Source organism: Lysobacter zhanggongensis (assembly GCF_046638635.1).
GTDB classification, from domain to species: Bacteria; Pseudomonadota; Gammaproteobacteria; order Xanthomonadales; family Xanthomonadaceae; genus Novilysobacter; species Novilysobacter luteus.
Map to the genome: position 1 here is coordinate 1 of NZ_JBJXHK010000002.1, position 56,499 is coordinate 56,499.

52 protein-coding genes and 2 pseudogenes are annotated in these 56,499 nt (G+C 70.0%); 22 read left to right on the forward strand and 32 right to left on the reverse strand.

Annotated elements, in window-relative coordinates:
• From ACKVMH_RS00525 to ACKVMH_RS00540, 4 genes are all read right to left on the reverse strand, one after another.
• Positions 1-1,146: GAF domain-containing protein (locus tag ACKVMH_RS00525; protein WP_412698836.1), on the reverse strand; the 1,146-nt coding region annotated here is incomplete at its 3' end.
• On the reverse strand, positions 1,143-1,682 hold the full coding sequence (locus ACKVMH_RS00530) for a biliverdin-producing heme oxygenase (RefSeq protein WP_412698837.1): 540 nt from the start codon (positions 1,680-1,682) through the stop codon (positions 1,143-1,145). The genes ACKVMH_RS00530 and ACKVMH_RS00525, both read right to left, overlap by 4 nt.
• Before the next feature lie 73 nt (positions 1,683-1,755).
• Positions 1,756-2,409, reverse strand: coding sequence for a TIGR00645 family protein (locus ACKVMH_RS00535; RefSeq protein WP_215219254.1), 654 nt, complete (start codon positions 2,407-2,409; stop codon positions 1,756-1,758).
• A 37-nt stretch (positions 2,410-2,446) separates the two neighbouring features.
• The gene (locus tag ACKVMH_RS00540; protein WP_412698838.1) at positions 2,447-4,810 is read right to left on the reverse strand and encodes a S9 family peptidase; all 2,364 of its coding nucleotides are present in this window, start codon (positions 4,808-4,810) and stop codon (positions 2,447-2,449) included.
• A 293-nt stretch (positions 4,811-5,103) separates the two neighbouring features.
• Between ACKVMH_RS00540 and ACKVMH_RS00545 the strand changes: the two genes are divergently transcribed.
• From ACKVMH_RS00545 to ACKVMH_RS00560, 4 genes are read left to right on the forward strand one after another with little or no spacing between them, the layout of a single operon-like run.
• Entirely contained in the window at positions 5,104-6,315 is a 1,212-nt protein-coding gene (locus tag ACKVMH_RS00545) for a beta-ketoacyl-[acyl-carrier-protein] synthase family protein (protein WP_412698839.1), read from the forward strand.
• 2 nt (positions 6,316-6,317) lie between these two features.
• On the forward strand, positions 6,318-7,112 hold the full coding sequence (locus tag ACKVMH_RS00550; protein ID WP_412698899.1) for a beta-ketoacyl synthase chain length factor: 795 nt from the start codon (positions 6,318-6,320) through the stop codon (positions 7,110-7,112).
• Positions 7,105-7,923, forward strand: coding sequence for a glycosyltransferase family 2 protein (locus ACKVMH_RS00555; protein WP_215219251.1), 819 nt, complete (start codon positions 7,105-7,107; stop codon positions 7,921-7,923). Before ACKVMH_RS00550 ends, ACKVMH_RS00555 begins: the two co-directional genes overlap by 8 nt.
• Positions 7,920-9,590 (forward strand): NAD(P)/FAD-dependent oxidoreductase, encoded by a 1,671-nt coding sequence (locus ACKVMH_RS00560; RefSeq protein WP_412698840.1) that lies wholly within the window; start codon positions 7,920-7,922, stop codon positions 9,588-9,590. The genes ACKVMH_RS00555 and ACKVMH_RS00560 overlap by 4 nt, the downstream gene beginning before the upstream one ends.
• Here the strand turns inward: ACKVMH_RS00560 and ACKVMH_RS00565 are convergent.
• The 9 genes from ACKVMH_RS00565 to ACKVMH_RS00605 form a co-directional block, all read right to left on the reverse strand.
• Positions 9,587-10,048, reverse strand: coding sequence for a hypothetical protein (locus ACKVMH_RS00565; RefSeq protein ID WP_215219249.1), 462 nt, complete (start codon positions 10,046-10,048; stop codon positions 9,587-9,589). The two genes, ACKVMH_RS00560 and ACKVMH_RS00565, sit on opposite strands and share 4 nt — an antisense overlap.
• 131 nt (positions 10,049-10,179) lie before the next feature.
• The gene (fabG, locus tag ACKVMH_RS00570) at positions 10,180-10,920 is read right to left on the reverse strand and encodes a 3-oxoacyl-ACP reductase FabG (RefSeq protein ID WP_412698841.1); all 741 of its coding nucleotides are present in this window, start codon (positions 10,918-10,920) and stop codon (positions 10,180-10,182) included.
• 39 nt (positions 10,921-10,959) lie between these two features.
• The gene (locus ACKVMH_RS00575; RefSeq protein ID WP_412698842.1) at positions 10,960-11,439 is read right to left on the reverse strand and encodes a phosphotransferase; all 480 of its coding nucleotides are present in this window, start codon (positions 11,437-11,439) and stop codon (positions 10,960-10,962) included.
• Positions 11,436-13,808: an MMPL family transporter gene (locus tag ACKVMH_RS00580; RefSeq protein ID WP_412698843.1), complete on the reverse strand. Its 2,373-nt coding sequence runs from the start codon at positions 13,806-13,808 to the stop codon at positions 11,436-11,438. Before ACKVMH_RS00580 ends, ACKVMH_RS00575 begins: the two co-directional genes overlap by 4 nt.
• Positions 13,808-14,482 carry a LolA-related protein gene (locus ACKVMH_RS00585; protein ID WP_412698844.1) on the reverse strand — a complete coding sequence of 225 codons (675 nt, stop codon included), beginning with the start codon at positions 14,480-14,482 and terminating at the stop codon, positions 13,808-13,810. Before ACKVMH_RS00585 ends, ACKVMH_RS00580 begins: the two co-directional genes overlap by 1 nt.
• A complete protein-coding gene (locus ACKVMH_RS00590; protein WP_412698845.1) occupies positions 14,403-15,380 on the reverse strand; it encodes an LpxL/LpxP family acyltransferase in 978 nt (325 codons plus the stop codon). The genes ACKVMH_RS00585 and ACKVMH_RS00590 overlap by 80 nt, the downstream gene beginning before the upstream one ends.
• The gene (locus ACKVMH_RS00595) at positions 15,377-15,676 is read right to left on the reverse strand and encodes a hypothetical protein (RefSeq protein WP_412698846.1); all 300 of its coding nucleotides are present in this window, start codon (positions 15,674-15,676) and stop codon (positions 15,377-15,379) included. The genes ACKVMH_RS00590 and ACKVMH_RS00595 overlap by 4 nt, the downstream gene beginning before the upstream one ends.
• A gap of 72 nt (positions 15,677-15,748) precedes the next feature.
• Complete coding sequence (locus tag ACKVMH_RS00600; RefSeq protein WP_412698847.1) at positions 15,749-16,441, reverse strand: COG4648 family protein; 693 nt, start codon at positions 16,439-16,441, stop codon at positions 15,749-15,751.
• A 19-nt stretch (positions 16,442-16,460) separates the two neighbouring features.
• The gene (locus tag ACKVMH_RS00605; RefSeq protein WP_215219241.1) at positions 16,461-16,730 is read right to left on the reverse strand and encodes a phosphopantetheine-binding protein; all 270 of its coding nucleotides are present in this window, start codon (positions 16,728-16,730) and stop codon (positions 16,461-16,463) included.
• A gap of 109 nt (positions 16,731-16,839) precedes the next feature.
• On the opposite strand from ACKVMH_RS00605, the pseudogene ACKVMH_RS00610 reads away from it, so the two are divergent.
• The 4 genes and pseudogenes from ACKVMH_RS00610 to hemB all read left to right on the forward strand — a co-directional run.
• A pseudogene (locus tag ACKVMH_RS00610) lies at positions 16,840-18,195 on the forward strand (NAD(P)/FAD-dependent oxidoreductase); the annotation flags it as partial.
• 83 nt (positions 18,196-18,278) lie between these two features.
• The gene (locus ACKVMH_RS00615) at positions 18,279-19,283 is read left to right on the forward strand and encodes a chorismate transformation enzyme, FkbO/Hyg5 family (protein WP_412698848.1); all 1,005 of its coding nucleotides are present in this window, start codon (positions 18,279-18,281) and stop codon (positions 19,281-19,283) included.
• A 66-nt stretch (positions 19,284-19,349) separates the two neighbouring features.
• A complete protein-coding gene (locus tag ACKVMH_RS00620; RefSeq protein ID WP_215219238.1) occupies positions 19,350-19,598 on the forward strand; it encodes a hypothetical protein in 249 nt (82 codons plus the stop codon).
• 61 nt (positions 19,599-19,659) lie between these two features.
• The gene (gene hemB, locus ACKVMH_RS00625) at positions 19,660-20,652 is read left to right on the forward strand and encodes a porphobilinogen synthase (RefSeq protein ID WP_412698849.1); all 993 of its coding nucleotides are present in this window, start codon (positions 19,660-19,662) and stop codon (positions 20,650-20,652) included.
• Positions 20,653-20,671: 19 nt separating this feature from the next.
• Here hemB and ACKVMH_RS00630 read toward each other — a convergent pair whose 3' ends face one another.
• Positions 20,672-21,529 carry a TolB family protein gene (locus ACKVMH_RS00630; protein ID WP_412698900.1) on the reverse strand — a complete coding sequence of 286 codons (858 nt, stop codon included), beginning with the start codon at positions 21,527-21,529 and terminating at the stop codon, positions 20,672-20,674.
• Positions 21,530-21,625: 96 nt separating this feature from the next.
• On the opposite strand from ACKVMH_RS00630, the gene aroE reads away from it, so the two are divergent.
• Positions 21,626-22,474 carry a shikimate dehydrogenase gene (aroE, locus tag ACKVMH_RS00635; RefSeq protein WP_412698850.1) on the forward strand — a complete coding sequence of 283 codons (849 nt, stop codon included), beginning with the start codon at positions 21,626-21,628 and terminating at the stop codon, positions 22,472-22,474.
• Positions 22,475-22,519: 45 nt separating this feature from the next.
• Here the strand turns inward: aroE and ACKVMH_RS00640 are convergent, their stop codons facing one another.
• Entirely contained in the window at positions 22,520-23,062 is a 543-nt protein-coding gene (locus tag ACKVMH_RS00640; protein ID WP_215219234.1) for a gamma carbonic anhydrase family protein, read from the reverse strand.
• A 67-nt stretch (positions 23,063-23,129) separates the two neighbouring features.
• On the opposite strand from ACKVMH_RS00640, the gene xth reads away from it, so the two are divergent.
• Entirely contained in the window at positions 23,130-23,903 is a 774-nt protein-coding gene (gene xth, locus ACKVMH_RS00645) for an exodeoxyribonuclease III (RefSeq protein ID WP_412698851.1), read from the forward strand.
• 7 nt (positions 23,904-23,910) lie between these two features.
• Here the strand turns inward: xth and ACKVMH_RS00650 are convergent, their stop codons facing one another.
• From ACKVMH_RS00650 to ACKVMH_RS00665, 4 genes and pseudogenes are all read right to left on the reverse strand, one after another.
• Complete coding sequence (locus tag ACKVMH_RS00650; RefSeq protein ID WP_412698852.1) at positions 23,911-24,162, reverse strand: OmpA family protein; 252 nt, start codon at positions 24,160-24,162, stop codon at positions 23,911-23,913.
• A gap of 61 nt (positions 24,163-24,223) precedes the next feature.
• Complete coding sequence (locus ACKVMH_RS00655) at positions 24,224-25,243, reverse strand: 3-oxoacyl-ACP synthase III (RefSeq protein WP_215219227.1); 1,020 nt, start codon at positions 25,241-25,243, stop codon at positions 24,224-24,226.
• 164 nt (positions 25,244-25,407) lie between these two features.
• Positions 25,408-25,719 (reverse strand): annotated as a pseudogene (locus tag ACKVMH_RS00660) (DUF4156 domain-containing protein); the annotation flags it as partial.
• 169 nt (positions 25,720-25,888) lie between these two features.
• Positions 25,889-28,801, reverse strand: a complete 2,913-nt coding sequence (locus ACKVMH_RS00665; protein WP_412698853.1) for a M16 family metallopeptidase — start codon at positions 28,799-28,801, stop codon at positions 25,889-25,891.
• Positions 28,802-28,979: 178 nt separating this feature from the next.
• Between ACKVMH_RS00665 and ACKVMH_RS00670 the strand changes: the two genes are divergently transcribed.
• The 3 genes from ACKVMH_RS00670 (at position 28,980) to sstT (ending at position 31,500) form a co-directional block, all read left to right on the forward strand.
• Positions 28,980-29,693 carry an SDR family oxidoreductase gene (locus tag ACKVMH_RS00670; RefSeq protein ID WP_412698854.1) on the forward strand — a complete coding sequence of 238 codons (714 nt, stop codon included), beginning with the start codon at positions 28,980-28,982 and terminating at the stop codon, positions 29,691-29,693.
• A complete protein-coding gene (locus ACKVMH_RS00675) occupies positions 29,690-30,187 on the forward strand; it encodes a tRNA (cytidine(34)-2'-O)-methyltransferase (protein WP_412698855.1) in 498 nt (165 codons plus the stop codon). The genes ACKVMH_RS00670 and ACKVMH_RS00675 overlap by 4 nt, the downstream gene beginning before the upstream one ends.
• An 89-nt stretch (positions 30,188-30,276) precedes the next feature.
• Complete coding sequence (sstT, locus tag ACKVMH_RS00680) at positions 30,277-31,500, forward strand: serine/threonine transporter SstT (protein ID WP_412698856.1); 1,224 nt, start codon at positions 30,277-30,279, stop codon at positions 31,498-31,500.
• Positions 31,501-31,547: 47 nt separating this feature from the next.
• Here sstT and ACKVMH_RS00685 read toward each other — a convergent pair whose 3' ends face one another.
• Entirely contained in the window at positions 31,548-33,356 is a 1,809-nt protein-coding gene (locus ACKVMH_RS00685) for a DUF885 domain-containing protein (RefSeq protein WP_412698857.1), read from the reverse strand.
• 184 nt (positions 33,357-33,540) lie between these two features.
• Positions 33,541-34,917: a copper-containing nitrite reductase gene (gene nirK / locus ACKVMH_RS00690; protein WP_215219221.1), complete on the reverse strand. Its 1,377-nt coding sequence runs from the start codon at positions 34,915-34,917 to the stop codon at positions 33,541-33,543.
• Between the two features lie 209 nt (positions 34,918-35,126).
• Here nirK and ACKVMH_RS00695 point away from each other — a divergent pair, with 209 nt between their 5' ends.
• From ACKVMH_RS00695 to ACKVMH_RS00705, 3 genes are all read left to right on the forward strand, one after another.
• Positions 35,127-35,549 (forward strand): DUF2946 family protein, encoded by a 423-nt coding sequence (locus tag ACKVMH_RS00695; RefSeq protein ID WP_412698858.1) that lies wholly within the window; start codon positions 35,127-35,129, stop codon positions 35,547-35,549.
• Positions 35,550-35,655: 106 nt separating this feature from the next.
• On the forward strand, positions 35,656-37,767 hold the full coding sequence (locus ACKVMH_RS00700; RefSeq protein ID WP_412698859.1) for a TonB-dependent copper receptor: 2,112 nt from the start codon (positions 35,656-35,658) through the stop codon (positions 37,765-37,767).
• An 80-nt stretch (positions 37,768-37,847) separates the two neighbouring features.
• Entirely contained in the window at positions 37,848-38,927 is a 1,080-nt protein-coding gene (locus ACKVMH_RS00705) for a LacI family DNA-binding transcriptional regulator (protein WP_412698860.1), read from the forward strand.
• A 6-nt stretch (positions 38,928-38,933) separates the two neighbouring features.
• Here ACKVMH_RS00705 and ACKVMH_RS00710 read toward each other — a convergent pair whose 3' ends face one another.
• Complete coding sequence (locus tag ACKVMH_RS00710; RefSeq protein WP_412698861.1) at positions 38,934-40,634, reverse strand: alpha-amylase family glycosyl hydrolase; 1,701 nt, start codon at positions 40,632-40,634, stop codon at positions 38,934-38,936.
• Positions 40,631-42,127: an MFS transporter gene (locus tag ACKVMH_RS00715; protein ID WP_412698862.1), complete on the reverse strand. Its 1,497-nt coding sequence runs from the start codon at positions 42,125-42,127 to the stop codon at positions 40,631-40,633. The genes ACKVMH_RS00710 and ACKVMH_RS00715 overlap by 4 nt, the downstream gene beginning before the upstream one ends.
• Before the next feature lie 193 nt (positions 42,128-42,320).
• Here ACKVMH_RS00715 and ACKVMH_RS00720 point away from each other — a divergent pair, with 193 nt between their 5' ends.
• The 3 genes from ACKVMH_RS00720 (at position 42,321) to ACKVMH_RS00730 (ending at position 48,914) form a co-directional block, all read left to right on the forward strand.
• A complete protein-coding gene (locus ACKVMH_RS00720) occupies positions 42,321-43,937 on the forward strand; it encodes an alpha-glucosidase family protein (RefSeq protein WP_412698863.1) in 1,617 nt (538 codons plus the stop codon).
• A gap of 166 nt (positions 43,938-44,103) precedes the next feature.
• Complete coding sequence (locus tag ACKVMH_RS00725) at positions 44,104-46,788, forward strand: alpha-1,6-glucosidase domain-containing protein (RefSeq protein WP_412698864.1); 2,685 nt, start codon at positions 44,104-44,106, stop codon at positions 46,786-46,788.
• Between the two features lie 77 nt (positions 46,789-46,865).
• Positions 46,866-48,914, forward strand: coding sequence for a glycoside hydrolase family 97 protein (locus tag ACKVMH_RS00730; RefSeq protein WP_412698865.1), 2,049 nt, complete (start codon positions 46,866-46,868; stop codon positions 48,912-48,914).
• A gap of 17 nt (positions 48,915-48,931) precedes the next feature.
• Here ACKVMH_RS00730 and ACKVMH_RS00735 read toward each other — a convergent pair whose 3' ends face one another.
• Positions 48,932-49,675 (reverse strand): anti-sigma factor family protein, encoded by a 744-nt coding sequence (locus tag ACKVMH_RS00735; RefSeq protein WP_412698866.1) that lies wholly within the window; start codon positions 49,673-49,675, stop codon positions 48,932-48,934.
• Positions 49,672-50,265 (reverse strand): sigma-70 family RNA polymerase sigma factor, encoded by a 594-nt coding sequence (locus ACKVMH_RS00740; protein WP_412698867.1) that lies wholly within the window; start codon positions 50,263-50,265, stop codon positions 49,672-49,674. Before ACKVMH_RS00740 ends, ACKVMH_RS00735 begins: the two co-directional genes overlap by 4 nt.
• A gap of 110 nt (positions 50,266-50,375) precedes the next feature.
• On the opposite strand from ACKVMH_RS00740, the gene ACKVMH_RS00745 reads away from it, so the two are divergent.
• Complete coding sequence (locus ACKVMH_RS00745) at positions 50,376-51,497, forward strand: catalase family peroxidase (protein WP_412698868.1); 1,122 nt, start codon at positions 50,376-50,378, stop codon at positions 51,495-51,497.
• Positions 51,494-52,045 (forward strand): cytochrome b, encoded by a 552-nt coding sequence (locus tag ACKVMH_RS00750; RefSeq protein WP_412698869.1) that lies wholly within the window; start codon positions 51,494-51,496, stop codon positions 52,043-52,045. Before ACKVMH_RS00745 ends, ACKVMH_RS00750 begins: the two co-directional genes overlap by 4 nt.
• Positions 52,046-52,061: 16 nt before the next feature.
• Here ACKVMH_RS00750 and ACKVMH_RS00755 read toward each other — a convergent pair whose 3' ends face one another.
• The 6 genes from ACKVMH_RS00755 to ACKVMH_RS00780 all read right to left on the reverse strand — a co-directional run bounded on the left by ACKVMH_RS00755 (position 52,062) and on the right by ACKVMH_RS00780 (position 54,347).
• Positions 52,062-52,472: a VOC family protein gene (locus ACKVMH_RS00755; RefSeq protein ID WP_412698870.1), complete on the reverse strand. Its 411-nt coding sequence runs from the start codon at positions 52,470-52,472 to the stop codon at positions 52,062-52,064.
• Positions 52,473-52,492: 20 nt separating this feature from the next.
• A complete protein-coding gene (locus ACKVMH_RS00760; protein ID WP_215219207.1) occupies positions 52,493-52,831 on the reverse strand; it encodes a zinc ribbon domain-containing protein YjdM in 339 nt (112 codons plus the stop codon).
• Between the two features lie 64 nt (positions 52,832-52,895).
• On the reverse strand, positions 52,896-53,036 hold the full coding sequence (locus tag ACKVMH_RS00765) for a hypothetical protein (protein ID WP_215219206.1): 141 nt from the start codon (positions 53,034-53,036) through the stop codon (positions 52,896-52,898).
• A gap of 69 nt (positions 53,037-53,105) precedes the next feature.
• A complete protein-coding gene (locus ACKVMH_RS00770) occupies positions 53,106-53,450 on the reverse strand; it encodes a GFA family protein (RefSeq protein ID WP_413840096.1) in 345 nt (114 codons plus the stop codon).
• 118 nt (positions 53,451-53,568) lie between these two features.
• On the reverse strand, positions 53,569-53,892 hold the full coding sequence (locus ACKVMH_RS00775) for a YnfA family protein (RefSeq protein WP_215219202.1): 324 nt from the start codon (positions 53,890-53,892) through the stop codon (positions 53,569-53,571).
• A 35-nt stretch (positions 53,893-53,927) separates the two neighbouring features.
• Positions 53,928-54,347: a hypothetical protein gene (locus ACKVMH_RS00780; protein WP_412698872.1), complete on the reverse strand. Its 420-nt coding sequence runs from the start codon at positions 54,345-54,347 to the stop codon at positions 53,928-53,930.
• A 273-nt stretch (positions 54,348-54,620) separates the two neighbouring features.
• Here ACKVMH_RS00780 and ACKVMH_RS00785 point away from each other — a divergent pair, with 273 nt between their 5' ends.
• Complete coding sequence (locus ACKVMH_RS00785) at positions 54,621-55,796, forward strand: hypothetical protein (RefSeq protein WP_412698873.1); 1,176 nt, start codon at positions 54,621-54,623, stop codon at positions 55,794-55,796.
• Between the two features lie 61 nt (positions 55,797-55,857).
• On the opposite strand, the gene ACKVMH_RS00790 is transcribed toward ACKVMH_RS00785, so the two are convergent.
• A complete protein-coding gene (locus ACKVMH_RS00790) occupies positions 55,858-56,481 on the reverse strand; it encodes a glutathione S-transferase family protein (RefSeq protein ID WP_412698874.1) in 624 nt (207 codons plus the stop codon).
• Positions 56,482-56,499: the final 18 nt, after the last annotated feature.

A 56,499-nucleotide genomic window follows, 5' to 3' on the forward strand; every position in this document is an offset into this window, starting at 1 on the left:
ACGCGAGGCGGGCGCGCGGCCGCTGGCATGCCAGCGCCCGGCGACCGCGAGCCCGGCGCCATCGCATTCGAGCACCTCGCGGACGAGCTCGAGTTCATCGGCCAGCGCCTGGTCGAAATCGCGCGCCTGTGCCAGCCGCACCACCATCGCCTCGCGCAGGCGCTGGGCCCGGTCGAACCGCTCCATCGTGCGCTCCTGCTCGCGGGCGGCGACACGCATCGAGACGAACATGCCAAACAGGTCGGCCGCCGCGCGTGCGCTGGCCGACACCCGTCGCGGCACGCGGTGGTGGCATGCGATCAGCCCCCACAGGCGGCCACCGCTGATGATCGAGATCGACATCGACGCCGCGACGCCCATGTTGCGCAGGTACTCCAGGTGGACCGGCGCCACGCTGCGCAGCACGTGCTGGCTGAGGTCGAGCGGCGCACCGGAGGCGTCGGCGCCCGGCACGACCGGCACCGCCTCGTACGACGCATCGGGAATGATCCGGATGCGGTTGCGCAGGTACAGCGCGCGCGCCGGCGGCGGGATGTCGGTGGCCGGGTACCGCAGGCCCAGGTAGGGCTCCATGCCGTCGGCGGCGACCTCGGCAATGACCTCCCCGGAATCGTCCTCGCGGAAGCGGTAGACCATGACGCGGTCGTAGCCGGTCAGCCCGGCCACCTGCGCCGCCACCTGCCGGAAGAAGTCGTGGCCGACATCGTCCTGTCCGAGCCGGGCGATCATCCGTTGCGCGATCGCCGTCGGAGCGCGCGTGTCGCCGCGCGTCGGCTGCGGCTCCAGTTCGATGTGCAGCAGGCCATCGACCGCATGCACGGTGACGTCGCAGATCGTCATCAAGGCGCCGACGTTTGCGGTGCATACGCGCTGGGCCGTGGCGTCGCCGGTCGCGAGGGCCGCGATCGCGTCGGACACCTGCGACAGCACGTCCTCCTCGATGAACTCGTTGACCGGCTGGCCGACCAGCTCGCCGGGCGGCATGCCCAACAACGTTTCCACGTTTGCGGAGACGTGCCGGATGCGCCAGTCAGCCAACGAGCAGCTGACCAGGTAGCCGTGCGGCTGGATCGCCCCCGACAGGTGCACCGGTGCCCGGAGACATGCGTCCAGGTCGAAGTCGCCGTTGGCTGCTGGATCGATCATCGAAGCTCCTCCAGACCACCGAAGGCGGCCTCTGCGGTTGCGAATGCGGCCACCGCCGCGGCGCGGCAGCGGTCGGTCTGGTGCGGATCGAGGCGGGCGGCGTCCAGGGACGCCAGCACGCCGTTCCACATGGAGCCCTGCGCGAAGCCGTGCAGGAACGACGCGGCACGACCCGGGCCGAAGCCCAGTGCCTCGGCCTGGCGGGCCAGCTGGCGCGCGCCGACCGATGCACCGCCGACGACATAGGCCACGCCCAGACGGGACGGCTCATCCGTCGCCGGCAGCGGCGACGCCAAGCTCGGTGTCGGCCCGACAGCCAGGGCCCGCATGTCGTCGGCGAGCAGGGCCTGCAGCGGGGCCATCGGCCACGCCGGCAGCAGCGCGTCCTCGCAGGCGGCGAGGAAGCGCTGCATTCCGCCCAGGTAGCGTTGGTAGGTTTCCAGGTCGGCGATGCCACCGCCGAGCAGTGCGTCGACACGGGCGTGCGCGTCGTGGGTGTCCTGGCGAAGCGTTGTCCGAAGCGGGGATGGCGTCATCCGGGAAACGATACGTCAGCCCCGATGAATTGGGCCTCCATGCCTGCCCGGCAGCTGAACCTGCCTGCCCCGGTCAATGCGCGGCGGCAGGCTTGGCCGGGTGCATGAGCTTGTCGGTCCAGGCGATGCCGATCGCCGACAGGATGAACACGCAGTGGATGACGGTCTGCCAGACCACGCCGTCGGCGGTCGTGCTGGTGCATACCTTCGTCGCCATTGCACCCGCATTGGCGGCGGCGAACTCGGCCGCCTGCACGGCGGCGACCAGCGCGTCCGGAGTGCCGCACAACGGCAGGCCGCTGCCGACCGTACCCGCCTCGATGAAGGTCTTGAGCAGGTGAATCGAGCTGATGCCGATGATCGCCATCGCCAACTTGACCTTGAGCACGCTGGCGTTGACGTGGCTGAGCCACTCGGGCTGGTCCGGATGCCCTTCCAGTCGCAGCCGGGACACGAACGTCTCGTAGCCGCCGACGATCACCATCACCAGCAGGTTGGAGATCATCACCACGTCGATCAGCCCCAGCACGATCAGCATGATCCCCTGTTCGCTCAGGGTGTTGGCATCGGTGATCAGGTGCAGCAGTTCCTTGACGAACAGGAACACGTAGACGCACTGGGCGATGATCAGGCCCAGGTACAGCGGCAGCTGCAGCCAGCGCGAGCTGAAGATCAGCGTCGGCAGCGGGCCGAGCGGGCTGGGCAGTGTGGAGCGGGTGTCGGTCATTGGCGGGAGTCGTGAAAGGACGCGGAATAGTAAGCGGTCAGTCCCTGCCCGCACCCATCCGGTACTGCCTGGGCGGGGTGGCGCCCATCAGGTGCTCGACGAAGTAGTCCCAGCGGCGGCGGGTCATGTAGTCACTGTCCTCGCCGAAGCCGTGCCGCGCGTGCGGGAAAAGCAACAGGTCGAAGTCCTTGTTGGCCTTGATCAGCGCATCGACCACCAGCAGCGTGTTCTGCGGCGGGACGTTGTCGTCCATCATCCCGTGCGCGAGCAGCAGCTTGCCCTTGAGGTTGCCGGCACGGGCCTGGTTGGCCTGGGCGTCGTAGTTGCTGTTGCCCTCGGCGTCGACCACTTCGAGCCCCTGCCACTTCTCGGCCCAGTCGTCCTCGTAGACCCGGTTGTCGTGGTTGCCGCTCTCGCTGATCCCGACCTTGTAGAAATCGGGGTAGGTGAACATCGCGTCCGCCGTCGCGTAGCCGCCGCCGGAGTGGCCCCAGACGCCGACGCGATCGAGGTCCATCCAGGGATGGCGCTCGGCGAGCTGTTTCAGGCCGGCGACCTGGTCGGGCAGGGTGTTGTCGCCAATGTCGCCGTCGAACGCGTCATGGAAACGCTTTGAACGCCACGGCGTGCCGAGGCCGTCGATCGCGACGACGACAAAACCGAGTTCGGCCAGCGCCTGGTGGTCGATCCGCGCAGCGGTGAAGCTGCGCCCGCGCACGGACCCGGTCTGCGGACCCGGGTAGATGTAGTTGACCACCGGGTATTTCTTCGACGGATCGAGGTCGGTCGGCGTGAACATCATCCCGTACAGGGTCGTGCGCCCATCCCGGGCGGTCACCGTGATGGGCGTGGGCGGCACCCAGCCGGTGGCGCGCAGGCGGCTGTCGTCGGCGCTGGCCACCGTGGCGATGGTGCGGCCGTCGTCGCTGGCGCGCAGCACGGTCACCGGTGGCACCGTCGGGGTGGAGTAACTGTCGACGAAGTAGGTGCCGTCCGGCGACAGGGTCACCGTATGGTTGGCGTCCTCGGGGGTCAGCAGCGTGGCGTCGCCGCCATCGAGCGACGCCTTGTAGAAATGCTGGTAGTACGGGTTTCGACCGTCTTCCATGCCGACGCCGCGGAACCAGACGGTGCGGCTGTCGGGGTCCACCCGCAGCACCTGGGTGACGTTGCCCTCGCCCGCGGTGATCGCATGCTTGAGCGTGCCGCTGGCCAGGTCGTACAGGTACAGGTGGCCCCAGTCGCTGCGCTCGGAAAACCAGATGAACTCGTTGGATCCGGGCAGGTACTTCCAGTTGACCCGGCCGTTGCCGGATTCGAAGTAGGTCGGCACGTGCTCGTGGTAGACCGTGCGGACGGCGCCGGTGGCGGCGTCGGCGACGCGCAGCCAGGTGTCCTTGTGGTCGCGCGACGTCGAGGCGAACGCGATCGACGCGCTATCCGGCGCCCACTGCACGTCCTCCCAGCCGCCGTAGCAGCTGACGTCGTCGCACAGGGTCGAGCGGTGCTGCTCGGGCGGCAGGTCGAGACGCACCAGCTTGCGTGCCGGCACGTCGATGATGACGCGCTCGATCATGGTGACGTGCTCGTCGCCGACGAAGGGGTACTTCCAGCGTTCCACCTCGGGCGCACCGGCGCGGGTGCCGACCAGCACCATCTCGCTGGTGCGGCGCTGGTCCTGGCGGAAGGTGGCGATCCTGTTCGAGTCCGGCGACCACACCAGGATCGGCCGGTCGCTGTGGGTCCAGCCGGCGTTGTCGGTGGCGTAGCCGTAGTCGGTGGTTCCGTCGGTGGTCAAGGGCGTCTCGACGCCGGTGGCGGTGTCGCGCACCCACAGGTTCCAGTCGCGGATGAACGCGGCGAGCCGGCCGTCCGGGGACTCGACCACCGGGGCATTGCTGCCGGGCGCGTCGTCGCCGGCGGGCTTGCGGGTCGCGGTGCCGCTGGCGGCCTCGCAGACCGGTTCGCCCTGCAGGTCGCACAGGTAATGCTGCTTGCCCAGGGCGACGTCGAAGCGGCCGTCGTCGGTGATCTCCAGGCCGCTGACCGGCAGCTTGGCGGCGTCCATCGGCTTGCCGCTGGCGTCGGCCAGCGCACCGGCAAGTGCCTCGTGGTCGAACGCATCGGCGATCGTGCCGGTGGCGGCGTCGGCCCGGCGGAAGTGGTCGCCGGCGGCATCGTGGTCCTTGAACCAGAAATGGCGGTCGTCCAGCCAGACCACGGTACTGACGGCGTGGTCGAGCAGCGGCGTGGTGTTGTAGCCCATGAAGCGCTCGGCGCGGGCGTAGTCGGCATCGGTATAGACCTTGCCAGGCTCCTGCGCGGCGGCCGGCAGCGCGGCCAGCATCAGGCCACCGATGATTGCGCCGGTCAGGCGCGGCTTGCGGTTCATGACACCCATGCGGTTCCCCAGGTCGGACGGTTGCGGGCACCGGCCGTGCGCACGGTGCCGGACCAACCTTACCGGAACGACAGCGGGGCCTGCTGCGACCAGCCAGGTCACCCGCGACAGCATCCGGCGGTGGCCGATCAGCCGTGCCCAGCGGGTGCCGACGTCGCGCGTCCGCCTGTTCAGCCCGTGGGCGCTGGCATACTTCGTTGCGTCTCGCGCCGGGCGGCCATGCTCGGCCGTCCACCGCCAGAACTCCATCGAACCAGGAAGCCCGAGTGCCGCCAGCGTCCCCGTATCCACCCATGGCCCCGATCGCGATCCGCGCGTTTACCGCGACGACCGCGCTGGGCCGCGGTGCCGGGGCGCAGCACCGCGCCCTGCTCGACCGCCGCAGCGGCCTGCGCCCCAACGATTTCGGCCCGTCGGGCGAAGACGGGGCACCGCTACCGTGCTGGATCGGCCGGGTCGAGGGAGTCGAAGATGTCGCGTTGCCGGCCGGCGCCGAACGCTGGGATTGCCGGAACAATCGGCTGGCGTGGCTGGCCCTGCAGCAGGACGGCCTGCCCGATGTGATTGCCGCGGTGGCCGCGCGCCATGGTGCCGAGCGCGTCGCGACCGTCATCGGCACCTCGACGTCGTCCATCGGCGAAACCGAGCAGGCCTACCGCCGCCTCGCCACCGGCAATGACGGCACGCCGGCATTCCCCACCGACATCGCCCGGCCGATCGTCCACACGGTGCACGCCACCGGCGATTTCGTGCAACACGTGACCGGGCTCCGGGGGCCGTGCGTGACGGTCGCCACCGCGTGTTCGTCCAGCGCAAAGGTCTTCGCCCAGGCCGCGCGCCTGATCGACGCCGGCCTCGCCGATGCGGCCCTCGTCGGCGGCGTCGACACCCTGTGCGGCAGCGTGCTTTACGGCTTCAACTCGCTGCAGCTGGTGTCCGCCGCGCCATGCAGGCCATTCGATATCGCGCGCGATGGCCTGTCGCTCGGCGAGGCGGGCGGCTACGCCGTGCTCGAACGCGCGGACGGTGGTGGCCCCGGCCTGCAACTGCGTGGCTACGGCGAGTCCAGCGACGCCCACCACATGTCAACCCCGCACCCGGAAGGCCTGGGTGCGCGGCTCGCGATGCGCGACGCACTGGCGCGCGCCGGCATCGATGCCTCGCAGGTCGGCTACCTCAACCTGCACGGGACCGCCACGCCGGCGAACGACAGCATCGAGGCGGCCGCGGTGGCGTCGATGTTCCCCTCGACCCTGCACGCCAGCTCGACCAAGGGATGGACCGGCCACACCCTCGGTGCGGCCGGCATCGTCGAGTCGGTGTTCGCGCTGCTCGCCCTGGAACACGGCACCCTGCCCGGCATCCTCAACAGCGACTCGCCCGACCCGGCCTGCGGCCCGCAGATCCGGTTCGCGAACGCCGCCGGCGAGGTCGCGTACGCGATGAACAACTCGTTCGGTTTCGGCGGCAACAACTGCTCGCTGGTGTTCGGGAGGGCGCGATGAGCCTGCTGGCCGCCACCATCGAGGGCATCGGCTTCTGGACCCGCGGCCTCCCTTCGTGGGACGCCGCGCGGGTGTTTGCACGGGACGGGGCGCTGCCGGACGTCGCGCCCTCGCGGCCGTCCCCGCAGTTGCTTGCCCCCAATGAGCGCCGGCGCGCACCCGAAACCGTCGCCGTCGCGCTCGAAGTCGCACTGGCCGCCTGCGCGGACGCGGGCCGCGAACCTTCCACGCTGCCGTCGGTGTTCGCCTCCACCCATGGCGAGCTGGCGATCACCGACTACATGTGCACCACGCTGGCAACCCAGCCGCAGTCGATCTCGCCCATCCGCTTCCACAACTCGGTGCACAACGCCGCGGCCGGCTACTGGACCATCGGCACGGGCGCGATGCACGGCGCCAATGCGATCAGTGCATTCGACGCGACCTTCGCGCAGGGCCTGGTCGAGGCGATGGTGCAGCTGGCCACGGGCGCCGAGGCGGTACTGCTGGTCGGCTACGACGGTGCATCGGCCGGTCCCCTGGCGCAGGTATCGCCCAGCGAGGGACTGTTGGGCGCGGCGCTGGTGCTGTCGCGCGCGGAGCGTCCCGGCGCGGCGAGACTGACGGTTGCGTTGGACGACGGCGTGGCCGCCGGCGGGACTGGCGCACTTGCGCGCTTCACGCCGGATAACGCAATGACCCCGATGCTGTCGCTGTTCGACGCGCTCGCCATGGGCGCGCCGGCGGCCACCCTCAAGGCCGGCCCCGGAAGGATCCTGCGGGCCGCACTCACCTACCCGGAGCCCGTGCATGGCTGATCGGTTGAACCGCAACAACATCGCCGTGGTCATCCCCGCGCTCAACGAAGCTTTGCGCATCCGCGGGGTCGTCGAGGGCGCGCTGGCCGAATGCCCGAACGTGATCGTCATCGACGACGGTTCGGAAGACGACACCATCGCGCAGATCGCCGACCTACCGATCGTGCTGCTGCGCCATCCGCAGCGCCGCGGCAAGGGCGCCAGCCTGCGCGGCGGCTTCGAGGAGGCATTGCGGCGCGGCTTCAAGGGCGTGCTGACGATGGACGGCGACGGCCAGCACCTGGCGGCCGACATCCCGCGCCTGCTGGAGGCCGCCAGCCGCTATCCCGACCACATCGTGATCGGTGCGCGCCTGCGCAAGCGCGCGCAGCAGCCACGCTACCGCCGGCTCGCGAATGCATTCGGCGACTGGGGCATCGCCTGGGGCACCGGCTACCGGATCGCCGACACCCAGAGCGGCCAACGCCTGTATCCGGCCGCGGTCGCCGCGCTTGGCGACGTGCCGGGCGAAGACTTCGTGTTCGAGGCACAGATACTCATCTCGGCCGCGCAGGAGCTGGGCACCCGGTGCGTGTCGGTGCCGATCGAATCGCGCTACGCCTGCGTGCACACCGACGAGGAGTTCCGCGCCAGCCATTTCAGGCCATTGCGCGACTTCAGCCGGATCACCGGCCACGTGGTCGGGCAGGTGTTGCGGCGCGGCGGCATCACGCAGGTGTATCGCAGCATCCGCGCCAATCCGCCGCTGATCGACGACCCCAGCGGTGAGTTCGCGACCTTCACCGCGGCGCAACCGGCGCGACAGCGGTGAGCGCGCCGCCCGGCCGCGTCGACGTCGCCATTGTGGGTGGCGGGCTGGCCGGCCTGAGCTTGGCGGTCCAGCTGCGACGGCAGGATCCGGGCCTGGGCATCACCGTTATCGAGCGACAGGCGCACCCGGTACCGGAAGGGGCATTCAAGGTCGGTGAGTCCACGGTCGAGATCGGGGCGCATTATTTCGCCCACGTGCTGGGCCTGCGCGAGCACCTCGACAGCGAGCAGATCCGCAAGTTCGGCTTCCGGTTTTTCTTCAGCGAAGGGCGGCAGGCGGTCGACCGCTGCACCGAGGTCGGCGTCAGCGCGCTGCTGCCGACGCCGTCGTGGCAGATCGATCGCGGCCGTTTCGAGAACTTCCTGGGCGAACACGCCCGCGCGCTCGGGGTCGATTTCATCGACGGTGCGGTCGTGCGCGGCATCGACCTGTCCGGGGACGATGCGCCACATGTCGTGCAGGTCGAACGCGACGGTGAGACACGCGCCGTGCAGGCGCGCTGGCTGGTCGATGCCAGCGGCCGCGCCGGCCTGCTGAAGCGCAAGCTGGGCCTGGCCGAGGCCAACGCGCACGACGCCAACGCAGCGTGGTGGCGCGTCGAGGGACACATCGATCCCAACGACTGGTCGACCGATGCGGCGTGGCAGAACCGCTGCAGCCCACCGGATCGCTGGCGGTCGACCAACCACCTGTGCGGCCCGGGCTACTGGGTCTGGACCATCCCGCTGTCCTCGGGCGCGCACTCCATCGGCATCGTTTGCGACGGCACGATGCATCCCATCGCGTCGATGAACACGCATGCCAAGGCGATGGACTGGCTGCGCGAGCACCAGCCGCGGCTGGCCGCCACGCTCGAAACCGGCGACCACCCGCCGCAGGACTTCCGCTTCCTTCGTGGGTTTTCGTACGGCTGCACGCAGCTGTTCTCCGAGCACCGCTGGGCGATCACCGGCGAGGCGGGCGTGTTTGCCGACCCGTTCTATTCGCCCGGCAGCGACTTCATCGCGATGGCCAACGGGTATATCTGCGAGCTGCTGGCGCGCGACCGCGCCGGCGAGTCGATCGGCGCCCATGCCGCGCTGTACCAGCAGCTGTTCCTGTCGTTCTACGAGAACACCCTGAGCCTCTACACCGGCCAGTACGCGCTGTTCGGCGACGCGCGGCTGATGCCGCTGAAGGTGATCTGGGATTACACGTTCTACTGGTCGCTGCTGGCGCCGCTGTACTTTGCCGAGCGGCTCGCGTGCCTGCCGGTGCTTTCGCGCCTGCGCGACGCCTTCGCCCGCGCCGAAGCACTGAATGCGGGCATGCAACCGATGCTGCGCGAATGGGGCCGGCGCAACGACGCGCCCGCGACGGCCCCGTTGGATGGCCGCAACCTGGACCAGTACCGGCTCGGCTGGTTCCACGAACTCAACCGCACGCTGTCGGAGCCGCTCGATGACGACGCCCTGGTCGCCAAGCTCAAGGCCAACGTCGCGTTGATGGAGGAGCTGGCCGCGGAACTGCTGGCGCGTGCCCGCGGCGTGCACGCCGACCTCGACGACCACGGCTTGGGCGCGCTTGTCGGCGGACGAAGCATCGGTCCCGATCCGCTGCTCGGGCCGGAGTGGTACGGCTTCGATGACGTGCAGGCGCCGGCCGCGCCTGCGGAGGCGTCGGCCTAGGGACGCGGGGGCTGCGTGCCCATCGGCGGCGGGTCGAACACGTAGACCGCGACGCCGCGCGCATGGGTGCGGCTGGGGCTGATGCTCACCCCGACGCCACCGCCCAGATGGCTGCTGCCACCGAACCGGCCGCCTCCCACGCCGATGCCGACGTTGCCGCCGCCCGGACCCTGCGCGGAACCCTCGAACAGCACACCGTTGGCACCCAGCTCCGCCGCCGCGACCCGCAGCTTGCCGAGCACCTCGTCCATCTTGTTCTGCGCGCCGTAGGTGAACTGGCCGCTGGAGGTCTCCAGCATCGCGATCTCCTCGTAGCGCCCGGGCGGCGCCGAGAAGTACACCTGCACCTGCTCGGGCGCGATGGCCGGCCGGGCCTGGCCCAGCATCACCTTGGAGGTGCTGGCGCAACCGGCGGCGGCAAGGACAAGTCCCAGGACGAGGGTTGAAAAAATACGCATGCGCGGATCCTCCTCGGATCGACGTGGGGCGGGCGCCGGAGGCGTCGGCCGCGAGTATTGCGCCGCGCGGCACAGCGCCGGGTGAATGTCATCGTGCCGGGCACCGGGCAGGCGAACCTCGATCGGGCGGCTCAGCCCATCCCGCCGTTGATGCCGATCACCTGGCCGTTGACGTAGCCGGCCGCGTCCGAGCACAGGAACGCGACCAGCGCGGCAACCTCTTCGGGCGTGCCCGGACGTCCGGCCGGCACCATCTGCTTGACCATTTCCGGCTCGAACGCCGCGCTGGCCATGCGTCCGGCGATCACGCCGGGCGCGACCACGTTGACGCTGATGCCGCGGCTGGCCATCTCGCGTGCCAGCGACCTGCTGGCGCCGTGCAGCGCGGCCTTGGCGGCGGCGTAGTTGGCCTGCCCGCGGTTGCCTAGCACCGCGGCCACCGACGACACGCTGACGATGCGCCCCCAGCGCGTGCGCGCCATCGGCAGCAGCAGTGGCTGGGTGACGTGGAAAAAGCCGTGCAGCGACACGTCCACCACCCGCTTCCACTGCGAATCGCTCATGCCGGCCATCGGCGCGTCGTCATGGATGCCGGCGTTGTTGACCAGCACCTGGACCGGGCCATCGGCGAGCAGGGCCTCGATCGCGGCGCGGGTGCCTTCGCCATCGGCGACATCGAACGCCACCGCCTCGGCACTGCCGCCCTCATGGTGGATCGCCGCGACCACCGCTTCGGCACGCGCGAGGTTGCCGTTGGCGTGGACGATCACATGCAGGCCGTCGGCGGCCAGGCGCATACAGATCGCGCCGCCGATGTCGCCGCTGCCGCCGGTCACGAGGGCACGGCGTGGTGCGCTGGATGGTGCGGGCATCGGGCGGTCTCCGGATCGGGGTTGCCGCATTGTCGCCTGCTACGGCCGCCCCTGCTCCGGGGCCGGTTGCAGCACCACCGCCGCGCGACCCTCGGCCAGCAATACCTGGTCGTGACTGATGCGGAAGCCGTACTGCTGGCTGCTGTCGGACGCGACCAGGCGCTCCGCCTCGCACACCAGGTCCCCTGCAAGCCCGTCGATGCGCGCAACGTGCAGTTGCACGCCGCGCAAGGCCACCAGCACCCCCGGCGGCGCGGCGCCGCCGGCTGCCGAGGCCACCAATCCGCCATGGACGGCCATGGCCTGGGCGCCGTACTCGCACAGGTGCACCGCGCGCAGGCCGCCACCGCTGCGCAGCGGGTTGTCGGAAGCGCGATGGCCGGCGGTACGCAGCCGGATCGCCCCGGCGTCCCAGTCCAGCACCTCCTCCCACAGGCACATCGCGCCCTGGTGCGGGATCAGCGCGGCAATCCGCGCCCGGTCGATGCGATGGTCGGTTCCCACGTTGGTCGCGCTCATGCGGCGTCCACCTCGGGATCGCGCGGCACCGGCGCAGCGGCGAGCGGGCGCGGGACTATCAGCAGCGCCAGAACGAAGTTGAACAGCACGCCGAGCGCGACCGTTCCGCCGATCGCACGCAGCACCGGGATGCTCGAGGCGGCCAGCAGCGAGAACACCAGCAGCGTGGTGAGGCTGCAGACGATGATCGCGTGCAGCGCGCGCAACTGTTCCTTGCGCCCATCACCGGCGTGGTCGAAGAACAGCGCGTAGTCGAGCCCGAGCCCGGCGCCGAGGATAAGGGCGACCAGGTGGAACAGGTTGAGCTCCACCCCGGCGCCGCGCAGCACCGCCAGCACCAGCACCGTGGTCAGCAGCATCGGCGCGAGCACCCGCAGCACGCGGCGCGAAGACCGCAGCGCGACCCAGACCGTTGCCGCCAGCAGGACCGCCGCCAGCGCCAGCGCCCACAGCACCCGTTGCCGGTAATCGGCGACCAGCGACTCGGACGCCTGCTTGAGGTCGAGCAACTGCGCCCCGGCAGCATCGACGACACGCGCGACCGCGACCGGGTCGGCGATGCCGCTCAGCGCGACGAGCGCAGTGGCGCCGTCGCCGCCACGCAACAGCAGGCCATCGACGCGCGCCGCCAAGGGCGTGCCGGCAAGGTCGTCGACCGTCAGCGGCGTGGCTTCGCGCGCGGCGGCGACGTCGGCCAGGAACGGCGCGAACACGTCGTCCCGGAACGGGCTGGCGGCCACCGCGGCGGCCAGGTCGGCACGCAGCGTGTCGGGATCGGGCAGACGCTGCTGCCGTGTGCGCTGGGTCGCCGTGCTGGGCAGGTAACGCGCGGCATGGTCGAAGCCGACGATGCCGCCGTCCGCGCGGAGTCGCTCGAGCGTAGGGTGCAGGCGTTCGGCCGCGCGCAGGGCCGCCTCGGCGTCGTCACCGCGCAGCGCGATCAGGTAGCGAACGTCGGGCGCACCGAGCTCGGCCCGAAGTTGCGCGTCGCGGGCCAGGGCGTCGGCCGGTACCGGCGTCAGCCGCGACAGGTCGTTCTGCCAGAACGGACCCGGCGCGAACCATGCGACCGCGCCAGCCAGCAATGCGATCGCCAGGCCACCGGCGACGCCGAGCCGCGGCCAGCGCGCACGTCGCGTCCATGCGCGGTCCAGCCAGAGCGTATCGGCGACGTCGCGCGGCGCCGGGTCGATCAGCCCCGGCAACATGAACCGCGTCGTCAGGGCAGCCACGCCGAGCCCGACCACGGTGAACACCGCGAGCTGTTCCAGGCCTTCCACGCCCGACACCAGGAACGTCAGGTAGGCGATGCAGGTGGCGGCGACGCCGGTGCCGAGCGTCGGCCACAGCGCGCGGGCGCTGGCCCAGGGCGACAGCCCGGGCCGCTGGTGGCTGAAGAGGTGGATCGGGTAATCCTGCGCGACGCCGATCAGGGTGAAGCCGAACGCGACGGTGATCCCGTGTACGCCGTCGAACCCGAGGGCGACTGCGGCCAGGCCGGCCAGCCCGCCGCTGGCCAGTGGCAGCGCACCGAGCAGCGGCGCCTTCCAGCTGCGGTAGGCCAGCGCGAGCAGCAGGACGAACACCAGTGTGTCGAGGCTGCCTATGCGGCTGGCCTCGCGTTGCGTGCGCCCTCCGACCTCGACCGAGAACGCACCGGGACCCGTCATCTCCAGCCGCGCCCCGCTGTCACCGCGTACGGTACTGAAGGCTTCTTCGATCGCGTCGACCGCGTCCTGCTGCCCGGTCGGATCGAACCCCGCGGCGCGAGTCTGCACCGCCAGCAATGCCTGTTCGCCGGCACGGTCAAACCAGACGCCGTGCAGGGTCTGCGGGGCGTCAGCCGGCTGCCAGCTCTCGGCGAGCACCAGCGTCTCCAGTGTGGGGTCGGCGGGCAGTAACGGCTCCACCAGCGCCGCGACCGGTGAACCCAGGTCCTGCACGCGCGCTTCGAGCTGGTCGCCGAGATACGTGGCATCCAGTGACGTAGTGTCCAGCGTCGGCGACAGCAGGTAGCGGTAGGGACGCAGGCGCTCGGGGATCGCCGCCAGCCCCGCCGCCCCGCCGTTGGCCACCAGGACGAACCGGGGATCATCGGCAAGGCGGGCGCGCAAGGCGTCCGATTGCGCAGCCAACACGCCCGCGTCTGCACCCGACAGCGCCAGTAGCAGCAGGCGCGAGCCGGGTCCTTCGCCGAGTTCGTCGATGAGCAGCTTCTGCGCCGGCGTCTGCGCGCTCGGCATGAACTTTCGCAGGTCGCCGCTGAGTTCGAGCCGCGGCGCGATCCACCAGCCGGCCAGCAGCAACAGGGCGAGCCAGGCCAGCGCGAGGCCCAGCCGTCGCGCCGACGTGGAACCGGGGCCGGCCATCACTCGGTGGAATCGCCGTGGCACAGCGCGGCGAACCGGCTGGCGTCGCCGATCTCCGCCGCGGCGGTGGCCGCGCCGGCCAGCAGCGTGCGCTGCGGGGCCGGGTCATCCGGCGTGCGGGTCTCGATGCACCGCAGCTCGGCGCCGCGTCCGTGCAGGGTGATGTCACGCACCTTCATCGCCAGCTCGGGCTTCCTGGGCAGCAAGGTCAGCACCCAGTCCTGGCGGGTTCCGCTGGACTCCACCGTGTAGTACTCGTCCAGCTGCTCCCGGTCGCCCGACAGCAGCGCGCCAAAACTTGCCTGCAGGCCGGCGAGTTCGGGCGCACGCGACAGTGCGAACGTGCGCGGCGACTTGCCCGCGCGCTCGATCGTCGCCTCGCCGGCGGCGATGGTGGTGGTCTCGGCATACGGCGCCCGGACCTCGCGCACGAGCACGTCGTCTTCCGGCCGTCGGTATTCCCCGCTCAGCCGCAGCGGGTTCTTCAGTAGCCGCGACTCGCGCAGCTCGACGAAGCGGGTGCGCATCGGCGCCGGCCGGGCGAGCCGGTCGAGGATCCACTCGCTGCTGACCGCATCACCGGCCGGTGCCTGCTCAGGCGCCGCGGCGTGGAGCGAGCCGGTCGCGGCCAGCAGTACCAGCAGCCAGGCGGTCGGGTTGAGGCGCGTTCGCATGATCGGTCTGCCAGAAGTCGTAGAAGTTGAACCAGTTGTATGGCGCGGTGCGTGCATGGTGCGCCAACCGGCCGGCGTAGCGCTGGACCAGTCCCGCCAGCAGCTGTTGGCGATGTTGGCGCGGCATGTCGATGCCCTCGCTGAACAGCTCGAACGCGAGGTCGTAGCGCCGCCCGCCGCGGTACAGGCCAAACGCCAGCACCACCGGTACCTTGAGCACGGCCGCGATCAGCCAGGGCGCCACCGGGAAGTGCGCCGTATCGCCGAGGAACGTTGCCGGCTGTGACGGCTGGCCCGGGTGGGTGCGGTCGACCAGCAGCGCCACCAGCGCGCCGGCGTCGGTGGCCTCACGGATCGCCATGACTATCGACGGGCCGTCCTGGCCGGCGTCGATCACGGTGCGCGCGATCTCCGGGTTGAGTGCGTCCAGCAACTGCGTCATCGCCGGGTTGTGGGCCTTGTCGAGCACCACCCGGACGGTTACGTCGGGGCGTTGGCGCGCGAGCACGCGCAGCACCTCGAAACTGCCCAGGTGCGAACCGAACATCAGCACGCCGCGGCCGCGGTCGATCTGTTCGTGCAGCGGCTCGAGCCCGTCGATGCGCACCTCGAACCGCTCCATCTGTCCGCTCAGCATGAAGACGCGGTCGAGGATGGTCGCGGCGAAGGCGTGGATGTGGCGGGCGACATCGGGCAGCCCGGCCGGGCGGCCAAGCACACGCCGCAGGTAGTCGCGCGAGGCTGTGCGCTCCGGTCCGCGGACGAGCAGGAAGTACAGCGTGATCGGATACAGCAGCACGCGCGCGACCGCGCGACCGCCGTAACGGGCGATGTTGCGGATCAGCCAGATGGCGAACCAGCCGCCACCCTCGGGCCGCTGCTTCCAGTCCGCGCTCACGCCGTGGCACCGGTGTCGGCGACGACTTCACCCGTGGCCAGCACGTCGTCGCCGCGCAGTACCCGGAAGCGCCAGCGCGGCGCGCCACCGTCCAGCTCCACCCGCGCGACCTCCCCCGGCAGCAGTGGCTGCAGGAACTTCACCTGCGGCAACCGCAGGCCGGCAGGCAGCGCCCCGTCGCGCGCCTCGATCGCTTCCATGACGCGGTCCAGCACCACCACGCCGGGCACCAGCGGGCGGCCCGGGAAATGCCCGGGCAGGCTCGGATGATCGGCGGGGATGGTGAAGGCGGACACGGCAGGCTCGACCGGCGGGAGGTCGCAAAGGATAAGGCAGCGCGGCCCACGGCGCGGGCGGGCCGCCGCCGCTCAGTCGAACAGAGTCCGCCAGAACGCCGGCCCCAGCGCCGCCATCCGGCGCAGGAAGTCGGGGAAATCGCGATACGGCCGGTCCGCGAACCGGCGCTTGCGGTAGAGGTATTCGCCGATGAAGAAGCCACCGACGATCCCGTAATTGAGCAGGTTGGCGAACCACGACCAGGCGTCCTGCGAGACCGTGAACAGCGGCGGATGACCGAGCCGGGCGAGGACGCCGTCCGGCACCGCGACCAGCGCAAGCACGCCGTTGACCAGCGCGAGACCGCCCAGCAGCAGCGCCCAAAGCAGGGTCAGCCGGCGCGTGTACGCCTTCAGGTCGTCGCGCAACTGCGCCGGCGCGCAGCCTTCCAGCCCCGCGACGATACGGCTGATCAGCGGGACCCGGCCGGCGCCCAGGCTGCGGCCGAACCACCACGACAGCAGCCCGGTGAACACCATCGGCGGTGCCAGCAGCAGCAGGGCCGGCACCGCGCTGCCGCGGAGCGCCCACAGGCCGGCGACCACCACGGCCAGCGTCGCCCAGGCCCAGCCGCGCAGGCGCGCCAGTGGATCGAGCAGGACGATCACCGCCAGGTCGGCCAGTGCCACGAGTGCGAGGATGCCGTTGCCTTCGACGCTGGCGCCGTGGGCCAGCAGCGGGTAGGCAATCGCGAGCAGCAGCCGCAGCGCGGCGAGGCGGTTCACCGGCGGCGCCGGGGCCGGCTCAGGCCGCCCGGTTCTGGTCGATATGCGCCGACAGCGCGCGCAGCGAGGAGAAGATGCGACGGTTCTCGTCGCTGTCCGAACGCAACTGGAAGCCGTACTTCTTGCTGATCGCGAGCGCGAGCTCCAGCGCGTCGATCGAATCCAGCCCCAGCCCGTCGCCGAACAGCGGCGCCTCCGGGTCGATGCTGTCGGGCGCCACGCCCTCGAGGTTGAGGCTTTCGACCAGCAGTTGCGCCAGTTCGTGCTCGGCGGGGCTCTGTACGGACATCGGGTAGTTCCAGTGGACGACGATTGCCGGCAACGATCCGCGATCGGAGGGCGCCGCGCAACCAAGAGCCGATCCAACCGCCGGTGGGCCGCCAAGTATCATGCCGCCCATGACCGTGTCCGATCCCGCCAGCACCGCCGCGCCCGCCGCATCCGCCACCCCCGGGGCCATCGCCCGCCCCGACGTCCTCGTCATCGGTGGCGGCCCGGCCGGCTCGACCATCGCCACGCTGTTGGCGCGCAAGGGTTGGCAGGTGACGATGCTGGAGAAGGAGCGGCACCCCCGGTTCCATATCGGCGAGTCGTTGCTGCCGATGAACATGCCGATCCTCGAGCGGCTCGGGGTGCTTGATCAGGTCCGCGGGATCGGCGTGCTCAAGCTCGGCGCCGACTTCCCGGTCGACGACGGCAGCTACAACCGATTCCCGTTCAAGCGCGCGCTCGGTGACAGCCCGGGCTTTGCCTTCCACGTCAAACGTGCGGAGTTCGACCAGCTGCTGTTCGACCACGCGCGCGCGCAGGGCGTGGACGCACGCGACGGCGTCCGCGTCGATCGGGTCGAGCTGGATGGAGGCGCAACGCTGGTACATGCGCGCGGCAACGATGGCCCGCTGCGGTTCCAGCCGCGCTACCTCGTCGACGCGAGCGGCCGCGACGCGTTCCTCGGCGCCAGGCTGGGCCTGAAGCGCCGCAACCCCCGGCATGCATCGGCGGCACTGTTCAGCCACTACACCGGTGTCGAGCGCCGGCCTGGCGAGGATGCCGGCAACGTCAGCATCATCCGGCACGAGCACGGCTGGCTCTGGATGATCCCGCTGCGCGGCGGCGTCACCAGCGTCGGCGCGGTGTGCACGCCCGAGTACCTCAAGCAGCGCCGCGGCGACAGCGAGGCATTCCTGCACCGCACCCTCGAGTCCGTCCCTGCCGCCGCGGTGCGCATGCGCGACGCCGTGCGGGTGGCGCCGGTGCATGCCACCGGCAACTACGCCTACGACTGCAGCCGCATGAGCGGGCCGGGCTGGATGCTGCTGGGCGACGCGTGGACGTTCGTCGACCCGATGTTCTCGTCGGGCGTGTTCCTGGCGATGAACGGCGCCGAGCTGGGCGCCGACGCGATCGATGCGGTGCTGCGCGAGCCGGCGCGCGAGGCGGCGGTCATGACGGCGCTGGAGAAGAAGCTCACGCGCGGCCTCGACGAGTTCAAGTGGTTCATCTACCGGTTCACCTCGCCGACCATGAAGGCGATGTTCTCGCGCCCGCGCAACGTGCTCAAGGTCGAGCAGGCGGTGATCTCGATGCTCGCCGGCGACGTGTTCGACGCGCCGGCCGTGCGCTGGCGGTTGCGGCTGTTCCGCCTCCTCTACGCGCTGGGCGCGATCCGGATGGCCCCGATGGCATTGCGTGCCTGGCGCGAGCGTCGTCGCCAGCCGTCGGTCCTGTTCGGTGGGGATACGGTGCACGCCGACGACGTGCGCGAGGCAGCCACTGCGTCCACCGCCGTCTCGCAGGCCCTGCCGGACTTCGGTCACCACGACACGGAGCCCGCGCGTTGAGCGCCGCGACGGTGGACCCCGCGGACGGCATGCCGCGGTTGACGGTCGACTACCTCGATGCCGACCTGGCGGCGCTGCTGCGCGGGCCGGACGTGCTGGCGGTATTCGGTTTCGGCGACAACGCCCCGCGCAGCGACGATCCACGCTACCTCCGCGTCGCGCTGGAGCCGCATGGCACGGCGCCGCTGGAGGTCTGGCGCGCGGGCGGTGCCGTCACCCATGGCCGCGCGGACGGCGTCGCCTGGGCCAGCGACGGCGTGCTCCAGTTCGGCGCGATCGAGATCGATGAGCCCGGCGACGACGACATCGGTACCGCCGCCGACGAGGCCTACCGACGCATGCTCGGGTTCATCGATGCACGGGGCTTTCCGCACCTGTTGCGGATCTGGAACTACCTCGACGGCATCACCACCGGCAGCGGTGATGAAGAACGTTACCGGCGCTTCTGCGTCGGCCGTGCATCGGGGCTGGGCGGTTTCGAATCGACCCGTTTGCCCGCCGCCACCGCCATTGGCCGGGTCGATGGCCATCGTCGCCTGCAGGTGTACTGGCTGGCCTGCACCCGGCCTGGCGTGCCGCTGGAAAACCCGCGCCAGATCAGTGCCTACCGCTACCCGCGCCAGTACGGTCCGCAACCGCCGAGCTTCGCCCGCGCGCTCCTGCCGCCGGCGGGTGCGGCCATGCCACTGTTGCTGTCGGGCACCGCCGCGATCGTCGGCCACGAGTCGCGCCACGCCGACTCGGTCGAAACCCAGCTTGACGAGACCCTGGCCAACTTCGACAGCCTGCTGGCCACCGCCCACGCCCGCCGCCCGTCGCTGCCGACCCGGTTCGGCGCGGGTTCGCGGCTCAAGGCCTACGTGCGCGACGCGGCCGAGCTCGACACCGTCGCGGCCCTGCTGGACACCCGCCTGGACCCGGCGGTACCGCGGATCGTGCTGCACGCGGCGATCTGCCGGCCCGAGCTGCGGATCGAAATCGACGGCGTCCATGACCTTTGAGCCGTGCGCCGCCGCGGTCCCGCGGGCACCATGGTCGCAACGCAGAATGGCACCGGGAGACGAGCAATGGGACTGATCAGCCTGATCTGGGGCGTGGTCGCGATGGTCTGGATGGTGATCGCGCTGATCCCGCTGCTCGGCTGGGGCAACTGGTTCCTGATCCCGTTCGCCGCGATCGGTGCGGTCATCGCCGCCATCGGCATCGGCCTGACCAGCCCCGAGAAGCGCGGCCGCGCCAAGGCCGGCCTGGTGCTCAACGGCATCGTGATCATCGTCGGCATCGTCCGGCTCAGCCTGGGCGGCGGCATCATCTGACCGACGCCGGCGCTTGCCGGGCGCGGCCCGCGCCAACCGCACGGGCGTAGAATCGCGCCCCATGAGCAGCCACCCCTACACGCGCCCGCGGCGGATGCGCCGCGACGACTTCTCGCGTCGCCTCATGCGCGAGAACGTCCTGACCACCGACGACCTGATCTACCCGGTTTTCGTGCATGAGCCGGCCGGCCGCGCGCCGGTCCCGTCGATGCCCGGGGTCGAGCGTCTGTCGATCGACGAGCTCCTGCGGGTCGCCGAGCAGGCCAGCGAATTGCGCGTGCCGGCGATCGCGCTGTTCCCGGTGACAGCGCCTGCGGCCAAGTCACTCGATGCCGCCGCGGCGTGGGACGACGACGGCCTGTGCCAGCGCGCAGTCAGGGCGCTCAAGCAGCGCTTTCCGCAGCTCGGCGTGATCACCGACGTCGCACTCGACCCGTACACCAGCCACGGCCAGGACGGCCTGCTGGACGAGCAGGGCTACGTCATCAACGACGGCACCGTCGAGGCGTTGGTGAAGCAGGCGCTGAGCCACGCGCGCGCCGGCGCCGACGTGGTGGCGCCCAGCGACATGATGGACGGGCGGATCGGCGCCATCCGCGGCGAGCTTGAAAGCGAAGGCCACGTCCACACCCGCATCCTCGCCTACAGCGCGAAGTACGCGAGCGCGTTCTACGGCCCGTTCCGCGACGCTGTCGGCTCGGCCACCGCGCTCGGCAAGGCCGACAAGAAGACCTACCAGATGGACCCGGCCAACTCGGACGAAGCCATCAACGAAGTCGCGCTGGACCTCGACGAGGGCGCCGACATGGTGATGGTCAAGCCCGGCATGCCCTACCTCGACATCGTCCGCCGGGTGAAGGACACGTTCGGGGTGCCGACCTTCGTCTATCAGGTCAGCGGCGAGTACGCGATGCTGAAGGCCGCCGCGCAGAATGGCTGGCTCGACGAGCGGGCCTGCGCGCTGGAGGCGTTGGTCGCCATGAAGCGCGCCGGCGCCGATGGCGTGCTGACGTATTACGCGCTGGATGCGGCGCGCTGGATGCGCAACGCCTGACGTCGGCCCCGGCGCGTTGTCAGTCGACGCAGCCGTCCTTGCCGTCCGCCGCCGGCGCCTTCATCCGGTAGATGTCGAGTCCGCCGGCGCGCGGTGCTTTCGCCACGCCGGTGACCAGAAGCTCGCCCGGCTTGTTCCAGTCGATCGCCGGGCCGAAGGTAGTGCCGCCGGCGGTGTTGAACGACAACGCCAGCGGGTGTGCATCGGCGTAGCGCGTGCCGTCGCACCGGGCCAGTTGCAAGCGCACCGCGGCATCGCCCTTGGCGTCGGCGCGGGCGAACACAATTGCGCGTGTACCGCCTAGCCACGCCGCGTCGCTCTCGTCGGCGCGGGTGTTGATTCCCGGCACCGGCTGTGGACCGGTGAACGACGCCCCGTCGAGGCGGGCCACGAACAGGTCCAGCCCACCCGCGCCGCCGCGACCGTCACTGGCGAACATCAGTCGGCGGCCGTCGGAGGCCGGCGTCGGCGTCCGTTCGTTTCCAGCCGTATTGACGCCGGGACCCAGGTTCACCGGTTCGCCGAAGCCGTCGGCATGCACCGCCACGCGGTACAGGTCATCGCCACCCTCGCCACCGTCGCGGTCGGAAACGAAATAGAGCCACTGGCCATCGGCGCTGAACATCGGGTCGAAATCATCGGATGCGGCGTTGAGGGCCAGCGGCCGCGGGTCCTGCCAGCGACCGTCGACCAGGGACGCCTGCCACAGGTCGCGGCCACCCGCGCCGCCCTCACGGCCGCGGCTGCCCCAGACGATCCGCTTGCCGTCCGGGCTGATACTGGCGCGCATTTCATCGGCCTTGCTCGAGACTACGTGCATGCCCTCGATGCCGTACTCGGCCAGCCAGGCGCCCGCACGACCGGCGATCCCGGCCATTAACACGCCCACGAGTAGACTGGCGCCCGTCAGGGCCGTGCGTTGCCGCATCGAGCGTCTCCTTTTTCATCAGTCCCGGATCCAGGCGAGATTGCCATGTCACCTCCCCGCTATGCCGTGATCGGCCACCCGGTCTCCCACTCGCTGTCGCCCTTCATCCACGCGCGCGGCGGCCGCCAGCTCGGGATCGAGCTGGAGTACGTCGCGATCGACGCCGCACCCGACAACTTCGATGCCTCGCTGGCCGCGTTCGCCGCCGAAGGCGGGGTCGGCGCCAACATCACCTTGCCGCACAAGCAGCGCGCCGCCGCGATCTGCGGCAACCTCAGCGAGCGGGCCCGGCGCGTCGGCGTGGTCAACACGCTCACCCGCACCGCCACCGGCTGGGACGGCGACAACACCGACGGCCTGGGCCTGGTGCGCGACCTCACCGGACGCCACGGCCAGGATCTGCGCGGCCGCAAGGTGCTGCTGCTCGGTGCTGGCGGTGCGGCCCAGGGCGTCGCCCCGGCGCTGCTCGATGCCGGCATCGCGGATCTGTTCATCGTCAACCGGACGGATGCGCGCACCGATGCGCTGGCCGACGCGCTCGGCGAACCCGACCGGGTGCATCCCCGGTACTTCAACGACCTGGGCAGCATCGGTTCGTTCGACCTGATCATCAACGCGACCTCGATCGCGCGGACCGCCACGGGCGAACTGGTGCTGCCGGGCTCACTGATCGCGCCACGCTGCGACGTGGTCGACCTGGGCTACGGCGCTGCCGCGATCCCGTTCCTGTCGTGGGCGCGCGCGTCCGGTGCCGACCACACCATCGACGGGCTCGGGATGCTGGTAGAGCAGGCGGCGGAGAGCTTCAGGATCTGGCACGGCGTACGCCCCGATGGCGACGCGGTGTACGACGAACTGCGCACGCACGAGTCGACCCTGGCCACCGCCGACTGACGACCGGGCCCCGCCGGCCGCGGTTGCGCGGCGGCGGTTACCCCGTCAGCCCTGCGCCATGCCCAGGTACTGGTCCTTGAGCCGCATGTAGTGGCCGGCGCTGTAGCGCAGTTGCTCGATCTCGCGCTCGTTGAGCTTGCGCACGAACCGCGCCGGGTTGCCCAGCCACAGCTCACCCTCGCCGACCGTCTTGCCAGGCGGCACGACCGCGCCGGCCCCGACGAAGCCGAACGCCTCCACCACCGCGCCGTCGAGCACGGTCGACCCCATGCCGATCAGCGCGAAGTCGCCGATCCGGCATGCGTGCACGATGGCGCCGTGGCCAACGGTGACGTCGCTGCCGATCACCGTCGGGAAACCGCCCGGCCGGGTGAACGGCCCCTCGTGGGTCACGTGCACCACGGTGCCATCCTGGATGTTGGTGCGCGGGCCGATCTCGATCGAATTGACGTCGCCGCGGACCACGCAGCCCGGCCAGATGGAGACGTCGTCGCCGAGGCTGACCCGGCCGATGACGGTCGCAGCCGGATCGACGTACACGCGCGCGCCGAGGGTGGGAAGGTGGTCGAGGAAGGGTCGGATGCTCATGCCGGCATTCTACCGGCGCCGGCCGCGCGGCAAGCCACGCGCGGCGCGCCCGTTTAGACTGCTCCGCATGAAGATCGCCAGCTGGAACGTCAACTCCCTCAACGTGCGCCTGCCCCATCTGGAGCAGTGGCTGCAGGCCGCGGCGCCCGACGTGGTCGCGCTGCAGGAGACCAAGCTCGACGACGAGCGCTTCCCCGACACCGCGTTGGCAGGACTCGGGTACCGCAGCGTGTTCGCCGGGCAGAAGACCTACAACGGCGTGGCGATCCTTTCGCGCGAACCGGCCGCGGACGTCCAGGTCGGCATACCGGCGTTCGGCGACGAACAGAAACGCGTCATCGCCGCGACCATCGGCGGGGTGCGCGTGATCAACCTCTACGTGGTCAACGGCCAGGACGTCGGCACCGAGAAGTACGCGTACAAGCTGCGCTGGCTCGAGGCCGTGCGCGACTGGATCGCCAGCGAGCTGCAGTCGCACCCGCGGGTGGTCGTGCTGGGTGACTTCAACATCGCGCCCGACGACCGCGACGTGCACGACCCGGAGCGCTGGAACGAGCACCACATCCTCACCTCGGCGGCCGAGCGCGCCGGGCTGCAGAAGCTGCTCGACCTCGGTCTGCACGACGCCTACCGGTTGCACCATGACGGCGCCGGCGAGTTCAGCTGGTGGGATTACCGGCAGGCCGCGTTCCGCCGCAACCTGGGCCTGCGGATCGACCTGACCCTGGTGTCGGGCGACTTGCGGGCGGCCTGTGCGGCGGCCGGCATCGACCGCGAACCGCGCACCTGGGAGCGGCCCAGCGACCACGCACCGGTGTGGGTGGAGCTGGCGGCGCCGTAGCGCACTGCTACAGCACGCGGAACTCGATCCGCCGATTGCGCGCGCGGCCCTCGGCCGTGGCGTTGTCGGCCACCGGCCGGTCCGGCCCGAATCCCTGCACGCCGAGGTTGTCGGCGGCGACACCGGCGCGCTCCATGTACGCCTTGACTGCGATCGCGCGCTGCAGGCTCAACGCGACGTTGGCGTCGCGCCCGCCGACATCGTCGGTGTGGCCGATCACCTGCACCTGCTGGTCGCCAACCCGTTTGATCGCGACCACCATCTCGCCCCGCGAACGGTTGAGCCGGCGCGAACCGGCGCGAACCGGCGCGAAACGCCTCTTACCAGACGACTTCGGCCATCGAGCAGTTCAGGCCCGAACCGATGCCCAGCAACGCGACCCGGTCGCCCTTCTTCAGGCGCCCCATCTCGCGCAGCTTGCTGAGCACGATCGGCACCGAAGCCGGACCGATGTTGCCGTGTTCGTTGAAGATGGTCAGGACCTTCTTCGGGTCGATGCCCATCGCCTTGGTGAAGGCGGCGGTGTGGACCTTGCTCACCTGGTGGATAACGAACTCGTCGAGCTCCTCGGCCACCCAGCCCAGCTTCTGCTTGGCGACCTGGAAGGTCTTCTGGGCGAGCTTGATGCCTTCGATCAGCAGCATCCGGGTGTCGGTGATCATGCCGTCCAGGTTGCCGCGACACAGTTTGTTCCACTCGGTCGCCGCGCGGGTGACCCCACCCTTGTAGCGAGGGGCGCCCGGCGCCAGTTCGGCACGCGCGAGCACCATCGCCGCCGCGCCCGAACCCAGCGTCAGCGTCGCCAGCTCGCTCTTGAAGTCGGCCTCGGTGACGTCGGCGCGGGTCATGCGCTCGATGGTCTTCTCGTAGGCCAGGTCGGCGGTCTCGCCGTCGACCACCAGCGCGTAGTCGATCTCGCCGCGCTCGATCATGCGGCTGGCGATGTCCATGCCGTTGATGAAGGCGAGGCAGGCGTTGGCGACGTCGAAGTTCTGGCAGGTGTCGGGCAGGCCGAGGTTGCCGGACACGATCGACGCGGTCGATGGCTCGAGGTAGTCGCGGCTGACCGAGGTGTTGACCAGCAGGCCGACCTTGTCGGGGTCGATGCCCGCATCGGCCAGCGCCTTGACGCCGGCCAGGGTGGCGGCATCGGAGGCGAGCATGTCGCGGTCGTCCCAGAGCCGGCGGGCGTGGATGCCGGCGATGTCACCCAGAACGTCAGTCCGGATGCCCAGTCGATCCAGGGTCGGCTTGAGCCGGGCGTTGATCTCGTCCGAGCTCAGCCGGCGCGGCGCGTCGATGTGGGCCAGGCCGGCAATGGCGACGTGTTGGAACAGCATGAGCAGCGGCCCGAAAGGCAAAGATCACGACAGATTAACGTTTTGCCGGGGCCGCTGCATTACTGGGGGCTGGCCGGCGTGGTTCAGCCGCCGATCGGATAGGTCTGGGCCATTCCGCCGGCCGGGGCCGTGGCCGGGCCGGAAACACCTGCCGAAGCGCCCCCGCAGTGGTAGGCGGCAAAGCGCTGTTCGCCGTCCAGCGGCGGGGCCAGCGGCTGGATGGTGTCGGCATCCAGGCCGGGAGCTTCGTTGCGCGCGAGGGTTTCCAGCTCCTCGCGGACCCGCAGGTTGTTGCGCTCGTAGAACGCCACGCTGTCCTTGACCGACACCGCGATGTCGCCGCGCTTGACGCAACCGGCCGGCGGGCTGCCGGCGCTGATCACCCGCACGGCGCTTGCCCCGGGGGCCATGTGGACCCAGGTGCAACCGGTGGCGAGCATGAGCGTGGCGAAGCCGAGGATGAGCGGGCGGACCATGGGATCTCCTGTTGCGTGCGGGTCGGACAGCGTCTGTCCGTTGCCCGGGTTGTACGCGGCGGCGGTGAATCGGGACTGACTGGAATCGCCGGCTGAAGCGCCGACCGCATGCCGCGGGTTGGCGGCGAGCGAGGTCCGCCGGGTGGTCGCCCACCCGGCGGGCCACGCCTTACTCGGCGTTGCCGTCGTCGCTGCCGTTGGCTGCCGCGGCGACGGGATTGCCGTCGGCGTCGAGCACCTGGACGACGCCGAAGTCCAGCGCGCGCACGGGCGTTTCGATCTTGCCGAGGTCACCCACTACCACCCAGGTCAGGGCCGACGGGTCGATCGTGGCGGCGGCTGCGGCGACCTGCGTCGGAGTCAACGCCTCGATCTCGGCCTGGCGCTGGCGGACGTAGTCGTCTGGGCGGTCGTAGCGGACCATCCCGGCGATCGTGCCGGCCACCGAGCTGGCGGTCTCATAGGCACCCGGCAGGCTGCGGATCTCGTTGGACCGGACCTTGCCGACTTCTTCCGCGGTCGGCGGTGCCTTGCCGGTCGCGTACTCGGCGATCTCGCGCTTGAGCTCGGCCATCGACTCGGCGGTCTTGTCGATCTGCACCGGCGCGAACGCCAGCCACGGCCGCTGGCCCATCGCGTCGGGCGAGAAGCTGTACGAACCGTAGGCCCAGTGCTTGTCCTCACGCAGGTTCATGTTGAGCCGCGAGCTGAACTGCCCGCCCAGCACGGTGTTGGCGAACTCGAACTCGGTCGCCTGGTCGGACTTCGTCGACGGCACCAGCTGGCCGACGAAGATGTTGGCCTGCACCGCACCGGGCTGGTCGATCAGGAACACGCGCGAAGCGTCCGGCCGCTCGACCGTCGCCACCTCGCCGGTGGTCTCCGGCGCACCCTGCCCCTTCCAGTCGCCAAGGTGCTTCTCGAGCATCGGCACGACCTGGGCGAGGGTGGTGTCGCCCACCACGACCAGGGTCGCGTTCTCTGGACGCACCCAGGTGCCGTGGTAGCCGACCAGGTCGTCGCGGGTCAGCGACGCGATCGATGCCTCGGTGCCCGTGCCACTGAACGGCATCGCGTAGGCGTGGCCTTCGCCGTACAGCAGCGGCGGCATCACCCGCAGGGCCGCGGAGTTCGGACGTGCCTTCTCCTGCTTGATGCCGGCGATCCAGGTGGCCTTGACGCGCTCGATCTCCGACGGCTCGAAGCGCGGCGCGCGCAGCATGTCGGCAAACAGCGCCAGCGACGGGTCGAGCTGGTCCTTGAGCGCCGACAGGTACGCGCTGCCACCGTCAAGCGAGGCGCCGGCACCGAGATTGGCACCCAGCGATTCGGCGCGGGCGGCAAAGCCCAGTGCGTCGTAGTCGCCGGCACCTTCGTCAAGCATGCTCATCGCGAAGCTCGAGGTGCCCAGCTTGTCACCCCCCAGCACGTCGGCCTTGTAGCCGCCGTCGAACAGGTAGTTCACCTGCACTACCGGCACCGCGTGGCGTTCGGCCAGGATCACCTCGGTGCCGTTGCTGAGCGTGGCGCGCTGCAGCTCCGGGAACGTCAGGTCGGGGAACTGTTCGGGCATCGGCACGCCGGTGCTGCGGTCGACCGTGGCCGCGGTGGTGCTGTACTTGCCGTCGACCGGCGGGAGGTCCAGCGGCGCCGGATCGACCGCCGGCGCTTCGGCCAGCGGGGTGCGCTCGCCGGGCACCACCACCAGCGTGTGATCGCCATCGCCGAGCCAGCGGTTGCCGACCGCGGTCAACTGGGCCGGCGTTACCGCCGCCACCGTGGCCATGCTGTCGCGGAAGCAGTCCGCCTCGCCGGTGTAGATCTCGCAGCTGGCCAGCACGTCGGCCTTGCCGCCAAAGCCGCCGATCCGTTCGACACCGCGCACGAAGCCGGCGCGGATCACGGTCTGGGCCTGGGCGACCTCCTCGGCGGTCGGCCCTTGGGTCAACAGGCGCTCGAGCTCCTCGTCGATGATCGCCTCGACCTTCGCCGGGTCGACGCCTTCCTTGACGGTCGCCATCACCAGGAAGTTGGAACCCAGCTGCGACTCGCTGACCCCGGCGCTGATGTTGTCCACCAGCTTGTCCTGGTGCGCCAGCCGCTTCTCGAGCCGCGAGGTGGCGCTGCCGCCGAGGATCTGCCCGAGCACGTGCAACTGGTCGACTTCGGCGGTGCCGGTCGGCGGCACGTTCCAGGCGCGGTAGATGCGCGCCTGTGGCACGCGGTCCTCCATCACCTCGCGGGTGTCGGCCGGACGCACCGCGATGTCGACCGCCGGCTGCGCCATGTCGGGTCCGGCCGGGATGTGGCCGAAGTACTTCGCCACCTTCTCCTTCGCGGTCTCCACGTCGATGTCGCCGGCCAGCACCAGCACCGCGTTGTTGGGGCCGTACCAGGCGCGGAACCAGTTCTTCACGTCTTCCAGCGAGGCCGCGTTGAGGTCGGCCATCGAGCCGATCACGCTGTGGTTGTACGGGTGGCTGTCGGGATACAGCGCCTGGTTGAGCTTGGTCCAGACCTGGCCATACGGCTGGTTCTCGCCCTGGCGCTTCTCGTTCTGCACGACGCCACGCTGCTCGTCGAGCGTGGCCTGGTCGATAGCACCGAGCAGGTGCCCCATGCGGTCCGATTCCATCCACAGCGCGAGGTCGAGCGCGGTGGTCGGGACGTTCTGGAAGTAGTTGGTACGGTCGGTGTTGGTGGTGCCGTTCATGTCGGTCGCGCCGACCAGTTCGAACGGGGCGAAGTACTCGCCCGGGTGGTTCTCCGAACCGTTGAACATCAGGTGCTCGAACAGGTGTGCAAAGCCGGTGCGGCCGCGCGGTTCGTCCTTGCTGCCCACGTGGTACCAGATGTTGACCGCGACGATCGGCGCCTTGTGGTCCTCATGCACAATCACCCGCAGGCCGTTGGGCAGGGTGAACTCCTCGTAGGCGATGTCGACGCCGGAGGAAGGCGTGGCCTCGGCCTGGGCCAGTGCCGGCGACGGCGCGAATGCGGTGGCACCGATCGCGGTGGCGAGCGCGAGGGCCAGCGTGCCCTTCTGCAGCAGGCCCTGGCGGGCGCGGGTGGATGCGGTCATGGTGACTCCCCTGTCGGTGGTTGGGCGACGTCCGGGCGGACGCCAACGCCCCATCCTAGCGGTGGCCGCGGAAGCGGGCACTAGGTCACAAGTCCCGGCCGGGCGATTGGCAAGCACCGCGGCGCGCACGTGCCGCCCCACGCCCTAGACTGTCCCCGCCTTTCGACCGGGGACCGCCATGCCCATCGACACCACCCTGCGCTGCCTCGTGACCGGGGCCAACCGCGGCCTCGGGCTGGAATTCACCCGGCAGCTGCTGGCACGCGGCGAACACGTCGTCGCGACCTGCCGCCACCCCGGTCGCGCCCACGCGCTGAACCAGCTGGCCGGCGAGTACCCCGGCCGGCTGCACGTGTTGCCCCTGGACGTCGCCGATCCGAAAAGCCACGCCGAACTGGTGCGTGAGCTGCCGCTGGTACTGGGACGCAAACCCATCCACCTGCTGGTCAACAACGCGGGCGTGCTGCACTCGGGCGAGCGATTCGGCACGGTCGACCCGGCGATCCTGCTCGACAGCCTGCGCATCAACGCCATGGGTCCCTTCCTGCTGACCCAGGCGCTGGCGCCGTTGCTCGCTGGTGGCGGCAAGGTCGCCAACCTGTCTTCGGAGCTCGGCTCGATCGCCGGGGTACAGACGTTCCGGTCTCCCAGCTACGCGATGTCCAAGGCGGCCCTGAACATGGCGACCCGGCAACTGTCCAAGGCCTTGCAGGGACCGTGCATCATCGTCATGGCGCTGCACCCCGGCTGGGTCCGGACCGACATGGGCGGAGCCAAGGCCGAGGTCGAACCGACCGACGCCGTCGCCGACCTGCTGCGGTTGATCGACCGCGCCGGGCGCGACCACAGCGGAAAGTTCCTGGATCGCCACGGGGAACCGATGCCGTGGTGAGCGACGGCATCTCCCTCGATGTCATCCTGTTCCAGCCCGAGATCCCGCCCAACACCGGCAACGTGATCCGGCTGTGCGCCAACACCGGCGCCCAACTGCACCTGGTGCGCCCGCTCGGCTTCTCGATCGACGACAAGCAGATGCGCCGCGCCGGACTCGACTACCACGAATTCGCGCGGATGCAGCTGCATGACGACCTCGACGCCGCAGTCGCCGCGATCACCCACGCCAACGGCGCGCCGCCCCGCGTATTCGCACTGAGCACGCGCGGCCGCACCCGCTTCGATACCCCGGCCTATCGCCCGGGCGACGCACTGCTGTTCGGCTGCGAGACGCGCGGCCTGCCCGACGCGGTGCTCGATGCGCTGCCGCCGGAGCAGCGCCTGCGGCTACCGATGCGGCCGAACAACCGCAGCCTGAACCTGTCGAACGCGGTGGCGGTAACCGTGTTCGAGGCGTGGCGGCAACTGGGTTTCGCCGGCGCCGCCGACTGAACCGCGCCGCATTCGCACCACCTGCCCGCGCGCGCGACAATCGGCCACCCGGCGCACGCGCCACGTCCCTCCCCTGTCCGAGCCCGCCCATGCCGCTGCCCGCCTTCCTGCGTCGCCCCAGCCTCGTCACCCAGATCGTCATGGGCCTGGTGGCCGGCATACTGCTCGCGCTCGCCTGGCCGGAAGGCGGCGCGGCCGCCGGGCTGCTGGGCACGGTGTTCATCTCCGCGCTGAAAGCCGTTGCACCGGTGCTGGTGCTGGTCCTTGTGGCTGCTGCGATCGCCAACCACCGCCGGGGCCAGCAGACCGGGATCCGGCCGATCCTGCTGCTGTACATCCTGGGCACGCTGACCGCCGCGCTGGTCGCGGTGCTCGCCAGCTTCGCGTTCCCGGTCTCGCTGCAACTGGTGCTGCCGGACGACATCGCATTGACCCCGCCCGAAGGCATCGGCGAGGTGCTGCGCACGCTGGTGATGCAGATCGTCGACAACCCGGTCAATGCGCTGATCACCGGCAACTACATCGGCCTGCTGGCCTGGGGCATCGGCCTCGGCTTGGCGCTTCGGCATGCCTCGGACGCCACCCGCACCCTGCTGTCCGACCTGGCCGACGCGATCACGTGGCTGGTGCGGCTGGTCATCCGGCTGGCGCCGCTGGGCATCTTCGGCCTGGTGGCGGCAACCCTGGCCGAGACCGGCCTGTCGGCGCTGCTCGACTACGCGCGGCTGCTGGCGGTGCTGCTGGGCTGCATGGTGTTCATGGCGCTGGTCGGCAACCCGCTGATCGTGTTCCTCAGGACCCGCCGCAACCCCTACCCGCTGGTGTTCACCTGCCTGCGCGAGAGCGGCATCACCGCGTTCTTCACCCGCTCATCGGCAGCCAACATCCCGGTGAACCTGGAGCTGTGCCGCCGGCTGGGGCTGCCGGAGGAGACCTACGCGGTTTCGATCCCGATCGGCGCGACCATCAACATGGCCGGCGCGGCGATCACAATCACCGTGCTGACGCTGGCGGCGGTCAATACGCTGGGCGTCGCCGTGGACCTTCCCACCGCCCTGCTGCTCAGCGTGGTCGCCACGGTCGCTGCCTGCGGCGCCTCCGGCGTGCCGGGGGGTTCCCTGCTGCTGGTGCCGCTGGCCTGCGGGCTGTTCGGCATCTCCACCGACCTGGCGATGCAGGTCGTCGCGATCGGCTTCATCGTCGGTGTCGTGCAGGATTCGGCCGAGACCGCGCTCAACTCCTCGACCGACGTGCTGTTCACCGCGGCCGGTGCGCCGGTGGTGGTGGACGCGGTGCCCGACCGCATCACCTGACCCCCGGCAAGCCGGCACCCGCGCGTTGGCGCGGGCGCCGGCAGCGGTCAGTTCGCCGGATGCTGCTCGCGCATCAGCTCGGCGATGGCCGACACCGGTGCGTTGCCGTACGACAGGAACCGGTTGTGGAAGGTCTTCAGGTCGAAGGCTTCGCCAAGCTCGGCCTTGCGTTGCTCGCGCAGGTCGTAGATTTCGGCATAGCCGGTGAAGTAGCTGGTCAGCTGCACCTGCGACAGACGCACGCGGCGCCACTTGTTCTCCGCCTCAGTCTTTTCCTGGAACGCCTCGCGCTGCAGCAGGTCCATCGCCTGCGCCTCGGTCATGCCCTGCACGTGCACCGCGTAGTCGAGGATCGCGTTGGTGACCACGCGCAGGTTCCACTTGCCGTACATCAGCCACATCTCCGGTTCCTGGTTGCCGTAGCCCTGCTCGAGCATCATCCGCTCGGCGTACACCGCCCAGCCCTCGATCATCGCGCCGTTGCCCAGCAGGCTCTTGACCAGGCTCGGGCTCTTGTTGGCGTGCAGCAGCTGGGTGTAGTGGCCCGGGATGCCCTCGTGGATGTTGAGCACCTGCAGCACCCAGTGGTTGTACTCGCGCAGGAAGCTCTCGGCCTGCTCGTCGGTGTAGGCGTCCAGCGGGCTGACGTTGTAGTAGGTGTCGGCAGTCGGGTTGAACGGACCCGGCGCGCTGACCGATGCACCGGCGCCACCGCCGCGCATGTACTCGGGCGTCTCGCGCACCACCAGCGGCCGGGTTTCGTCCTGGTCGAGCAGGTCGTGTTCGCGTACGAAGTCGGCCAGCAGCGGGATCTGCCGGTTGATCTCGTCGAAGAACCCGTCGCGGGAGACGTGCCGGGCCGACAGGTGGTCGATCATCATCCCGATCCGCTCCAGGCGGTCGTCGGGCATGGCGGTGCCGGCGAGGTACTTCGGCCACAGCTGCACGGTGATCTCGTCCATGCGTCCGTGCAGCGCGTTCTTCTCGTCGACCGCGCGCTGGTAGAGCTCGGCGGCGCTGTAATGCGACTGGATGTCGTAGGCGAACTTCTGTTCGTAGAGATCCGCGCCGATGCGGAACGAGCGGGCGTTGCCGCTCGAGGCCAGGCGCTTCTGCTCGCCCTCGAGCCAGCCGACCCATCCCTCGATCGCGGCGCGGGCGGCGTCGATGCGCTGGTTGAACAACGCCTGCTCGGCGGCATCGAGGCCGGACCCGGCGATCCGCCCGCGCAGGCCGTCGTCGAACACGCTCAGCGCGCCGCGGCTCTGCACGATCGCCAGTTCGACGTGTTCGGCGGTCGGGTTGGCGATGTTGGCTCGAGCGGCGGCGTAATACTGCGGCACCTGCCCGATGCGCTGCATGACCGTGCGCAACCGCGCGTCCTCGTCGGCGTACGGCGTGTTGAGCAGCAGCGCCACGGTGCCGGCGACGTTGTAGTTGGACGGGTCCCAGGCCCAGTCGCGGAACTGCTGCTGGTACCAGATCGACGATTCGAACTGGTTGGTCAGCAGCATGTGGTCGATGCGCTGCGACGCCGGCAGTTGCTGCGGGTCGAACGCGGCCAGCTCGGCAAGCGCGTTCCTGGCGAACGCGAGGTCGTCGGCGCGGCGTGCGGCATTGGGAATAGTCAGCGACGCAGCGTTGTCGTAGCGGCCGGAGTAGATGGACCACTCCGGGCTGCGCTCCAGCGCGCGCATCAGCAGCGATTCGGAGAGCGCATCGAAGCGCGCGGCGGCCGCGGTGGCACCGGCCTGGCCAGTGGCCGGCGCTTCCGCCACCGGCAAGGTGGCCGGCTGGCAGGCGGCGAGGGCACCGAGGCCGGCGGCGAGGATCAGGGCGAGTCGGGTCTGTTGCATCGAGGGCTCCGTGAAGGGTGCGCGGGCGGTCGCGCCAAGCCCCGATCATGGCCGATCTGCCCGGACCGGGTCGCCTGCCGCGGCGATGCGTCCCCGCGACCGGCCCGATCGCGCAAAAGAAAACCGGGCCGCTCGTGGCGGCCCGGGTCCGTTTTCGACTTGCGCCGCGGTGGCGGCGCGCGGGTCAGTGACCCGAGTTGGCGTCGATCTTCTCGCTGGTGCTGAAGATCTCCGCGTCGGCTTCGCCGGTCACCGTCAGGAACCCGGCCAGGCCCTTCTCCAGCCGCGACAGCGAGTGGTCGACCAGGATGTACTTGCCCGGGTAGTCGGCCTTGAACTCGACCATCGTCGCCCCGCCCGGTGCCACCAGCGTGGTCTGCACGTCGGTCAGCGGCGGGCTGGTCAGCGAAGCCTGGTCGTACACCCTGTCGAAGATCTCGCCGATCAGGTGCATGCTCGAGACCAGGTTCGGGCCACCGACGCCGAAGTACATGCGTACGGTGTCGCCCACCTCGGCGGTCATGTTGAACGTCTTGGTCAGCGCGTCCATGGAGCCGTTGAACATCAGGTGCTCGGGCTTCTCGTCGAGCAGCTTCTCCAGCGAGAACTCCTGCAGCCCGCGCGAGCCGTGCTTCTGGGCGGTGTAGAGCTCGCCCTGCATCACGTAGTACTCCTTGTCGACCTCGGCCAGGCCGCCTTCCGGCTCGACCAGGATCATTCCGTACATGCCGTTGGAGATGTGGTGGGCGATCATCGGCGTCGCGCAGTGGTAGACGTACAGGCCCGGCTGCAGCGCCTTGAAGGTGAAGCTCTTGGTCTGGCCCGGGGCGACCTGGGTGACCGCCGCGCCGCCACCGGGGCCGGTGACCGCATGGAAGTCGACCGAGTGGATGTTGATGCTGCTCTCGTCGTTCTTGAGGTTGATGGTGACGCTGTCGCCCTGGCGCACGCGCAGCATCGGGCCGGGCACCGTGTTGTTGAAGGTCCAGTAGCGGTAGGTGCTGCCGTCCGACAGCTTGCCCTCGACCTCGGTGGTCAGCAGGTCGTAGTTGATGTGCTTGGGCGCGCGGTCGCCGACCGGCTCGCCGACCTCGGCCGGGTTCTTGGCGATGTCGACCGCGGTGCTGACGGTCTCGACCACGTCACCGACGATCAGCTTGCCGAACATGCCGGCCGCCTTGTGGCCCGGGATCGTGCACAGGTACTCGAAGGTGCCGGCCTTGGTGGCGCGGAACACGATGGTGGTCGCGCTGCCCTCGCCGACCAGCTGGTCGGACTGCGCGCCGAAGTCGGGCACGGCGATGTCGTGCATCGCGCCGTCGCCGTTGACCACGGTGATCGCGACCACGGCGCCTTCGGGCACCTTCAGTTCGGGTGCGACCTGGCCCTTGATCGGGCCGGCGTCGCCGATGAAGACCAACTGGCCTTCATGGATCGCGGTCTTCAGGGTGAAGGTGACGTCGGCCACCGGGGTGACCTCCGAGTGGTGTTGGGCGGCCACCGCCATCGGCGTGAATCCGGCGGCCGTGGCAAGTGCGAACAGCAGGACCAGGTCTTTCATTTTTCAGGCTTCCTATCGGGGTTTCGAAATCATCGTTTGAGCGCACCTTAGGCTTGCCCACCGACCCCGGCCATGACTTGGATCAAGGGCGACCAAACCGCTGCGTATGGAAACGGCAAAGCCCCGCGGGGCGGACGTCCTGGCATCCATACGCCACCGTCTTGATCTGGATCAGAGCGGGCATGCGCAGCGTCGGGAAAATGGCGATCGTGAAGAACCCCTTCCACCCGCGTTGCAGCTTCCAGTACTGGCTCGGCCGCCTCGCCCTCGCCGCGATGCTGGCGTTGGTGTTGATGCCCACCGCGGGGCGCCTCTACCTCGGCGGCGGCGGCCCGTCCGCCGCGTTCGCTGGCGCACCGTCGATCACCCTGCAGGTGGCCGGCCACGGCGACCATGCGACCGCCCGCCAGGATGCGTCGCCGGAAGCACCGGTTGCTCCCGGGCCGCGCCACGCGACCCACGCCGACTGCCCTTACTGCCCGTTGCTGGGCCAGTTGGCCGGCAACGCGCACCCGTTACCGCTGCTCGCCCGCATCCCGGCCGGCCCCGCGCCCTCGGTGGCGATCGCCGACGGCCACGCCACGCTGCGCCCGCACGGGCTGCATGCCCGCGGACCGCCGATCCCGGCCTGATCCGCGCCCCGGAGCCACCGCGCTCCACCCCGATACCCATCCAACCAGCGTCCCGTCGACCTGACGGCGCCGCACGCCCCTCTTTTGCCTGACTGGAGCCCCTGCCATGACGATCTCCCGCAACCCGGTGATCCGTCTGTCTTCCCTGTCCACCGCCCTGCTGCTCGCACTGGCGACGCCACTCGCGCTCGCCGCGCCGGCCGACGATGCCGACGTCGCCAGCGACCCGTTCGACCTCGAATCCATCGTCGTGACCGCCACCGCACCGGTGTCGGCGCTGACGTTCGACACCAGCCCCAAGCTGCCGCGCCAGCCGGTACCGGCCAGCGATGGCGCGGACTACCTCAAGACCATTCCCGGCTTCTCGGCGGTGCGCAACGGCGGCACCAACGGCGACCCGGTGCTGCGCGGCATGTTCGGCTCGCGGCTCAACCTGTTGACCAATGACGGCGCGATGCCGGGCGCCTGCCCCAGCCGCATGGACAACGCGATGTCCTACATCGCGCCGGAGAACTACGACCGCCTGGTGGTCACCAAGGGGCCGCAGACGGTGCTGTGGGGCCCAGGCGCGTCGGCCGGCACGGTGCGCTTCGAGCGCGACCGCGAGGTGTACGAAGCGCCGACCGTCAAGGCCAGCGGCAGCCTGCTGGCCGGCAGCTTCGGCCGCAACGACCAGGTCGTCGATGCCACCTACGGCGACCGCCTGGGGTACGCCCGCGTCAGCGCCAACCGCTCCGAGTCCGACGACTACCGCGATGGCAACGGCGACGCCGTCGGCTCGGCCTGGAAGAAGTGGAATGCCGACATCGCCCTCGGCTGGACCCCCGATCCGGACACCCTGCTGGAGCTGGGGATCGGCGTCGGTGACGGCGAGTCGCGCTACGCCACCCGCGGCATGGACGGCAGCCAGTTCAAACGCGACAACACCAGCCTGCGGTTCGAGAAGACCAACATCGGCGAACACCTGCAGGCGTTCGAGGCGAGCATCTACCACAACGTCGCCGACCACGTGATGGACAACTACAGCCTGCGCGACCCCAACCCGGCCGGCCCGATGCCGATGCCGATGGCGTCCAACGTCGAGCGCGCCACCGACGGCGGGCGGCTCGCGGCGACCTGGCGCGGCAGCGCCTACGAACTGGTCGCGGGAGTCGATGGCCAGGACAGCCGCCACCGGCGCCGCGGCGGCATGGGCCGGGACGCCTACCGCGCGCAGCCCTGGACCGTCGATGCGCGCTTCGCCAACCTGGGTGCCTTCGCCGAGGGCACCTGGTTCCAGGGCGAGCGCAACCGCTGGGTCGCCGGCACCCGGATCGACCGTGCCGAGGCCACCGACGAACGCGCCACCATCAGCGGCGGCCACGGCGGCGCGGCGATGCCCAATCCCACCGCCGGCCAGACCCGCGAGGACACCCTGGCCGCCGGCTTCATCCGCTTCGAGCGCGACGCTGCCCGCGAGCCGGTGACCTGGTACGCCGGCGTCGGCCACACCGAGCGCATGCCCGACTACTGGGAGCTGTTCTCGGCAAGGTCGTTCGGCGGCGCGATGGGGACGGGCATGGGCGGCATCAACGCGTTCGCCGGGCTCGATACCGAGAAGACCACCCAGCTGGACATCGGCCTGCACTACCGCGGCAGGAAGGTCGACGCCTGGGTGTCGGCCTACGCCGGCCGGATCGACGACTTCATCCAGTTCCACTACCCCAGCGAAGGGATGATGGCCGGCACCAGCGTTGTCTCCAACATCGATGCCGACATCCGCGGCGCGGAGCTCGGCGTCGAGGTCCGCCCGGCCGACCACTGGAAGCTCGGCGCCACCCTCGCCTACGCCCGTGGCGAAGCCCGCGACAGCGGCCGGCCGCTGCCGCAGATGACGCCGCTGGAGTCGCGCCTGACCGCCTCGTGGGACAACGGCAGCTGGTCGGCCGGCGCGCTGGTACGGGTGGTCGATGGGCAGGACCGGGTCGCGCCGGGGTACGGCAACGTGGTCGGCCAGGACCTCGGCCCCAGCGCCGGCTTCGCCACCCTGGCACTCAATGCCGGCTACCGCGTCAACGCGATGGTGCAGGTCACCGCCGGCGTCGACAACGTGTTCGACCGCGCCTACAGCGAGCACCTCAACCTGGCCGGCAATGCCGACTTCGGCTACCCGGCCGACCCGGTCCGGATCAACGAGCCCGGCCGCAACGCGTGGCTGAAGGTCAACGTCAGCTACTGAGGCCACACGCGACCGGGCCCGCCCGTGGCCCGGTCGCCGGCGGTGCAGCCGGCGACTGCCCGGCCTACACTCCATGCCGCATGACACATCCAGACCCGCCGGCGTCGCGCAAGCGCACCAAGGCCACCTCGATCGATATCGCCCACCACGCGGGGGTCTCCCAGGCCACCGTGTCGCGGGTGCTGCGCGGCTCGCCCCTGGTCAACGCCGAGACCCGTCGCCGGGTCGAGGAAGCGGTCCGCGAGCTCAACTACACCGTCGACCGGCACGCCTCCAGCCTTCGCCTGCAACGCTCGGGCACGCTCGCGCTGCTGCTGTTCGAGGACCCGACAGCGGACGACTCGCACATCAACCCGTTCTTCCTGTCGATGCTCGGTTCGATCACGCGTGCCTGCGCGCGCGCCGGGCAGGACCTGCTGGTCTCGTTCCAGCAGTTGTCCGACGACTGGCACGCCGACTACGCCGACAGCCGCAAGGCCGACGGTTTGATCCTGCTCGGCTATGGCGATTACCTGAGCTACCGCGGCAAGCTCGACACCCTGCTCGAGCAGGGCACCCGGTTCGTGCGCTGGGGCGCGGTGCTGCCCGACCAGCCCGGGCTGTCGATCGGCTGCGACAACTTCCATGGCGGTGAGCTGGTCGGCCAGCACCTGGCCGGACTCGGGTGCCGCCGGGTCGCCTTCCTGGGTGACGCCTCCAGCCACTACCCCGAGTTCCTCGACCGCTACCGTGGCTGCGATGCCGCGTTGCGGGTCGCCGGTGGGGCGATGGACCCGGCGCTGCAGGTCGATGCGCAGAGCGCCGAGGATGATGGCTACGCCGCGGCGCGCGAGTTGCTGGCGCGCAGCGGGGCGGCCGGTGCGGCGCCCGGCTTCGACGCGGTGTTCGCCGCCAGCGACCTGATCGCGATCGGCGCGCTGCGCGCGTTCGAGGAACACGGCCTGCACGTGCCGGGCGACGTTCGGCTGGTGGGCTTCGACGACATCCCCACCGCGCGCTTCACCCAACCGGCGCTGACCACCGTCGCGCAGGACACCTCGGCGGCCGGCGAACTGCTGGTGGAAACGTTGATGGCGCTGATCGACAACCAGCCCGCGCAGAGCCGCATGCTGCCGGCGCAGCTTGTGGTGCGGCGCTCCAGCGGCGCCGCGCCGGGCTGAGCGCGGTCAGTCGCCGCGACGCGCGCGCGCCATCGCTCCATCGAGCGCGGCGGCCAGGCCACCGTCGCGCACGGGCGCATCGAGCACGAACACCCTGACCCCATGCGCCGGCACCGTTGCCGCAAGCGACCCGCCTTCGGCGACCGCGAGCACGCCGCCGTCGAGTGCATCGCGCCACGTTCCCGCCTGCAGGTAATCGCGCACTTCGAACGGCGCTGGCACGTCGCCCTTGTTGAGCAGTACCAGCGCGACCTGGGCCTGGCCACCGTGCTGCAGCACCCGGTAGAACGCGGCGCGGTCGCCTTCCAGTTGTACGTTGAGCTGCAGTCCGCGCTGCAGCGCCGGTGTTGCCGCACGCAGTCGGGCAATGCGCGCCAGCTGCTGGCGGACGGGGTGGGCAGCGGCCGCATCGACGCGGTCCTGTCCGAAGTAGTTGCGGTTGCCTTCGTGCTCACCGGCGCCGCGCATGAAGCCGATCTCCGAGCCGTAGTAGATGACCGGGATGCCGCGCGCGGTGAACAGCCAGTTGTGCGCATCGATGAAGCCCGCATCGCTGGCGTCCATGCGCGGCATGTCGTGGTTGTCGTAGAAGGTCATGAGCTCGTACGGGTTGGCGTACGGGCCGTCGACCAGGTACAGCGCATCGGCCAGCCGCTCGTAGCCGGCGCCGGCCCGTCCGAACACGTCCTGCAGCGCCGCTTTCAACGGGAAGTCGAGCACGCTGACGCCGCCGTTCCCAGGCCAGGTGTGCGGCGCGATGTTGCCGGCCTCGTGGTCGAACGCCTCGCCGAACATGAAGAAGCCCGGATGGTCGGAGCGGATGCGGTCGGTGAACGCCTTCCAGAACGGATGCGGCACGTGCCGGATGGTGTCGATGCGGAACGCGCCGGCGCCCTGGTCGATCCACTTCGAGTAGGCGCGCACGAAGTAGTCGAGTACCGCGGGATTGGTGTCGTCCAGGTTGGACAGCTGGGCGAGGTCGGGCTCGGCGTGGAAGAACGCGTGCAGCGGATTGGTGTCCGGGTCGAGCGCTTCGGGCGCGAGGTTCTGGTGGTCGGCCACGAGGCGGCCGTCTGCGTCGTAGATCTCGCCGAACTTCGGCTGGTCGGCCGGCATGCTGAACGACGGCGAGCCGTGGTTGGCGACGATGTCGAGCACGGTCACCAGGCCGTGCCTGCGCAGCCCCGCGGTGAGGCCGGCAAAGTCGAGCCCGTCGCTGGGCAGGTGCTCGTCGACGGTGAAGAAGTCCACACCCCAGTAACCGTGGTAGCCGGTCTTGCCGCGGTCCTTGAAGAACGCATCCGAGCCGATCGGGTCGCCGCCGGTGAAGGCCTGGTCGGGGTTGTCGACGATCGGCGTCAGCCACACCGCGCCAAACCCCATGTCGGCGATGTAGCCCGCGTTGTCGAGCAGGCCGCGGAAGTCGCCGCCCAGGTAGCCGATGTTGCCGCCGTGCCGCTCCGCACCGGGGGTCGGCCGGTCGAAGGTGCGCAGCGCGGGGTCCGGCGCGCCTTGCGCGCGCTGGTCGTTTGACGGGTCGCCGCTGACGAAGCGGTCGGTCACCACGAAGTACACCGCGTTCGCCGCGAACGGCTCGGTGGTGCCGTAGTACTCGCGGTCGACGGCGGGCGCGCCCGCTCCGCCGAGGTGGGTGCAACCAGTGGCCAGGGTGGCCAGCAGCACGAGTGCGACAGCCGACGGCTTCATGCGGCCTCCCCAGCGGTCCCGGCGCTCGCCGCCAACGGCTCGCTCACCCGCAGCACGCACAGCCCCGCGATCACCAGGCTGATGCCACCCACCGCCAACGCGTTGACCGGCTCGCCACCGAGGAAGGTGTTGAGCAGGAACCCCAGCAGGCTCGCGGCGACCAGCTGCGGGATCACGATGAAGAAATTGAAGATGCCCATGTACACGCCCATCTTGGCCGCCGGCAGGCAGTCCGACAGCAGCGCGTATGGCAGCGACAGGATGGACGCCCAGGCGAAGCCGACCCCCACCATCGACAGCAGCAGCCAGCGCGGGTCGTCGATCACCAGGAACGACAACAGGCCCAGCCCGCCGAGCACCGCGTTGACCAGGTGGCTCATGCGCAGCCCGAGCCGCCGCACCATCGCCGGGATGACCATGGCCGCCAGCGCCGCGAAGCCGTTGTAGGCGGCAAACAGCACGCCAACCCAGTTGGCGCCCTCGTTGTAGGCGGCCGACGTCGGGTCGTCGCTGCCGAAGTGCACGCCGGTCACCGCCGCGGTGGTGTAGATCCACATCGCGAACAGCGCGAACCAGCTGAAGAACTGCACCACCGCCAGTTGCCGCATTACCCGCGGCATGTGGTGGAGGTCGCCGAGGATGCTCGCCAGCGGGTTGTCACCGCGCAGGTGGCGCAGCGCGAACTGGGCAAGCCCGTAGGCCGCCAGCAACCCGGCCAGGATGTAGAGCTGCTTGTCGAGGCCAAAGCCGGCCACCGCGGCCGCCAGCAACGCGCCCGCCGCCAGCCAGGCTATGCCGTGGCGTGCCAGCCGCGCGCGATCCAGCGGCGGGCGCACCAGCACCGGCGCCTCGTCCCAGGCCTGCAGCTGCGCTGGCGGGTACTCGCGCGTGCTGACGATGGTCCAGCCGACCGCCAGCAGCAGCACCGCGCCACCGAACCAGAACGCGTAGCGCACGGTGTCGGGTACTTCGCCCGGGCCGGCGGTGTTGGCCACGCCCAGGTGCGCCAGCAGGAAGGGCAGCAGGCTGGCGACCACCGAACCGACGCCGATGAAGAAGCTCTGCATCGCGTAGCCGGTCGGCCGCTGCCGGCACGGCAACTGGTCGCCGACGAACGCGCGGAACGGCTCCATCGAGATGTTGATCGAGGCGTCCAGCACCCACAGCATGCCGGCCGCGATCCACAGCGCCGGCGACTCGGGCATCACGAACAGCGCCAGCGTCGACAGCACCGCGCCGACCAGGAAGTAAGGCCGGCGGCGCCCCAGCCCGGTCCAGGTGCGGTCCGACAGATAGCCGACGATCGGCTGGACGATCAGGCCGGTGAGCGGCGCGGCGATCCACAGCACCGGGATGTCGTCCATCTCCGCGCCCAGCGTCTGGAAGATGCGGCTGACGTTGGCGTTCTGCAGGGCGAACCCGAACTGGATGCCGAGGAAGCCGAAACACATGTTCCAGATCTGCCAGAACGACAGCTGCGGTTTGCGATCCATCCGATGCGTTCCCCATTGGTCGACGGCCATGGTAGTCAGCGGTGCAGGTGCACAATCGGCCTGCAAACGTATTCATCGCCGGCGCGCCCGTGGCGGCAACATGCTGCAGTGCGGGCCGTGGAATAGTGGCGCCCCGGCGAGCCGCGCGCAGTGGCCGGCCGCCCTTTCTTCAAGGCACGTTGTGGGGACGCGGATGGCGACAGCACCCTGGTGGCGCGGCGCGGTGATCTACCAGATCTACCCGCGCAGCTTCCTGGACACCAACGGCGACGGCGTCGGCGACCTGCCCGGCATCATCGCCCGCCTCGACCATGTCGCCAGTCTGGGCGTGGACGCGATCTGGGTGTCGCCGTTCTTCACCTCGCCGATGGCCGACTACGGCTACGACATCGCCGACTTCCGCGATGTCGACCCCATGTTCGGCACGCTCGCCGACTTCGACCGGTTGCTGGCGCAAGCCCATGTGCGCGGCATCCGGGTGATGATCGACCAGGTGCTCAGCCACAGCTCCGACCAGCACCCGTGGTTCACCGAGAGCCGCGCCAGCCGCGACAATCCGCGTGCCGACTGGTACGTCTGGGCCGACCCGAAGCCCGACGGCACACCGCCCAACAACTGGCTGTCGATCTTCGGCGGCGGCGCGTGGACGTGGGAGCCGCGGCGCGAGCAGTACTACCTGCACAACTTCCTGTCCTCGCAGCCGCAGCTGAACTTCCACAACCCGGACGTGCGCGCGGCGATGCTGGACACGTTGCGGTTCTGGCTCGACCGCGGCGTCGACGGCATGCGGCTGGATTCGATCAACTTCTGCTTCCACGACGCCCGGCTGCGCGACAACCCCGCCAAGCCCGCGCACCTGCGCGTGGGCCGCGGGTTCAGCGCCGACAACCCGTACGCCTACCAGTACCACCACTACAACAACACACGGCCGGAAAACCTCGCCCTGATGGAGGAGCTGCGGGCGCTGTTCGACCGTTACCCGGGGACGACCACGCTCGGCGAGATCTCCTCCGAGGATTCGCTCGGCACGATGGCCGAGTACGTCACCGGCACCCGCCTGCACATGGGCTACAGCTTCGAGCTGCTGGTCGAGGAGCGCAGCGCGGCGTACATCCGCCACACGGTCGAGCACCTGGAGTCGCGCATGAGCGACGGCTGGCCATGCTGGGCGCTGTCCAACCACGACGTGCAGCGCGCGGTGACGCGCTGGGGCGGTGCCGATGCAAGCGACGACTTCGCCCGGCAACTGGTCGCGCTGGTGTGCTCGCTGCGCGGTTCGGTCTGCCTGTACCAGGGCGAGGAGCTCGGGCTGCCGGAGGCCGACGTCCCGTACGACAAACTGCGCGACCCGTATGGCATCGCGTTCTGGCCCAACTTCAAGGGCCGGGACGGCTGCCGTACGCCGATGCCGTGGACCGGCGCCACCGACGCGGGCTTCAGCCCGGCCGAGCCGTGGTTGCCGGTGCCCGAGGCCCATCGTGCCCGCAACGTCGCCACGCAGGATGCCGACCCCGGCTCGGTGCTCAACGGCGCGCGCCGGTTCCTGCGCTGGCGCAGGGACCAGCCGGCGTTGGTGGGCGGCGACATCGCCTTTATCCATGCACCGGAACCCGTGCTGGCGTTCACCCGCACGCGGGATGACATGCGCGTGCTGGTGGTGTTCAACCTGTCGGCCGCCGCCACGCCGTGGACGCTACCGGCCGGCATGGCGCCACGCGTGCTCGACGGCCACGGCCTGGCCGCCGGCGCAGTGCACGGCGGCGAACTGCAACTGCCGGCCAACGGGGTGTTCTTCGCCCGCATCGACTGAGGAGGTCGCGATGGCGACATGCAGCGTGGGAAGCAGTCCCATCGGTTTACCGGCCCACGCGCTCCGGCGGCGCGCCCTCGGCGTTGCGTTGGCGCTCGCGTGCATCGCCCCCCCGGTCGGCGCGACGGGATCTGGCGCGACGACACGCCACGCGGGCGACTCCCGCATGTCGCCGACCGCCGGGCTTGATACCGCGGGCTGCAACGCCGACGCGTTCGCGACCACCCTGCAGGCCGCGCCCGACGCCCCGACCGATGCGAGTGCCTACTGGCTGGACCGCGGCCTGCTGCAATGGCCGGGCGTCGCGGCCGACGACACCGGGACCTACCGCCTGTACCACTCGGCAACTGGTGCGATCACCGCCGGGCCCGGTGCCACGGTCACCGGTGCCGATGGCGCACTTGCACTGTCGCCCAACGACTCGCCGCTGGCGCCCACGCTCGCCGCGAGGTTCGATTTCATTGGCGATGGCGTACGGCTGTCGCTGGCCCCGGGTGACGTGACGCGTGTGCCTGCGCTGCTGCGCGGCCAACTGGTGCTGGTGCGCGAGGATGCGGAGGGCACGGTGCTCGCCGCGACCACCCTGCAGCATCCCGGCGCACTCGACGACCTCTACGCCGCGGCAACCGCGCTGGACGACCTCGGCGCGACGCCCGGTAGCGATGGCACCGGCTTCCGTGTGTGGGCGCCGACTGCCCGCGACGTCTCGCTATGCCTCTACGACGACGGCGACGGCGCCGCCAGCGCACGCCTGCCGATGCAGCGCGACGATGCCACCGGCGCATGGTCCACACGCCTGCCGGGCGATCGTTCGGGCGACTACTACACCTACCTCGTCGACGTGTTCGTGCCGGGCACCGGTGTGGTCCGCAACCGCGTCACCGATCCGTACTCGGTCAGCCTCACCGCGGATTCGAAGCGCAGCTACGTCGCCGACCTGGATGCCCCCGCGCTCAAGCCGGCCGGCTGGGACGACACGCCGCGACCGGCGCCGTTGGCTGCGCCGACCGACATGGTCATCTACGAACTGCACGTGCGCGATTTCTCGCGCGACGACACGACGGTGACTGACGCCAACCGCGGCAAGTACCTGGCATTCACGGAAACCCGAAGCGACGGCATGCGCCACCTGCGGTCGCTCGCCGACGCCGGCCTGACCGATGTCCACCTGTTGCCGGTGTTCGACCTCGCGACCGTGCCCGAGTCGGGCTGCATCGAACCCGACGTGCCCGAGGCGGCCGCGGACAGCCAGACCCAGCAGGCGGCGGTGATGGCTGTCGCCGCGCGCGACTGCTTCAACTGGGGCTACGACCCGTACCACTTCAACGCGCCCGAGGGCAGCTTCGCCAGCAACGCCGCCGATGGCGGAGTGCGCGTCCGCGAGTTCCGCGCGATGGTCCAGGCGTTGCACGCCGCCGGGCTGCGGGTCGGCATGGACGTGGTCTACAACCACACCACTGCGTCCGGGCAGCTCGAGCGCTCGGTGCTCGACAGGATCGTGCCCGGCTACTACCAGCGGCTCGACGCGCACGGCAAGGTCACCACATCGACCTGCTGCGACAACACCGCCACCGAGCACCTGATGATGGGCAAGCTGATGCTCGACTCGGCGGCGCTGTGGGCGGAGCACCACCGGATCGACTCATTCCGCTTCGACCTGATGGGGCACCAGCCACGCCATGTGATGGAGCAGCTGCAGCAGCGCGTCAACGAGGCCGCCGGCCGCCACGTCAACCTGATCGGCGAGGGCTGGAACTTCGGCGAGGTCGCCGACGGCGCGCGCTTCGTGCAGGCCTCGCAGTTGTCGCTGCAGGGTTCGGGCATCGGCACCTTCAGCGACCGCGCGCGCGATGCGATCCGCGGTGGCGGCGCCGGTGACAAGGGCGCGGCGATGTTCACCCAGGGCTATGCCAACGGCCTTCACTACGCGCCCAACGCGCACGACACAGCCAGCCGCGCCGAGCTGCTGCATGCCGCCGACCTGGTCCGCGCCGGCCTCGCCGGCACCCTCGCCGAGTATGTGACGACGGACGCCAGCGGCGCGACGATCCCGCTGTCCCGGCTCGACTACAAGGGCCAGCCGGCCGGCTACGCCGCGCAGCCGGGCGAGGTGGTCAACTACGTCGAGAACCACGACAACCAGACCCTGTTCGACGTCAACGCGTTCAAGCTGCCGGCCGACACCAGCCGCGATGACCGTGCCCGGGTGCAGGTGCTCGCACTCGCCCTCAACGCCTTCAGCCAGGGCATCGCCTACTTCCACGCCGGCGGCGAGCTGCTGCGCTCCAAGTCGCTGGACCGCAACAGCTTCGATTCCGGTGACTGGTTCAACCGGCTCGACTGGAGTGCCACCGACAACCACTTCGGCACCGGCCTGCCGCCGGCACCGGACAACCGCGAGAGCTGGCCGCAGATGGCACCGCTGCTCGCCGACCCGTCGATCAAGCCGACCGCGCGCGGGATCGCCTTCACCCGCGATGCGTTCCTCGACCTGCTGCGCATCCGCGACAGCTCGACCCTGTTCCGTCTGCGGACGGCCGACGATGTGAAGCGGCGCCTGCGCTTCCACAACACCGGTCCTGCCCAGAACCCGGTGGTGATCGCCGGCGAGCTCGACGGCGGTGGCTACCCGGGCGCCGGATTCGAGGCGCTGCTGTACCTGGTCAACGTGTCGCCGGAGCCGCAGGTGCTCGGGATCGACGCGGCCCGCGGCCGTCGCTTCGTGCTCCACCCCGTTCACCGCGCCGCCGGTGCCGCCGACCCGCGCCCGCTCGAGACCGCCGCCTTCGACCCGGCCACCGGGCACTTTGCGGTGCCCGCCCGCACCGCGGTGGTCTACGTCATCGAGTGATCAACATGCCGCCGCTGTCGCGAACCGGACCCTCGCCGGTGCACGCCGCGGTCGCTACATGCCGAGAGGGGAAACGCATGCGCCGTCCGATCCTGTCCATCGCCTACGCGATAGCTGCCGCCGCGCTGTCGTGTGCTTCGGCCCGTGCCGAAACGGTAGCCACCGTCTCGTCGCCCAACGGGGTGCTGACCGTCGAGTTGGACCTGCACGAAGGCCGCGCCGGCTACCGCGTCGAGCGCTTCGGCGAACCGGTCATCGACACCTCCGCGCTCGGCTTCATGCTGCGCGGCAGCGGCAAGCTCGAACGCAACCTCGCGCTCGCCGACAGGGCGACCCGCAGCTTCGATGAGACCTGGGAACAGCCGTGGGGCGAGGACCGCTTCATCCGCAACCACTACAACGAGCTGCGCGCGACGCTGACCGAGACCATCGCACCGAACCGCACCTTCGACGTGGTGTTCCGCGTCTACGACGACGGCATCGGTTTCCGCTACGAGTTCCCCGAGCAGTCCGCCGTCGAGGAGTTCATCATCGACGACGAGTTGACCGAGTTCGCGCTCGCCGACCCCGCCGTCGCGTGGTGGATCCCCGCCGGTGAGTGGAACCGATACGAGTACCTGTACAACCGCACGCCACTCAACGAGGTCACCACCGCGCACACGCCGATGACCGTGCGCACCGACGACGGCCTGCACGTCGCCTTCCACGAGGCCGCGCTGGTCGACTACGCCGGCATGTGGCTGCGACGCGCCGAAGGCCGCCGCTTCCGCACCGAGCTCGCGCCGGCGTCGGAGGGCTGGAAGGTGCGCCGCACGCTGCCATTCAACACCCCGTGGCGCACCCTGCAGATCGCCGACAGCGCCGCCGCGCTGTACGCATCGTCCGACCTGATCCTCAACCTCAACGAGCCCAACAGGCTTGGCGACGTCAGCTGGTTTACGCCTTCCAAGTACGTCGGTATCTGGTGGTCGCTGCACCTGGAGGACGAGACCTGGGCCACCGGCCGCAAGCATGGCGCGACCACCGCCAACACGAAGCGCTACATCGACTTCGCCGCCGAGCACGGCTTCCGCGGCGTGCTGGTCGAAGGCTGGAACCCGGGCTGGGACGGCCAGTGGTTCGGCAACGGCTACGACTTCGACTTCACCCGCGCCACGCCCGATTTCGACATCGAGGCGCTGGCGGCCTACGCGAAATCCAAGGGCGTGCACCTGATCGGCCACCACGAGACCGGCTGCGCGGTCAGCCACTACGAGGACCAGATGGCCGACGCGTTCGCGTTCAACGAGCGGCTCGGCATCGACGTGGTCAAGACGGGTTACGTCTGCGACGCCGGCGGCATCGAGCGACGCCTGCCGGACGGTTCGATCGCGCGCGAATGGCATGACGGCCAGTGGAATGCCGGTCATCACCTGCGCGTGCTCCAAGCAGCGGCGAAGCACCACGTCGCGATCAACACCCACGAGCCGATCAAGGACACGGGCCTGCGCCGCACCTACCCGAACTGGGTCAGCCGCGAGGGTGCGCGCGGCATGGAGTACGGCGCCTGGGGCAACCCGACCAACCCGCCCGAGCACGAGGTCAACCTCGTTTTCACCCGCATGCTGTCCGGGCCGATGGACTACACCCCGGGCATCCTCAGCCTGCAGGGCCGCGGGCAGGCCATCCAGACCACCCTCGCCAAGCAGCTGGCGCTGTACGTGGTGCTGTACAGCCCGGTGCAGATGGCCGCCGACCTGCCGGAGAACTACGAGAAGCACATGGACGCGTTCCAGTTCATCAAGGACGTGCCGGCCGACTGGGCGCGCACCGAGGTGCTCAATGGTGAGGTCGGCGACTACGTGACCTTCGCGCGCAAGGGCCGCAACAGCGACGACTGGTACCTGGGCAGCATCACCGACGGAAACGGCCGCGTGCTCGAGGTGCCGCTGTCATTCCTCGACCCGGGCCGGCGCTACACCGCGCAGGTCTACCGCGATGGCGACGGCGCGCACTGGCACGACGCACCGTTCGCATTCGAGCGCGAAACCCGCACCGTCACCAGCGGCGACCGGTTGACCCTGCGACTGGCGGCCGGCGGCGGCCAGGCAATCCGCTTCGTGGCTGGCCCCGCGGCCGTCCCCTGACTGCGCTGCAGCCCCGATCAGCCGCCGCGTCGCACCAAGGGCGCCACCTCACCCGCGCGCCCGTCGAAGCGCGAACTGACCACCGCGATCGCCGTGTCGCCCTGCGACCAGTAGCGCGCCATGAGGCCGCCGTCCCTACGCTCGCCTTCGCGCATCCGGTGGGTACGTGGGCGCAGGTAGATGCCGAGCACTTCGCCGCCTCCGTTCTCGTAGACCAGCATCGCTGCGGCGCCCTCGGCGGTCGCCAGCATGCGTGCGCCACGCAGCCGGTAGCCCTGTTCGCTGAGGTCGGGCACGCGACCAGCCTCGTCGAAGTTGCGGACCAGCCAACGCTGCAGGCCGTCGCTGCGATCACCTTCGAAGTCCATGGCGACCTGGCTTTCCGACAGCAGGCGGTAGGCGGTGACGGCATCGGCCATCGGCGGGGCCGAACGCGCGTCGCGGCCATCCCGCGCCCACCAGCCACCAACACCACCCAGCCCGAGCGCAAGCACCAGGACGGCGGCGCGGGCCATGGTGTCCCAGCGTCGGGCGTGGACCCTACCCCGGACGCGCAACGGGTCCAGCCGCGGGGCCTCCGGCAGCGCCGCGCCGTCACCCAGTGCGGCGCGCAATGCCTCCGCGTCGGCCTTCCAGCCCCGCACGCGCGCGGCGGCATCCGGGTGCGCGGCCAGCCAGGTCTCGACCGCGGCACGCCGGCCCGCGCCCAGATGGCCATCCACGTAGGCATGCAGGTCGGAATCGGAGATCGGTTCGTTCATTTGACTATCCGCAAGGCTGTGGTGGGTGCGCGTCCGTCCGTCAGCGCGCGCAACCGGTCGCGTGCGCGCGACAACCGGGACATCACGGTGCCGATCGGCACACCCAGGGTTTCGGCGACCTCGCGGTAGCTGAGGCCCTCGACACCGACCAGCACCAACAGCGCGCGCTGCTCCGCCGGCAGCTGCTCCAACGCGGCCAGCGCGTCGCGCCCTTCGGTGATGCGCTCGGCCGATGGCGCGTGGACCGCGTCCGCCGCCCCCACCACCTCGAGCACGCGGCGCCAGCGCGTCGCCCGGCGTTGCTCGTCGATGAACTGCCGGTACAGGATTGAGAACAACCACGACTGCAGCGCCGCGGCCTTCCGTCGCGACGCCCACGCCCGCAGTGCACGCTCCAGCGCGGCCTGGACCAGGTCGTCCGCCGCCGTACCGTCCCGGGTGAGCGCGCGCGCGAACTGGCGCATCCGGGGGATCAGGTCGCGCAGGCGATCCTCATCCTGGTCCTGGTCCTGGTCCTGGTCATCCACCTTGAGGGCCTCCGCGGCGCAGGGCCGGATGGCGGGAAAAACGGTCATCGGTTGCACGGACATGCCAGTGTGACGAACCGTGACGCGGCTTATTCCCCGGCAGCGTTGGTGCGTCGATGGAATATAGGTCGCGCCCGTGCGTCCTACCATCGCCCCCACAGGAACAGCGACGGATGAACAACCCAGACCAGCCTCTCCCCGGTTCCGACCCAGGCCCCGACCCCAGCCCTGAGCGCCTCCGGCGGGCCCTCGCGCTGGCCGGCATCGGCGCGATTGCACTCGGCGCGGTCGGTGCATTTGCCTGGACCGCTGGCTGGCTGGGCGCCGACCGCCTCACTGCCGGCCAGGTGGTCGACGCGGTGGAAGCCAACGGCGGTCCGCACCCCGGCTTCCGCCGCGCGCATGCCAAGGGCGTCTGCATCACGGGCACGTTTACCGGCAGCGCCGAAGGACGCGCGCTGTCTGCCGCGGAGGCTTTCTCGGGCGAAACGCTGCCGGTGGTTGGACGATTTTCGATCGGCGGGGGCGACCCGCATGGTTCCGATGCCAGCGCACGGGTTCGCAGCCTGGCGTTGCAACTGGGCGGGCGCGGTGAACCGCAGTGGCGCATGGCCATGAACAGCTTTCCGTTCCTGGCCGTCGCCACGCCCCAGGCGTTCCATCAGCAGACCCTGGCCAGCCGGCCGGATCCCGCCACGGGCAAGCCCGACCCCGTCGCGATGGAAGCGTTCCTCGCCGCCCATCCGCGGGCCCGCGCATTCCAGCAGTGGGCCAAAGCCGCGCCGTGGTCCGACAGCTGGGCGAACACCGAGTACAACAGCGTCAATGCCTTCCGCTTTGTGGACGCCGATGGCAGCGAGCGCTTCGTGCGCTGGTCGATGCAGCCGCGCACCCCGTTCCGGGAGCTCGATGCGGCCGAGCGCGAACGCGCCGATGCCGGCTTCCTCGCCGCCGACCTGGACCAGCGCCTGCAAAGCGGGCCGCTGCACTGGGACATGGTGGTGACGCTGGCCGACCCCGGCGACGTGGTCGAGGATCCGTCGGTGCCCTGGCCGGACGCGCGCGACCAGGTGGTCGTCGGCACGCTGACGCTGCTGCATGCCGAGCCCCAGAGCACGGGCGCGTGCCGCGACATCAACTTCGACCCGCTGGTGCTCCCCCGTGGCGTGGCCGCGTCGGGCGACCCGATCCTGGCCGCACGCTCGGCCGCCTACGCGCAATCGTTCAACCGGCGGCAGCGCGAGCTGGCGCTGGGACAAGGCAACGCCGCCACCACGCAGGAAGCAACCCCATGAGTGCGCACGACACGAACCCCGCCCACTTCAACCGCACCGCGCGATGGCTGCACTGGCTGATGGCCGTGCTCATCATCGCGATGCTGTTCATCGGCGTCGGAATGGTCAGTTCGGTTTCCGCCCGGCCGTGGCTGATCGACCTGCACCGCCCAATGGGCATCGCGATCCTGTTGCTGGCCGTGCTGCGCCTGCGCAACCGGATGCGCCACCAACCGCCGGCATTGCCCGCATCACTGCCGGTCTGGCAACGCCGCGCCGCCCACGCCTCGCATTGGCTGCTGTATGGGCTGATGGTCGCGCTACCGGTGATCGGCTGGGCGATGCTTTCTGCCGCCGGCGACCCCGTGCGCATGGCGTCCGGCCTGGTACTGCCGCCGATCGCACCGCAGGACCCGCTCGTGTATGCCGCCCTGCGCGCCGCGCATGGATGGCTCGCCTACTTGCTGTTCGCGACCGTGGTGCTGCATGTGTCGGCCGCGCTGCTGCACGCATGGGTGTATCGCGACGGCGTGTTCGGCGCGATGACGGGAGCGCGCAAGCCGGGTTGACCGTCCGCGGCCGCGCTCAATTGGCTGGCGACGCCACCCGCCACGGTGGATGGCGGCGGTTGTCGCCCGCGCGGAACAGGCAGAGGCGGTTGCCGGAGGGGTCGGCCAGCCGCGCCTCGCGCCACAACCAGCGCTGGTCGGTTGGCGGCTGGTCGAACGCGATGCCGGCTGCGGCCAGCCGGGCCACCCGCGCGTCGAGGTCGTCGCACTCGAAGTACACCAGCACGCCGCTGCCCGGTTCGCTGCAACGCCCGCCGGACTCCTCCACCGCATGCAGCGAGAACGTCGCATCGCCGTCCGGGCACTCGAACCGCGCGTACCGCGGCGGCGAGTGGACGATCAGGGTGAACCCCATCGCCCGGTAGAACCCGACCGTCCCGTCGAACAGCGCCGCAGTGGTGGGCAGGGTGACCTGGTTGAGGTTCATGCGGTGGTGCCTGGGGCCGGTCAGGCCTTGCGTACGAATTCGGACTTGAGCTTCATCGGACCGAATCCGTCGATCTTGCAGTCAATGTTGTGGTCCTCGTCGACCAGCCGGATGTTGCGCACCTTGGTGCCGGCCTTGAGCGCGCCGCTGGCACCCTTGACCTTGAGGTCCTTGACCACGGTGACCGCGTCCCCGTCGGCAAGCACGTTGCCGACCGCATCGCGGTGCACGGTTTCCGACTCGGCGGCGGGCGCCGCGGACGGGTTCCATTCGTGCGCACACTCGGGACAGATCAGCATGTCGCCGTCGGCGTAGGTGTAGGTGGAGTTGCAGGCGGGACAGGCGGGCAGGTCGGTCATGGCTTACTCGATCGTGGTGCGGGAACGCGCGACGGCGCACGCCATTGTCGCCGATCGGCCCGCATCACCGGCGCTGGGGACGCGCCCCGTGCACGCAGCGCGCAAACAGCCGGCCCAGCTGCCGCAACAGGTACACGGCCGCTACCACGACCGACGCAACCATCAGCAGCACCGCGTGGTGGCCGAGCAGTGCATCCAGGATCACGCCGCACTCCATCGGGCGCGCATGCCAAATGCGCCCGGCAACGAGTTGCAATGCACACTGACCACGCGGTCAGAACTCGCGGCCATTGACCTGCACGCGCTTGATCGCGTCCAGGTCGATCCCTTCGACGCAACGCAGGTTGATCGCAGCCATCTCGGCCCCGTCCGGCATCTGTCCGAGCCCGAACGGCTGGCAGCCACAGGTTGGGCAGAACCGGTGCTGGATGACGTGGCGGTTGAAGGTGTACGTGCTCATCGTGTCCGCGCCGGAGATCACCTCCAGCGCCGCGCGCGGGACGAACCACAGCAGGAAGCCCTTCCGGCTGCAGTGCGAACAGTTGCACTCGATGGCCTGGTCGATCTCGCCGTCCACCGAAAACCGGACAGCCCCGCAATGACAGCTTCCACTCGGCATGAGACCCCTCCCGGGACGCTCGTACCTGCAGGACGAGCATTGCCCCCGATCGTCCGCCCGGCGGTCCGGTGGCGTCAACCGCCGTGGGTCGGGGGCCGAAACGTGTGAGCCGAGGCCGTCATGACTTCGCGCCCGCCATGATGATCCCCATCCCGAGCAGGCAGAAACCGACGCCGACCCAGTCCGTGACCGTTGGCCGCACCGAGTCCACGACCCACAGCCAGACCAGCGCGACGCTGATGTAGACGCCGCCGTACGCCGCGTAGACCCGGCCGGCCGCGTGTGGATGCAGTGTCAGCAGCCAGGCGAATGCCGCCAGGCTCAACGCCGCCGGCACCAGCAGCCAGGCCGAGCGGCCCTGCTTGAGCCACAGGTACGGCAGGTAGCACCCGACGATCTCGGCAAGCGCCGTGACCACGAACAGCCCGAAAACTTTCAGCATTTCCAAAACAGACGCCGCCTCCCGGAGTCGCCGCGCTACACCAGCCAACCGCGTGCAATCGCCCTGCGGCTGAACCAGACAAGGCCGATGCCCACGGCCAGCACGATCGCCTGCATGGCCACGGCCACCGGACCCGCGAGGGTCGCGCCGTCTGCCAGCACGAACAGGCCGAAGTCCTGGACAAGGATTCCGAGCAGCGAGAGGACAAACACCGGGAACGCCCACTTCCTGCGCAGCGACAGCCCGATCGAGCCGAGCACGCCCCCGAAAACCGCAACGGCGGTCGCCACAACGGCCCAGCCCGGGCGCGCGGCGTAAAGCGCCTGCTGGGCCTCGGGCAGCCGGGCGAGGTCGTCGGGCGAAAGACGAAGATCCGAGAAGAACGCAAGACAGCCGAGCAGGTTCCACAGCAACGCCACGATTGCGACGACCTTGAGTGAGACAGGCGGCTTCATTCGGTTCTCCCCGGCTTGTGAAAGGCGTAAGCGCCTCGTCGCAATCAACGTCAACTTGCCTCGTACGCGGCCCGGCGAAAAAGAATCCGGATGCATGGCAGAGGCCTCGCGACTGCCAAAGCCTACCCCCTAAGCAGCGCGCAGCCGCCCATGCATCCAAATGTTTGGGATCCGTACCTGCCTCCCCGCCCCAACCCACTCCGTTTTGCGGGTTAAGCCGCCCGTGGATAAGCTTTCCCGGCGCGTTCGCGCATTCAGGGGAAAGGGGATCAGATGATCAGCAGAAACATGGGACTGCCGCTCGCCGCGGCGGTGCTGGCATGCGCGTGCGGAACCGCCCACGCGGCCAAGGACGCGCCGGAGCGCCACGATCCGTCGCAAGGCGAACTGCTCTCGGGCATGGCACTGCACGCCGTGGCCGCGCATGACCGGCTCAAGAGCCAGATCACCTACGGCTACATCGATGTCGGTGACACCATCACCAACGCCACCAACAGCCTGTACATGAATACCCCCGGGCTCTCGTACGGCAGCGCCGCTGCCGCGGGCCTGGCCGGCGGGCTGATCGCGACGGCGCTCATCAACGCTGAAGCCAAGGCGTCCGCCCAGAACCAGGTGCGGGACGCGAACACCGTGTTCGAAGGTGCCCAGTGCAAGCTGTCGAACACCGACGCATTGCTGGGTGCGATCGAGCGCAGCGTCGCTGGCACGCCGTGGGGTGCCGGACGCGACATCCAGCGCCATGTGCTCGCGCCGGACCAATCGGTGGACGACCTGGTGACGCAGGACGAGCCGCGCTACGAACTGGTGGCGACCTACAGCATGACGCCGGACTATTCCGCGCTGGTCAGCTCGGTCACCCTCGGCGCCTACTCGCCGCAGCTGCCCGGCGCCCCATCGCGCTGGCAAAAGAAGCCCGCGTGGAGCGACGACCTGGTGGTGGTGTCGAATATCGTTCCGCTGGCCGACAAGACCCCGGCTGACATTGAAGCCGCCGTCGCCCGCGAGACCGCGCGTTACGCCGACTCCGGCGTATACAAATTGATCCAGGCCGCCAACGCAGGCGACCGCACCGCGCGGCGCGACGCCAGCGCAATGCTCAGGACCCACAAGTCGCGCCTGCGTGAGGCCAAGGGCGAGCGTTGGACGCCACGCGAAGCCGCGGCCGCGCGCGCGCGCATCTGGGCGGCCGACGATTGCAGCCTAGTCCACGCGGCGCTCACGCAGGGCGCGACCGACATCGAGACGCTGCTGGGCCGCCTGTTTGCCGGCTCGCTGCCCGCCCACTCGGAAGCCGTCCAGCCCGCGGTGCCGCTGCGCGACGATAGCGATCGCGTCGTGCAGCCACTTCCGGAGGGGCGGTACGTCGCACGCGCCGTCGATGCCGATGCACCACTCGGCTGGCGCTACTCGTGGTTCCCCGAGGACGAAACGGCGGAAGCGGAATAAGCCCGAGGCGGGGCCCTGCGCATGCGGGGCCCTGCTGGGCCGTGTCGGCTGCCGCTACTGGCTAGAGCGCTGCCGCTCCCGGCGCCCCGCTCATGGACACGTGCCCCGGTTGCGCCTTCACGCGCTCAAGCCATGCCCGTACGGCCGGATACTGCGCCAGATCAAACCCGCCTTCGTGCGCCACGTGCGTATAGGCGTAGAGGCCGATGTCCGCGATGCTGTACCGCTCCGCGACGAAGAATGCGCGCTGCGACAAGTGCTGCTCCATGACTCGAAGCGCGGCGTGGCCGGGCGCCATCTTCTCCTGCAGCCTGGCTTCCTGCTCCTCGGGTCGGCCGAGGTAGCGGACGATGTAGCGCGCGACCGCAATGTAGGGTTCGTGGCTGTACTGCTCGAAGAACAGCCACTGCAGGACCTGTGCACGTTCGAGACGCGCCGACGGCAGGAGCGGCGTGCCCTCTGCGAGGTAGTGGAGGATGGCATTCGACTCGGGCAGGTAGGTGCCGGGTTCGATCTCCAGCAGCGGTATCTTGCCGTTCGGGTTCCTGGCCAGGAACGCCGATGTACGGTTCTGCGTTTGCAGGATGTCAACGCGCACCCACTCGTGCGCCAGCCCAAGCTGTGCCAACACCAGCTTGACCTTGTAGCAGTTGCCTGACTTCAGATCGCCGTAGACGGTGAACACTCGTTCTTCCCCACCTAT

Coding starts and splice junctions, on each gene's coding strand:
- ACKVMH_RS00530 (WP_412698837.1), bottom strand. CDS start 1,682: ATGACGCCATCCCCGCTTCGGACAACGCTTCGCCAGGACACCCACGAC.
- ACKVMH_RS00535 (WP_215219254.1), bottom strand. CDS start 2,409: ATGACCGACACCCGCTCCACACTGCCCAGCCCGCTCGGCCCGCTGCCG.
- ACKVMH_RS00540 (WP_412698838.1), bottom strand. CDS start 4,810: ATGGGTGTCATGAACCGCAAGCCGCGCCTGACCGGCGCAATCATCGGT.
- ACKVMH_RS00545 (WP_412698839.1), top strand. CDS start 5,104: ATGGCCCCGATCGCGATCCGCGCGTTTACCGCGACGACCGCGCTGGGC.
- ACKVMH_RS00555 (WP_215219251.1), top strand. CDS start 7,105: ATGGCTGATCGGTTGAACCGCAACAACATCGCCGTGGTCATCCCCGCG.
- ACKVMH_RS00565 (WP_215219249.1), bottom strand. CDS start 10,048: ATGCGTATTTTTTCAACCCTCGTCCTGGGACTTGTCCTTGCCGCCGCC.
- fabG (WP_412698841.1), bottom strand. CDS start 10,920: ATGCCCGCACCATCCAGCGCACCACGCCGTGCCCTCGTGACCGGCGGC.
- ACKVMH_RS00575 (WP_412698842.1), bottom strand. CDS start 11,439: ATGAGCGCGACCAACGTGGGAACCGACCATCGCATCGACCGGGCGCGG.
- ACKVMH_RS00580 (WP_412698843.1), bottom strand. CDS start 13,808: ATGGCCGGCCCCGGTTCCACGTCGGCGCGACGGCTGGGCCTCGCGCTG.
- ACKVMH_RS00585 (WP_412698844.1), bottom strand. CDS start 14,482: ATGCGAACGCGCCTCAACCCGACCGCCTGGCTGCTGGTACTGCTGGCC.
- ACKVMH_RS00605 (WP_215219241.1), bottom strand. CDS start 16,730: ATGTCCGTACAGAGCCCCGCCGAGCACGAACTGGCGCAACTGCTGGTC.
- ACKVMH_RS00620 (WP_215219238.1), top strand. CDS start 19,350: ATGGGACTGATCAGCCTGATCTGGGGCGTGGTCGCGATGGTCTGGATG.
- hemB (WP_412698849.1), top strand. CDS start 19,660: ATGAGCAGCCACCCCTACACGCGCCCGCGGCGGATGCGCCGCGACGAC.
- ACKVMH_RS00630 (WP_412698900.1), bottom strand. CDS start 21,529: ATGGCCGGGATCGCCGGTCGTGCGGGCGCCTGGCTGGCCGAGTACGGC.
- aroE (WP_412698850.1), top strand. CDS start 21,626: ATGTCACCTCCCCGCTATGCCGTGATCGGCCACCCGGTCTCCCACTCG.
- ACKVMH_RS00640 (WP_215219234.1), bottom strand. CDS start 23,062: ATGAGCATCCGACCCTTCCTCGACCACCTTCCCACCCTCGGCGCGCGC.
- xth (WP_412698851.1), top strand. CDS start 23,130: ATGAAGATCGCCAGCTGGAACGTCAACTCCCTCAACGTGCGCCTGCCC.
- ACKVMH_RS00655 (WP_215219227.1), bottom strand. CDS start 25,243: ATGCTGTTCCAACACGTCGCCATTGCCGGCCTGGCCCACATCGACGCG.
- ACKVMH_RS00665 (WP_412698853.1), bottom strand. CDS start 28,801: ATGACCGCATCCACCCGCGCCCGCCAGGGCCTGCTGCAGAAGGGCACG.
- ACKVMH_RS00670 (WP_412698854.1), top strand. CDS start 28,980: ATGCCCATCGACACCACCCTGCGCTGCCTCGTGACCGGGGCCAACCGC.
- sstT (WP_412698856.1), top strand. CDS start 30,277: ATGCCGCTGCCCGCCTTCCTGCGTCGCCCCAGCCTCGTCACCCAGATC.
- ACKVMH_RS00685 (WP_412698857.1), bottom strand. CDS start 33,356: ATGCAACAGACCCGACTCGCCCTGATCCTCGCCGCCGGCCTCGGTGCC.
- nirK (WP_215219221.1), bottom strand. CDS start 34,917: ATGAAAGACCTGGTCCTGCTGTTCGCACTTGCCACGGCCGCCGGATTC.
- ACKVMH_RS00700 (WP_412698859.1), top strand. CDS start 35,656: ATGACGATCTCCCGCAACCCGGTGATCCGTCTGTCTTCCCTGTCCACC.
- ACKVMH_RS00705 (WP_412698860.1), top strand. CDS start 37,848: ATGACACATCCAGACCCGCCGGCGTCGCGCAAGCGCACCAAGGCCACC.
- ACKVMH_RS00710 (WP_412698861.1), bottom strand. CDS start 40,634: ATGAAGCCGTCGGCTGTCGCACTCGTGCTGCTGGCCACCCTGGCCACT.
- ACKVMH_RS00715 (WP_412698862.1), bottom strand. CDS start 42,127: ATGGATCGCAAACCGCAGCTGTCGTTCTGGCAGATCTGGAACATGTGT.
- ACKVMH_RS00720 (WP_412698863.1), top strand. CDS start 42,321: ATGGCGACAGCACCCTGGTGGCGCGGCGCGGTGATCTACCAGATCTAC.
- ACKVMH_RS00725 (WP_412698864.1), top strand. CDS start 44,104: ATGTCGCCGACCGCCGGGCTTGATACCGCGGGCTGCAACGCCGACGCG.
- ACKVMH_RS00730 (WP_412698865.1), top strand. CDS start 46,866: ATGCGCCGTCCGATCCTGTCCATCGCCTACGCGATAGCTGCCGCCGCG.
- ACKVMH_RS00735 (WP_412698866.1), bottom strand. CDS start 49,675: ATGAACGAACCGATCTCCGATTCCGACCTGCATGCCTACGTGGATGGC.
- ACKVMH_RS00740 (WP_412698867.1), bottom strand. CDS start 50,265: ATGTCCGTGCAACCGATGACCGTTTTTCCCGCCATCCGGCCCTGCGCC.
- ACKVMH_RS00745 (WP_412698868.1), top strand. CDS start 50,376: ATGAACAACCCAGACCAGCCTCTCCCCGGTTCCGACCCAGGCCCCGAC.
- ACKVMH_RS00750 (WP_412698869.1), top strand. CDS start 51,494: ATGAGTGCGCACGACACGAACCCCGCCCACTTCAACCGCACCGCGCGA.
- ACKVMH_RS00755 (WP_412698870.1), bottom strand. CDS start 52,472: ATGAACCTCAACCAGGTCACCCTGCCCACCACTGCGGCGCTGTTCGAC.
- ACKVMH_RS00760 (WP_215219207.1), bottom strand. CDS start 52,831: ATGACCGACCTGCCCGCCTGTCCCGCCTGCAACTCCACCTACACCTAC.
- ACKVMH_RS00770 (WP_413840096.1), bottom strand. CDS start 53,450: ATGCCGAGTGGAAGCTGTCATTGCGGGGCTGTCCGGTTTTCGGTGGAC.
- ACKVMH_RS00775 (WP_215219202.1), bottom strand. CDS start 53,892: ATGCTGAAAGTTTTCGGGCTGTTCGTGGTCACGGCGCTTGCCGAGATC.
- ACKVMH_RS00780 (WP_412698872.1), bottom strand. CDS start 54,347: ATGAAGCCGCCTGTCTCACTCAAGGTCGTCGCAATCGTGGCGTTGCTG.
- ACKVMH_RS00785 (WP_412698873.1), top strand. CDS start 54,621: ATGATCAGCAGAAACATGGGACTGCCGCTCGCCGCGGCGGTGCTGGCA.